This is a genomic window from Pseudomonas sp. F01002 (assembly GCF_004402115.1).
GTDB classification, from domain to species: Bacteria; Pseudomonadota; Gammaproteobacteria; order Pseudomonadales; family Pseudomonadaceae; genus Aquipseudomonas; species Aquipseudomonas frigoris.
The window spans coordinates 1-52,128 of the sequence record NZ_SOPU01000020.1 but is presented as its reverse complement, the minus strand read 5'-3'; the positions used below and the strand labels follow the sequence as shown (position 1 = coordinate 52,128).

At 55.5% G+C, this 52,128-nt stretch carries 48 protein-coding genes, 2 tRNA genes and 6 pseudogenes; 43 read left to right on the top strand and 13 right to left on the bottom strand.

Annotated features, from left to right (window positions below; genetic code table 11):
- The first annotated feature begins 1 nt into the window (after position 1).
- The 21 genes and pseudogenes from E3W21_RS17920 (at position 2) to E3W21_RS17820 (ending at position 25,919) form a co-directional block, all read left to right on the top strand.
- A tRNA-Asp gene (locus E3W21_RS17920) sits at positions 2-78 on the top strand.
- 394 nt (positions 79-472) lie between these two features.
- Complete coding sequence (locus tag E3W21_RS17915; RefSeq protein ID WP_134421312.1) at positions 473-982, top strand: sigma-70 family RNA polymerase sigma factor; 510 nt, start codon at positions 473-475, stop codon at positions 980-982.
- A complete protein-coding gene (locus tag E3W21_RS17910; RefSeq protein ID WP_134421311.1) occupies positions 979-1,929 on the top strand; it encodes a FecR domain-containing protein in 951 nt (316 codons plus the stop codon). Before E3W21_RS17915 ends, E3W21_RS17910 begins: the two co-directional genes overlap by 4 nt.
- Positions 1,930-1,996: 67 nt before the next feature.
- Positions 1,997-4,420: a TonB-dependent receptor gene (locus E3W21_RS17905; protein ID WP_134421310.1), complete on the top strand. Its 2,424-nt coding sequence runs from the start codon at positions 1,997-1,999 to the stop codon at positions 4,418-4,420.
- Positions 4,421-4,775: 355 nt separating this feature from the next.
- Positions 4,776-6,149 (top strand): diaminobutyrate--2-oxoglutarate transaminase, encoded by a 1,374-nt coding sequence (locus E3W21_RS17900; protein ID WP_134421336.1) that lies wholly within the window; start codon positions 4,776-4,778, stop codon positions 6,147-6,149.
- A 213-nt stretch (positions 6,150-6,362) separates the two neighbouring features.
- A complete protein-coding gene (locus tag E3W21_RS17895; RefSeq protein ID WP_134421309.1) occupies positions 6,363-8,147 on the top strand; it encodes an IucA/IucC family siderophore biosynthesis protein in 1,785 nt (594 codons plus the stop codon).
- Positions 8,140-9,351 (top strand): type III PLP-dependent enzyme, encoded by a 1,212-nt coding sequence (locus E3W21_RS17890; protein ID WP_134421308.1) that lies wholly within the window; start codon positions 8,140-8,142, stop codon positions 9,349-9,351. Before E3W21_RS17895 ends, E3W21_RS17890 begins: the two co-directional genes overlap by 8 nt.
- Positions 9,348-10,775, top strand: a complete 1,428-nt coding sequence (locus E3W21_RS17885; protein WP_134421335.1) for a DHA2 family efflux MFS transporter permease subunit — start codon at positions 9,348-9,350, stop codon at positions 10,773-10,775. Before E3W21_RS17890 ends, E3W21_RS17885 begins: the two co-directional genes overlap by 4 nt.
- Positions 10,776-10,794: 19 nt before the next feature.
- Positions 10,795-12,666 carry an IucA/IucC family siderophore biosynthesis protein gene (locus E3W21_RS17880; RefSeq protein WP_134421307.1) on the top strand — a complete coding sequence of 624 codons (1,872 nt, stop codon included), beginning with the start codon at positions 10,795-10,797 and terminating at the stop codon, positions 12,664-12,666.
- Complete coding sequence (locus E3W21_RS17875) at positions 12,660-13,433, top strand: HpcH/HpaI aldolase/citrate lyase family protein (protein WP_166793840.1); 774 nt, start codon at positions 12,660-12,662, stop codon at positions 13,431-13,433. The genes E3W21_RS17880 and E3W21_RS17875 overlap by 7 nt, the downstream gene beginning before the upstream one ends.
- Positions 13,434-13,437: 4 nt before the next feature.
- Positions 13,438-15,285 (top strand): IucA/IucC family siderophore biosynthesis protein, encoded by a 1,848-nt coding sequence (locus E3W21_RS17870; protein ID WP_134421305.1) that lies wholly within the window; start codon positions 13,438-13,440, stop codon positions 15,283-15,285.
- The gene (locus E3W21_RS17865) at positions 15,278-16,198 is read left to right on the top strand and encodes an ABC transporter substrate-binding protein (protein ID WP_134421304.1); all 921 of its coding nucleotides are present in this window, start codon (positions 15,278-15,280) and stop codon (positions 16,196-16,198) included. Before E3W21_RS17870 ends, E3W21_RS17865 begins: the two co-directional genes overlap by 8 nt.
- Positions 16,195-17,184, top strand: coding sequence for an iron ABC transporter permease (locus tag E3W21_RS17860; RefSeq protein ID WP_134421303.1), 990 nt, complete (start codon positions 16,195-16,197; stop codon positions 17,182-17,184). The genes E3W21_RS17865 and E3W21_RS17860 overlap by 4 nt, the downstream gene beginning before the upstream one ends.
- Positions 17,177-18,208 carry an iron chelate uptake ABC transporter family permease subunit gene (locus tag E3W21_RS17855; protein WP_111450517.1) on the top strand — a complete coding sequence of 344 codons (1,032 nt, stop codon included), beginning with the start codon at positions 17,177-17,179 and terminating at the stop codon, positions 18,206-18,208. Before E3W21_RS17860 ends, E3W21_RS17855 begins: the two co-directional genes overlap by 8 nt.
- A gap of 12 nt (positions 18,209-18,220) precedes the next feature.
- The gene (locus tag E3W21_RS17850) at positions 18,221-19,012 is read left to right on the top strand and encodes an ABC transporter ATP-binding protein (protein ID WP_134421302.1); all 792 of its coding nucleotides are present in this window, start codon (positions 18,221-18,223) and stop codon (positions 19,010-19,012) included.
- Positions 19,009-19,791, top strand: a complete 783-nt coding sequence (locus tag E3W21_RS17845) for an IucA/IucC family C-terminal-domain containing protein (RefSeq protein ID WP_129443052.1) — start codon at positions 19,009-19,011, stop codon at positions 19,789-19,791. The genes E3W21_RS17850 and E3W21_RS17845 overlap by 4 nt, the downstream gene beginning before the upstream one ends.
- A gap of 18 nt (positions 19,792-19,809) precedes the next feature.
- Positions 19,810-20,109 (top strand): annotated as a pseudogene (locus tag E3W21_RS17840) (RraA family protein); the annotation flags it as partial.
- Positions 20,110-20,344: 235 nt separating this feature from the next.
- Positions 20,345-23,176, top strand: coding sequence for a xanthine dehydrogenase family protein molybdopterin-binding subunit (locus E3W21_RS17835; RefSeq protein ID WP_134421301.1), 2,832 nt, complete (start codon positions 20,345-20,347; stop codon positions 23,174-23,176).
- Complete coding sequence (locus tag E3W21_RS17830) at positions 23,169-23,708, top strand: (2Fe-2S)-binding protein (RefSeq protein WP_134421300.1); 540 nt, start codon at positions 23,169-23,171, stop codon at positions 23,706-23,708. The genes E3W21_RS17835 and E3W21_RS17830 overlap by 8 nt, the downstream gene beginning before the upstream one ends.
- Before the next feature lie 2 nt (positions 23,709-23,710).
- Complete coding sequence (locus E3W21_RS17825; RefSeq protein ID WP_134421299.1) at positions 23,711-24,946, top strand: cytochrome c; 1,236 nt, start codon at positions 23,711-23,713, stop codon at positions 24,944-24,946.
- Position 24,947: 1 nt separating this feature from the next.
- Positions 24,948-25,919 (top strand): XdhC family protein, encoded by a 972-nt coding sequence (locus tag E3W21_RS17820; RefSeq protein WP_134421298.1) that lies wholly within the window; start codon positions 24,948-24,950, stop codon positions 25,917-25,919.
- 115 nt (positions 25,920-26,034) lie between these two features.
- Here E3W21_RS17820 and E3W21_RS17815 read toward each other — a convergent pair whose 3' ends face one another.
- Positions 26,035-27,318 carry an FAD-binding oxidoreductase gene (locus E3W21_RS17815; RefSeq protein WP_134421297.1) on the bottom strand — a complete coding sequence of 428 codons (1,284 nt, stop codon included), beginning with the start codon at positions 27,316-27,318 and terminating at the stop codon, positions 26,035-26,037.
- Positions 27,319-27,501: 183 nt separating this feature from the next.
- On the opposite strand from E3W21_RS17815, the gene E3W21_RS17810 reads away from it, so the two are divergent.
- The 3 genes from E3W21_RS17810 (at position 27,502) to E3W21_RS17800 (ending at position 28,873) form a co-directional block, all read left to right on the top strand.
- Positions 27,502-27,578, top strand: a tRNA-Val gene (locus tag E3W21_RS17810).
- A gap of 699 nt (positions 27,579-28,277) precedes the next feature.
- On the top strand, positions 28,278-28,562 hold the full coding sequence (locus E3W21_RS32385; protein ID WP_134421296.1) for a hypothetical protein: 285 nt from the start codon (positions 28,278-28,280) through the stop codon (positions 28,560-28,562).
- Positions 28,563-28,678: 116 nt separating this feature from the next.
- Positions 28,679-28,873, top strand: coding sequence for a hypothetical protein (locus E3W21_RS17800; RefSeq protein WP_129443068.1), 195 nt, complete (start codon positions 28,679-28,681; stop codon positions 28,871-28,873).
- 66 nt (positions 28,874-28,939) lie between these two features.
- Here the strand turns inward: E3W21_RS17800 and E3W21_RS31820 are convergent.
- Positions 28,940-29,169 (bottom strand): annotated as a pseudogene (locus E3W21_RS31820) (carbonic anhydrase); the annotation flags it as partial.
- Here E3W21_RS31820 and E3W21_RS31815 point away from each other — a divergent pair.
- Entirely contained in the window at positions 29,139-29,267 is a 129-nt protein-coding gene (locus E3W21_RS31815; RefSeq protein WP_256661580.1) for a hypothetical protein, read from the top strand. The pseudogene E3W21_RS31820 and the gene E3W21_RS31815 overlap by 31 nt on opposite strands.
- 131 nt (positions 29,268-29,398) lie before the next feature.
- Here the strand turns inward: E3W21_RS31815 and E3W21_RS17790 are convergent, their stop codons facing one another.
- The gene (locus E3W21_RS17790; RefSeq protein ID WP_134421295.1) at positions 29,399-29,611 is read right to left on the bottom strand and encodes a hypothetical protein; all 213 of its coding nucleotides are present in this window, start codon (positions 29,609-29,611) and stop codon (positions 29,399-29,401) included.
- Between the two features lie 172 nt (positions 29,612-29,783).
- Here E3W21_RS17790 and E3W21_RS17785 point away from each other — a divergent pair, with 172 nt between their 5' ends.
- The gene (locus E3W21_RS17785; protein ID WP_134421294.1) at positions 29,784-30,239 is read left to right on the top strand and encodes a DUF2214 family protein; all 456 of its coding nucleotides are present in this window, start codon (positions 29,784-29,786) and stop codon (positions 30,237-30,239) included.
- Positions 30,240-30,418: 179 nt separating this feature from the next.
- On the opposite strand, the gene csrA is transcribed toward E3W21_RS17785, so the two are convergent.
- On the bottom strand, positions 30,419-30,613 hold the full coding sequence (csrA, locus tag E3W21_RS17780) for a carbon storage regulator CsrA (protein WP_007938114.1): 195 nt from the start codon (positions 30,611-30,613) through the stop codon (positions 30,419-30,421).
- 250 nt (positions 30,614-30,863) lie between these two features.
- Between csrA and E3W21_RS17775 the strand changes: the two genes are divergently transcribed.
- The gene (locus E3W21_RS17775) at positions 30,864-31,229 is read left to right on the top strand and encodes an SPOR domain-containing protein (protein ID WP_134421293.1); all 366 of its coding nucleotides are present in this window, start codon (positions 30,864-30,866) and stop codon (positions 31,227-31,229) included.
- A gap of 100 nt (positions 31,230-31,329) precedes the next feature.
- Complete coding sequence (locus tag E3W21_RS17770; RefSeq protein ID WP_134421292.1) at positions 31,330-32,238, top strand: siderophore-interacting protein; 909 nt, start codon at positions 31,330-31,332, stop codon at positions 32,236-32,238.
- A 56-nt stretch (positions 32,239-32,294) separates the two neighbouring features.
- Here the strand turns inward: E3W21_RS17770 and E3W21_RS17765 are convergent.
- A pseudogene (locus E3W21_RS17765) lies at positions 32,295-32,618 on the bottom strand (endonuclease); the annotation flags it as partial.
- Positions 32,619-32,905: 287 nt separating this feature from the next.
- Positions 32,906-33,382: a helix-turn-helix transcriptional regulator gene (locus E3W21_RS17760; protein ID WP_256661578.1), complete on the bottom strand. Its 477-nt coding sequence runs from the start codon at positions 33,380-33,382 to the stop codon at positions 32,906-32,908.
- 195 nt (positions 33,383-33,577) lie between these two features.
- On the opposite strand from E3W21_RS17760, the gene E3W21_RS17755 reads away from it, so the two are divergent.
- The 5 genes from E3W21_RS17755 (at position 33,578) to E3W21_RS17730 (ending at position 36,479) form a co-directional block, all read left to right on the top strand.
- Positions 33,578-34,315, top strand: coding sequence for a metallophosphoesterase (locus E3W21_RS17755; protein WP_134421290.1), 738 nt, complete (start codon positions 33,578-33,580; stop codon positions 34,313-34,315).
- Positions 34,316-34,404: 89 nt separating this feature from the next.
- On the top strand, positions 34,405-34,755 hold the full coding sequence (locus E3W21_RS17750) for a hypothetical protein (protein ID WP_134421289.1): 351 nt from the start codon (positions 34,405-34,407) through the stop codon (positions 34,753-34,755).
- Positions 34,756-34,764: 9 nt separating this feature from the next.
- Entirely contained in the window at positions 34,765-35,169 is a 405-nt protein-coding gene (locus tag E3W21_RS17745; protein WP_134421288.1) for a hypothetical protein, read from the top strand.
- Positions 35,170-35,218: 49 nt separating this feature from the next.
- Positions 35,219-35,575, top strand: a complete 357-nt coding sequence (locus E3W21_RS17740) for a hypothetical protein (RefSeq protein WP_134421287.1) — start codon at positions 35,219-35,221, stop codon at positions 35,573-35,575.
- 604 nt (positions 35,576-36,179) lie between these two features.
- Entirely contained in the window at positions 36,180-36,479 is a 300-nt protein-coding gene (locus E3W21_RS17730; protein WP_134421285.1) for a hypothetical protein, read from the top strand.
- A 234-nt stretch (positions 36,480-36,713) separates the two neighbouring features.
- Here the strand turns inward: E3W21_RS17730 and E3W21_RS17720 are convergent, their stop codons facing one another.
- Positions 36,714-36,875, bottom strand: a complete 162-nt coding sequence (locus E3W21_RS17720) for a type II toxin-antitoxin system CcdA family antitoxin (RefSeq protein ID WP_134421284.1) — start codon at positions 36,873-36,875, stop codon at positions 36,714-36,716.
- A 287-nt stretch (positions 36,876-37,162) separates the two neighbouring features.
- On the opposite strand from E3W21_RS17720, the gene E3W21_RS17715 reads away from it, so the two are divergent.
- From E3W21_RS17715 to E3W21_RS32140, 3 genes are all read left to right on the top strand, one after another.
- The gene (locus E3W21_RS17715) at positions 37,163-37,858 is read left to right on the top strand and encodes a hypothetical protein (protein WP_134421283.1); all 696 of its coding nucleotides are present in this window, start codon (positions 37,163-37,165) and stop codon (positions 37,856-37,858) included.
- Between the two features lie 327 nt (positions 37,859-38,185).
- A complete protein-coding gene (locus E3W21_RS17710) occupies positions 38,186-39,175 on the top strand; it encodes a hypothetical protein (RefSeq protein ID WP_134421282.1) in 990 nt (329 codons plus the stop codon).
- Positions 39,176-39,208: 33 nt separating this feature from the next.
- On the top strand, positions 39,209-40,183 hold the full coding sequence (locus E3W21_RS32140) for a hypothetical protein (protein ID WP_134421281.1): 975 nt from the start codon (positions 39,209-39,211) through the stop codon (positions 40,181-40,183).
- A gap of 1,020 nt (positions 40,184-41,203) precedes the next feature.
- Here E3W21_RS32140 and E3W21_RS17700 read toward each other — a convergent pair.
- The 3 genes from E3W21_RS17700 to E3W21_RS17690 all read right to left on the bottom strand — a co-directional run bounded on the left by E3W21_RS17700 (position 41,204) and on the right by E3W21_RS17690 (position 43,682).
- On the bottom strand, positions 41,204-41,716 hold the full coding sequence (locus tag E3W21_RS17700) for a hypothetical protein (RefSeq protein WP_134421280.1): 513 nt from the start codon (positions 41,714-41,716) through the stop codon (positions 41,204-41,206).
- A 692-nt stretch (positions 41,717-42,408) separates the two neighbouring features.
- The gene (locus E3W21_RS17695) at positions 42,409-43,218 is read right to left on the bottom strand and encodes a hypothetical protein (protein ID WP_134421279.1); all 810 of its coding nucleotides are present in this window, start codon (positions 43,216-43,218) and stop codon (positions 42,409-42,411) included.
- 113 nt (positions 43,219-43,331) lie between these two features.
- Positions 43,332-43,682, bottom strand: coding sequence for a hypothetical protein (locus E3W21_RS17690; RefSeq protein WP_134421278.1), 351 nt, complete (start codon positions 43,680-43,682; stop codon positions 43,332-43,334).
- Positions 43,683-44,605: 923 nt separating this feature from the next.
- Here E3W21_RS17690 and E3W21_RS31805 point away from each other — a divergent pair.
- Positions 44,606-44,836 (top strand): annotated as a pseudogene (locus E3W21_RS31805) (hypothetical protein); the annotation flags it as partial.
- A gap of 163 nt (positions 44,837-44,999) precedes the next feature.
- On the opposite strand, the gene E3W21_RS17680 reads toward E3W21_RS31805, so the two are convergent.
- From E3W21_RS17680 to E3W21_RS17670, 3 genes are all read right to left on the bottom strand, one after another.
- Positions 45,000-46,601, bottom strand: a complete 1,602-nt coding sequence (locus E3W21_RS17680; RefSeq protein WP_134421277.1) for a lactate permease — start codon at positions 46,599-46,601, stop codon at positions 45,000-45,002.
- A gap of 16 nt (positions 46,602-46,617) precedes the next feature.
- A complete protein-coding gene (locus tag E3W21_RS17675; RefSeq protein WP_134421276.1) occupies positions 46,618-47,217 on the bottom strand; it encodes a hypothetical protein in 600 nt (199 codons plus the stop codon).
- 670 nt (positions 47,218-47,887) lie between these two features.
- The gene (locus E3W21_RS17670; RefSeq protein WP_134421275.1) at positions 47,888-48,793 is read right to left on the bottom strand and encodes a hypothetical protein; all 906 of its coding nucleotides are present in this window, start codon (positions 48,791-48,793) and stop codon (positions 47,888-47,890) included.
- A gap of 223 nt (positions 48,794-49,016) precedes the next feature.
- Here E3W21_RS17670 and E3W21_RS17665 point away from each other — a divergent pair.
- The 6 genes and pseudogenes from E3W21_RS17665 to E3W21_RS17640 all read left to right on the top strand — a co-directional run.
- Positions 49,017-49,623 (top strand): annotated as a pseudogene (locus E3W21_RS17665) (IS5 family transposase); the annotation flags it as partial.
- Positions 49,624-49,979: 356 nt separating this feature from the next.
- Positions 49,980-50,618 (top strand): hypothetical protein, encoded by a 639-nt coding sequence (locus tag E3W21_RS17660; protein ID WP_134421274.1) that lies wholly within the window; start codon positions 49,980-49,982, stop codon positions 50,616-50,618.
- Positions 50,619-50,695: 77 nt separating this feature from the next.
- On the top strand, positions 50,696-50,896 hold the full coding sequence (locus E3W21_RS17655) for a transposase (RefSeq protein ID WP_134421273.1): 201 nt from the start codon (positions 50,696-50,698) through the stop codon (positions 50,894-50,896).
- 59 nt (positions 50,897-50,955) lie between these two features.
- A complete protein-coding gene (locus tag E3W21_RS17650; RefSeq protein ID WP_134421272.1) occupies positions 50,956-51,273 on the top strand; it encodes a transposase in 318 nt (105 codons plus the stop codon).
- The gene (tnpB, locus tag E3W21_RS31800) at positions 51,270-51,605 is read left to right on the top strand and encodes an IS66 family insertion sequence element accessory protein TnpB (protein WP_134421271.1); all 336 of its coding nucleotides are present in this window, start codon (positions 51,270-51,272) and stop codon (positions 51,603-51,605) included. Before E3W21_RS17650 ends, tnpB begins: the two co-directional genes overlap by 4 nt.
- A 62-nt stretch (positions 51,606-51,667) precedes the next feature.
- Positions 51,668-52,012 (top strand): annotated as a pseudogene (locus E3W21_RS17640) (transposase); the annotation flags it as partial.
- Positions 52,013-52,128: the final 116 nt, after the last annotated feature.

Here is a 52,128-nt window from a genome sequence, read left to right as displayed (position 1 = left end):
CGCAGCGGTAGTTCAGTCGGTTAGAATACCGGCCTGTCACGCCGGGGGTCGCGGGTTCGAGTCCCGTCCGCTGCGCCATATCTGCCTCAAGGCCCACTGAACGCCTTGGAGCTACGAAGAAAGCTGCTGGTAAAGCCAGTGTCTACTTCGAGTCGATAGCAAAGACCCTGGTCGAAAGACCGGGGTTTTTTGTGTCTGCGATTTGGCTTTTCTCTCCTGCTCTCCGCAACCATGGGTATTCGCATCTGCCAGCCAAATGCGGCCGTGTGTCGAATTCTTACTCCTCTCGACGATTTCCCTTAATAACGCTCAGCCCTGATTAACCGGTAGCTGCGTGGCAGAAACACCAGTCTTTCATCCGCGTATTCAAGGTTTTCCTGGGGGCAAAACGCACAAAGCGCTTGGTTTGAAGTCTCAATACTAATTAGAATGAGTCGCATTTAAAATATTTCTTCGCGCAGGGTTCCTTTAGATGAGTGATGCAGCGATGCCGGCGGCGCAAACTTTCCACGACCTGTACCGCGACCATCGTGGCTGGCTCGAAAGCTGGTTGAGGCGACGCATGAGCAATGGCCATGATGCGGCGGACTTGAGCCAGGATACGTTCGTGCGTTTACTCGCCAGCTCCCAGCACATCGCTGACCTGCAAGAACCCCGCGCCTATCTGGCGACAGTCGGCAAGCGACTGCTCACCAACTTCTATAAGCGCCGCAGCCTGGAGCAGGCCTACCTCGACGCCTTGGCTCTGCTGCCCGAGGACTGCGTGCCATCCCCCGAGCAACGTTGGTTGCTGCTGGAAACCCTGCAAGCCCTGGATGAATTGCTCGATGGATTGCCGACCGCGGTGCGACGGGCGTTTCTCTGGAGCCAGTTGGAAGGCTTGGGTTATCACGAAATTGCCGAACGCCTGCAAGTCTCGGAGCGCACGATCAAGCGCTACATGGCGCAAGCCTATGAGCATTGCTTGCTGGTGGATTTGTGATCGGTTCGGCGCCTTCGGCTGAAGCCCGGCAAGTCGTGCGGGCTGCCGCTCAATGGCTGGCGCTCATGGAATCAGGCGCCGCCAATGAACGCGATCGTGCCAATCTGCAGCACTGGCGTGACAGCCATCCCAGCCACGAACAGGCCTGGCAGAAAGCCCAACTCTTGCGCCAACGCTTTGCCGACCTGCCGTCAGCACTGGCTATGGCCAGCCTGGATCGGCCGCAGACGAGTCGGCGCACGGTGCTCAAGCGCGCCGTCGGGGCGGTGGCGCTGGTGCCAACTGCTTGGCTGATCAGTCGGCAGCTACCTCTGGATGTCTGGCGCGCTGACCTGCGAACCGCGACCGGGGAGGGCAAAAAGGTCCAGTTGGCCGATGGCAGCTCGCTGCAATTGAACACCGCGAGTGCCGTCGATATCGACCTGAAGAACCGCCGGCTGAGACTCGTGGAAGGCGAAATAGCGCTGAATGTGCCCGGCACATCGCCACTGACGATCCAGACGCACTTCGGGCAAGTGGTCGTCAGTCAGAGCGAAGTGTGCGTTCGTCAGGGGCAGGCGGGGTGCAAGGTGTCAGTGCTTAAAGGCGCGGTGCAGTTGCAGCCTTTGCGCGGGCCGGTCTTTTCATTGCGCGCGGGCCAGCAAGTCAGCCTTCAGGCGATGGGCGCGGGCGCCGTAGAGCCTTTCGATGTGCTTGCCCCAGGCTGGCGCGACGGCGTGTTGATGGCACAGAACCAGCCCCTGGGCGATTTTCTGCGCGAACTCAGCACCTATCGTCCGGGATTGTTGCGCTGGGAACCGCAACTCGAATCCCTGCGCGTCACCGGCAGTTTCCGTCTGGAAGACACCGATCGCATCCTGACATTGTTGGCGGCCAGCCTGCCGCTGGAGGTGCATAGGCGAACCCGCTACTGGGTCACGTTACTGCCGCGCAAAAATAGTGTCTGAGGCCTGTCCCCTTTTTTCGCGTCGCTTGTCATTCAAGGCAAGTGAAACGAAATCAGAGAGATTCTCAATGCCCGTAGTGATGCCCTGCAGTACGCGTCTGGGTTCTTCCAGGCTGCGCCCGTTGTTGCACTTGAGTCTGTTGCTGAGTCTGAGTGCCTGTCCGTTGTTCATCACTGCCGGTTGGGCCGAAGACGCGCCTCGACGCAGTTACCAGGTGCCGGCAGGAAGCCTCAGCGCAGCGCTGACCCGTTTCGCCGGGCTGGCCGGGGTCAATCTGTCAGTGGACCCGGCACTGGTGGGCAGTCGCACCAGCCCTGGACTTTCCGGCGAGTACGCGGTGGAGGAGGGCTTTGCCCGACTGTTGCAGGGTTCAGGTCTGCAACTGCAGCCGGTAGGCGAAGAGGCGTACATCCTGACCCCGGCGCCAGAAGGCGGCAGCCTGCAACTGGGCGCCACCTCGATTCTCGGTGCCATTGACTCGGAGCACGGCGATCCGTATGCCGGCGGCCAGGTCGCGCGCCGCGGTTCACAGGGCCTGCTGGGCTCGAAAGACTTTATGGAAACGCCGTTCAGCATGACCACCTACACCAGCGAGGTGGTCAAAAACCAGCAGGCGCGTACCTTGGGTGACCTGATTGCCAACGATCCTTCGGTTCGCGCCACCAACCCGGCGGGTGGGCGCTATGAGCAGTTCACCATTCGAGGGTTGAGCCTGTTCAATAGTGATGTTGCCTACAACGGTCTCTACGGCGTCCTGCCGACCTATACGATCGACATGGAGATGGCCGACCGCGTCGACGTCCTCAAAGGCCCGAGCCAGCTCATCAACGGCATCTCGCCGCGGGGCAGCGTGGGTGGCGGGATCAACGTGGTGCCCAAGCGCGCGACCGACAAGCCCATCACTTCGTTCACCGGCAGCTACGCGTCCGACAACCAGGTCGGCGGTGCCGTGGATGTCGGCCGGCGCTTCGGTGAAGACAATAAGTTTGGCCTTCGTTTCAACGGCGTGAAGCAATCCGGCGACACCGAATGGGATCACCAGAATGTCGACCGCGAGATGGCCGTGCTGGGCCTGGATTTTCGCGGTGATCGTCTGCGGCTTTCGACGGACATCGGGCGCACCGAGCGTGATACCGACGCCCCGCAGGAGCGCGTACAGGTTGGCCCTAACGCGCAGGTTCCGCATGCCAGCGATGTGCGCCGCAACTATGCGCAGCCCTGGAGCAAGGCGAGTACCAACGACACTTTCGGCATGGTGAACGGCGAATTCGATGTCAGCGATTCCGTGATGCTGTACGGCGGTGTGGGCGCGCGCAAAAGTAACCATGACTTTCTCCGTCATGCCGTTTCGGTTACCAACAACGCTGGCAATTTCAGCGTTCTACCCCGTGACTTCACCCGTGACGAAAATGTCCGGACGGCTACGGCGGGGGTGCGCAACTGGTTCCATACCGGCCCGGTGAGCCATGAAGTCAACCTGGCTGCCAGCTATTACTACATGGACTTCGAAAATGGCGGCGCCCGTTATGCTGCGGCCAACAGCAACCTCTACAACCCCGTGGTAACACCAACGCCTGTTAGACCCACGCGACAGGATTCGAAGGTCTACACCGAAAACCGCTCCACCGGTGTGGCGCTGTCCGACACCCTGGGTTTCTTCGATGACCGGCTGCTGCTGACCCTTGGCGCCCGCTGGCAGCGCGTGAAGGTTGACGACTGGACCGATAACGTCAGAGGCGACACCGCCTACAATGAGGAAAAGGTTTCTCCGTCGGGCGGCATCCTGTTCAAGGCCACCGATAAGTTGTCGCTGTATGCCAACTACATGGAAGGCCTGAGCCAGGGCAAGATCGCACCGTCGACCTCGGTGAACGAGGACGAGATCTTCCCGCCGTTCATCAGCCGCCAGGTCGAGGTCGGTGCCAAGTATGACGCCGGTGCGTTCGCCGTCACCGCCGCCGTGTTCCGGATCAAGCAGCCGGCTTACGAGACCAACGCCACGACGCGCGTCTTCGGCCCGAACGGCAAGCGTGAGAACACGGGTGTGGAACTGAGCGTGTTCGGTGAACCGCTGGATGGTTTCCGTCTGCTCGGCGGTGTCATGTACATCGACAGCGAATTGAGTAACACCACCAATGGCACCTTCGACGGCAACCGGGCACCGGCCACGCCGAAATACAACGTCAACCTGGGCGCCGAGTGGGACGTGCCGACTGTACAGGGCCTGACCTTGACCAGCCGCGGCATTTATTCCAGCTCGCAGTACCTGGACCAGTCCAACAACAAGGAAATCGACTCCTGGGAGCGTTTCGATGTGGGCGCACGCTATGCGTTCAAGGTCGAGGAAAAGAACATCACCCTGCGTGCCAATGTCGAGAACGTGGCGGACAAGCGCTACTGGAGTTCGGCCGGGGCCTCGGATGACAGCGAGCCTGGCTTGACGCTGTCGACCCCGCGCACCTACCTCCTTTCGGCGACCGTTGACTTCTGATCCACCCGTGTCGTGCGCCTCAGGGATCGGGGCGCCATCGTTGGACCATGACCTGATTCGTATAGAGGAAGGACATATGCACCCCCTCAGTTAATGAACATTCAAGACACTTGCGTATAAGTCGCTATCTGTCGGTAGCCTATACCGAAGTTGTCAGTTGCATTAAAAGATCATGGCTAGATCATGGCACTTCCGGAGTTCATACCAGGTTTATTAACTTGGTTTTTTGCGTGTCTGATGGTTTTTAAAGTAGTTCAATTCGCTATATGTAAATTTCCAAATCGGTTGTAAGAATTAGTTGCAACAACTTGTTAATGAGAATAAGTTGCATATCGAATTTAACGAGGGTGAAGCGATGTTGAATGATGGCGTATTGCACTCTAATCCTTTGCAAAAAACCAATGCCGACTATTTGGCTCGACAAAGCAAGTTCGAATCTAATGTCCGTAGTTATCCACGCAAGTTGCCGCTGGCCATCGCCAAGGCGCACGGGCTCTGGGTGACCGATGTCGACAATACTTACCTCGACTGCCTGGCTGGCGCCGGTACTTTGGCCCTGGGGCACAATCATCTGGCCGTCATGGCCAGCCTCGACAGTTTCCTCGCCTCAGGCCTGCCGATGCATACCCTGGACTTGACCACCGCGGTCAAGGACGCTTTCAGCGAAACCTTGCTCAGCCTGTTGCCGAACCAGGGCCGTGATTACTGCCTGCAATTTTGCGGGCCGTCCGGGGCGGATGCGGTGGAGGCCGCGCTGAAACTGGCCAAGACCTACACCGGGCGCAACAACATCATCAGTTTCTCCGGGGCCTACCATGGCATGACCCACGGCGCCCTGGCCCTGACCGGCAACACCGCGCCGAAAAATGCCATCGCCAGCCTGATGCCCGGGGTGCAGTTCATGCCGTACCCCCACGAATACCGTTGCCCGCTGGGCATTGGCGGTGAGGCCGGGGTCGAGGCCTTGACCCACTATTTCACCCAGTTCATCGAAGACGTCGAAAGCGGCGTGTCACTGCCGGCGGCGGTGATCCTTGAAGCGGTGCAGGGTGAGGGCGGGGTCAACTGTGCCCCGGCGAGCTGGCTGCGGGCGATCCGCGAGGTGACGCGCAAGCACGGCATCCTGCTGATCCTCGACGAAGTGCAGACCGGTTTCGCCCGCACCGGCAAGATGTTTGCCTTCGAACACGCCTACATCGAGCCGGACCTGATCGTCATGTCCAAAGCGGTCGGTGGCGGTTTGCCCATGGCAGTGCTGGGCATCCGTCGTGAATTCGACGCCTGGGAGCCAGGCAACCACGCCGGCACCTTCCGCGGCAACCAGATGGCCATGGCCGCCGGGCTGGCCACGTTGCAGGTGCTGCAGCAACAAAACCTCGCCGCCCAGGCCGAGCGCCAGGGCCAGTGGCTCAAGGACCGACTGGTCGAGTTGCAGGCGCATTATCCGGCCCTCGGCCAGGTGCGCGGTCGCGGCCTGATGCTGGGCATCGAGATCGTCGACGAGCGCCAGCCGGCTGATCGCCACGGGCATTTCCCGATGGACCCGGCGCTGGCCGCGGCCATCCAGCAACAGTGCTTCAAACAAGGCCTGTTGCTTGAGCGCGGCGGGCGTAAGGGCAATATCATCCGCTTGTTGCCACCCTTGATTATCGACGATGAACAATGCCAGCAAGTGATCCAGCGTTTTGATAACGCGATGGCTGCCGCGTTATTGCAGTTGCGCCGTTGAATTAATCAATCGTAGTTGCTTTAGCAGTCCGCCGAATTGCAGTTTGATGAGGTTGCTGTAAGTAACTTTGATGGTCGTCTGATTGTTTAAAAAAGGTTCAGTGAAGTGATGTCGTTACGTGGGGTTTCGTCGGCTGTTAAACAGGTCGATCAGCAACTAATTTTTTCGCCATATAACGTGTCCAGTGGCCTCGCGGGCTACTGTGGAGCACCCATGAATCATCCAGATCGCAGTGTTTTATCGAATATGGTCAGTGAGTTGGCGACGACGCGTGCGTTGCTTAATTGTTTGATCAAAGAGTTTGCCTTGCCGGAAAACTGCCTCAGTTACAGTTGGCCGACGCAGATGCAAGGTATCGCCCCGGGCAGTTACCTCGAGGGCCTGGAATGGAAGGGCATTCCGCTGACCATCAAGCTGCCCAACCAGCAGCAGTTCTTTGTAATGGTGGACCGCCGTGATGGTCTCGGCAGTCACCGTTACCTGTCGGACGTTTATGCCCGGCGTGGCGAAGGCGACTGGTCGTGCCTGAGGTTTACCGAGTTCGTCGAGCAGTTGCTCACGGCGTGCGAACAGATGACCCGCGCCAGCAACGACGAGTTGCTGGATCAGGTGTTGCAAAGCCAGTTGCTGACCGCGGCCATCGTCGGCCACAACATGGACGGCCAGCACCCGGCACCGCTCAGCGGTTACCTCGCCAGCGAGCAGGGTTTGTGGTTCGGTCATCCGAACCACCCGGCACCCAAGGCGCGCCTGTGGCCCGCTCATCTGGCCCAGGAAACCTATGCCCCGGAGTTCCAGGCCCGCACGCCGTTGCACCTGTTCGAGGTGCCGCTGGAAGGATTGAGCGTCGGGGCCAACGGCCTGAGCAAAGCCCAAGTGCTGGCCGGTTTTGCCGATCAAGCGCAGGCGCGGCCGGGGCACGCGGTTATCTGCATGCACCCGGTTCAGGCTCAGCTGTTCATGCAGGATGGCCGGGTTCAGCGTTTGTTGAAATCCGCGGCCATCGTCGATCTTGGCGCCACAGGGCTGATGGCCAACCCCACGGCGTCCATCCGAACCTGGTACATCGAGGGCCATGAGTTCTTCATCAAGGGCTCGCTGAACGTGCGCATCACCAACTGCGTCAGGAAAAACGCCTGGTACGAACTGGAAAGCGCACTGATGATCGACCGAGTCTTTCGTAACCTCCAACTGACCCGGCCCGAAACCCTTGGCGGGCTTTCGGTGGTGGCCGAGCCGGGCAATCTGAGCTGGGCGCCGCAACAGGCCAGCGAAGCCGATAACCACTGGTTCCGCGAACAGACCGGGGCGATCCTGCGGGAGAACTTCTGCCTCGACACCGGCACCGACTGCAGCATCATGGCCGGTACGTTGTTCGCTCGTGGCCTGCATTTACCGCCCTTGGTGCATGAGTTCCTGAGCCGGTTCAACGGCAATGACATCGACGATCAACAGCTGTTGAGCTGGTTCGACGACTATCAGGCGCTGCTGCTACGGCCGGTGCTGGCGCTGTTCTTCAACCACGGCATCGTGATGGAGCCGCACTTGCAAAACAGCGTGCTGGTGCATGACAACGGTCGTCCACAACGCTTGCTCCTGCGGGATTTCGAAGGGGTCAAACTGACCGACGAACTGGGTGCTTACCGGATCGACGCAGATGTTCATCCACGGGTGCGTGAGTCGCTGCTCTATTCCCGCCAGCAAGGCTGGAATCGCATCGTCTATTGCCTGTTCGTCAACAACTTGTCCGAGGCTGTGCTGGCCCTGAGCTGGGAACGTCCGCACCTGGCGCCGCTGATGTGGCAACGGGTGGAGCAGCAATTGATCAGCATCCGCGCCGAATTGACCCGCGCTGCGCCGGAGTTGGATGCGCTGATCGCCGGTCAGCCGATTGCCTGCAAAACCAACCTGAAAGTCCGTCTGGCCGCCAAGGCCGATCGCCAGGCCAGCTACGTCAGTCTGGTGTCCCCGTGGGGCAAGGAGGCCAAACATGGATAAGCTGCCCGCAGCGGTCGTGGCCGCTATCGACGAAGCCCGCGCGCAACACGAAGACCCGCTGGCGCTGTTCATCTATGACCTGGATGCGCTGAAACAGCACGTGGCGCAGGTGATGGCGGCCCTGCCCGAAGGCGTAGAGCTTTACTACGCGATCAAGGCTAACAGCGAACCGCAAATCCTTGCCGCCGTGGCGCCGTTGGTGCACGGGTTCGAGATTTCCTCCGGCGGCGAGATCGATCGTCTCCAGGCCTGCCCGACGCGCAAGCCGTTCATCTTCTCCGGCCCCGGCAAACTGGACTCCGATCTGCGTTCGGCGCTGCAACATCAGGTCGAAGCGATTCATATCGAAAGCCTGAATGAAATCGTCCGCCTGCAACGGCTGGCACTGGAAGCGGGGCGCGTGCAAGACGTCTTGCTGCGGATCAACCCCGAACTGCCTTCGCCGCTCTCCAGCAAACTGGCGATGGCCGGCACGGCCACGCCGTTCGGGATCGATGAGTCGGAACTGGCTCAGGCGGTCAGTTGGGTCGATAACGCCAGCCACCTGCGGCTCAAGGGTTTCCATGTGCATGCGATGTCCCATCAGTCGCTGGTGGAGCGCCATGAACAATTGCTCGATCTGTACCTGCAGCGCTGGCCGCAATGGAAGGCGTTGTCGGCCGATCCTGCTGCGATCACTCACCTCAATGTGGGCGGTGGCATCGGCGTTAATTACCTTGGGCCGCAGCAATTCGATTGGCAGCGTTTGTGTACGCATTTGGGGCAAAGCCTGGCAGCCTGTGCCGATGCGCCCATCGTGCGTTTTGAGCCCGGTCGTTTCATCAGCGCCTTCTGCGGCTATTACGCCATTGAAGTGCTGGACAAGAAAACCAGTCACGGCAAGCACTTCCTGGTCTGTCGGGGCGGTACCCATCAGTTCCGTTTGCCGGTTGCCCAGGGACATGATCACCCGATCATTCATCTGCCCCGGCATCGCTTAACGTCAGCGGCGACACAACAGAACTGGACCGTCGTGGGGCAGCTCTGCACGCCCAAGGATGTGCTGAGCCGCGATTGCCCGCTGACTGGCGTCGAAGTCGGCGACATGCTGGTGCTGCCCCTGGCCGGTGCCTATGGCTACAACATCTCCCATGCCGACTTCCTCTGTCATCCGCGACCACCGCAGGTGTTCCTGCACGATGCCGGAGTCGCCCCGTGGGATTGACGTTTGCCGTGCCGCGCTGGTTGGTGGTGGTCAATGTGTTGTTGGGCACGCTGACGGTCAGCCTGAACAACAGCTCGCTGAATCCGGCGTTGCCGGCATTCATGGAGGCCTTTCAGATCGGTCCGCTGTTGGCCACCTGGATTGTTGCTGCGTTCATGGTGAGCATGGGCATGACCATGCCACTCACCAGTTTTCTCAGCCAGCGGGTGGGGCGCAAATCCCTGTATTTGTGGGGCGTGGCGTTGTTTGTCTGCGGTTCGCTGCTGGGAGTGCTGGCCAACTCCATCGCGCTGGTGATTGCCGCGCGCGTGGTGCAAGGGATCGCCAGCGGGCTGATGATTCCGCTGTCGCTGGCGATCATTTTTTCGGTGTACGCCAAGGGCGAGCGGGGCAGGGTCACCGGCCTGTGGGGCGCGGCGGTCATGCTGGCGCCGGCATTGGGGCCCTTGTGCGGGAGCCTGATGCTGGAGTGGTTCAGTTGGCGCTCGCTGTTCCTGATGAATGTGCCGATTGGCCTGCTGGCGCTGATCCTGGGCGTCGGCGTTTTGCCGGCTTCTGAAGCATCGGAACGCAAACCTTTCGACCTGGCGGGTTACCTGTTGATCGCGACGGGCATCGGTCTGCTGATGATTGCCGTTGGCCGTCTGCGCCATGCCGAAGCCCTCACTGATCCGCTCAACCTTGGCATGCTGCTGGCGGCCATTCTGTGTCTGGTTGCGTTTGTACGACTGGAACTGAACCGAACCGCGCCGTTGCTCAACCTGCGGATCTTTGCCCTGCGCGGTTATCGCTTGAGCGTGATCATCGCGGTGGTGCAGTCGGTCGGCATGTTCGAATGCCTGGTGCTGCTACCGCTGCTGGTGCAAGTGGTGATGGGCTACAGCGCTATCTGGACCGGCCTGTCCCTGCTGTGCACGGCGATGTTCGCCAGCCTGTTCGGGCATCTCGGCGGTAAGTGGCTGGACCGACACGGCCCTCGCGGGGTGGTGCTCTGGGGGCTGCTACTGACCGGGGGCGCCACCCTGGGATTGGGCATGCTGGGGGCTGGCGCTTCAATCGGTGTGGTGTTTTTTCTGATGATGGTCCGCGGCGCCGGGCTGGGCCTGTCCTATATCCCCATCACCACCGCCGGGCTCGATGCGCTGCCTGAACCGATGGTCACTCAAGGCGCGGCGATGAACAACATTTCCCGTCGTCTCGTTTCGTCGCTGGCCATCGTGATTGCCTCCCTGTGGCTGGAATTCCGCCTGACTGCCGAGACCGGGGGCGGGGTGGTTTCGATGGCCAGCTCGGGGGCGATCAGCGAGGTCTTCTTGGCCACCGGCATCCTCATCCTGCTGGCATTGCCCTGTGCCTGGCGTTTTCCCGTTCACGCATCCGACGAGCCGGTCGAGGCACTGCCCTCGGCCCTCGAACACCGTTAATTCTTTCACGGACAAGGTTATGACTATGGCGACTTCTTCACAGGCAACACATCAGGCTGCGGATTCTACGCCAGACGTCTGGCTGGCGACGGCCGATCCGCGCCACTATCGGCAAGTGGAACAGCGCGTGGTGGGCCAACTGCTGCAAACGCTGCTGTATGAAAACGTCCTGCCGTATCACCATTCGCCGCTCGATGGCGGCCAGCACCGTTTTGTCGTCAGCGGCTTCGATGCGCAGCAACAACCGGTGGAGTACCACTGCAGCGGATTGCTCAGCGCCAGCTTCGAGCTGATTCGCCTCGACTATGCCAGTCTCGAACGCGTTGACGCGTTGGGCGCACGCAGTCGGCCGCATCTTCATCAAGCATTGGCGGAGCTACTGAGCGAACTTCAGGACAGCCCGCACCTGCCACGCTTCACCCATGAACTGGAGCAGACCCTGCTCAAGGATCTGCAATCGCGCAGTCAGGGTTACCAAGCGGCAAAGCCAACCCATCAACTGAATGTGGATGCGCTGGAACAGCACTTCATGGACGCCCACAGCTATCACCCTTGCTACAAATCGCGCATCGGTTTCTCGCTAAAGAACAACGCCAGTTACGGACCGGAATTTGCCGCGCCCATCGCCATTGTCTGGTTGGCGGTTGCGAAAACTTGCGGGGCAATGAACATCTCGCAGCACCTGGATTACGACGGATTTATCCAGCAGGAATTCGGGCTTCAACGCTGGCAGCAACTCGCTGAGAACCTCACCGACCAAGGCAAGGCGATGGGCGATTACTGGCTGATGCCGGTGCACCCGTGGCAGTGGGAAAACATCATCGTTCCCGTGTTCTACCCAGAACTGGTCAGCGGTGAAGTGATCTATCTGGGCACTACGGATGACCGTTATCAGGCGCAACAGTCGATCCGCACCCTGGCCAACGTCACTGAGAAAAAGCGGCCTTACGTCAAGCTCGCACTGAGCATGACCAACACCTCCAGCACGCGAATTCTGGCCCGGCATACGGTGATGAACGGCCCGATCATCACCGACTGGTTGCAGCAGTTGATCGGCAGCGACAGCACTGCCCGTGACCTTGGCTTTGTGATTCTCGGCGAAGTGGTCGGCGTCAGCTTTGACTACGATCACCTGCCCGCCACGCGGATGTCCCAGGCCTACGGCACGATGGGCACCCTGTGGCGCGAGAGCATTCACCAGTACCTGCAAGATGATGAGCAGGCGGTGCCGTTCAATGGTCTGAGTTCCGTGGACAATCGCTACGGATCGGGTGAGCAGACCCCGTTCATCGACGCCTGGATCGCTCAATACGGCCTGCACGCCTGGACACGCCAACTGTTGCAGGTGGCGGTGTCGCCGATTATTCACATGCTGTATGCCGAAGGCATCGGCATGGAATCCCATGGGCAGAACATCGTCCTGATCGTGAAGCAGGGCTGGCCGCAACGTATTGCCCTGAAAGACTTCCACGACGGCGTGCGCTATTCACCGCAGCACCTGGGGCGCCCCGATCTGTGCCCGACCCTGGTGCCGCTGCCCGCCAGCCACGCCAAGCTTAACCGCAACTCGTTCATCCTCACCGACGACCTGGATGCGGTCCGGGATTTTTCCTGTGACTCGTTCTTTTTCATCGCCCTGGCCGAGATGGCGATCTTCCTGCATCAGCACTATCAGCTGGAAGAGGCTCTGTTCTGGAAAATGACCGCTGAGGTGATCACCACCTACCAGTCCGACCATCCGCAACACCGCCCGCGTTATGCAGCGTTTGATGTCTTCGCGCCGTTCTACGAAGTAGAGGAGCTGACCAAGCGCCGCCTGCTGGGCGACGGTGAACGTCGTTTCAAATCGGTTCCCAATCCGCTGCACGCGTTCCGGCCGCAATCATGCTGAGGACCAATCTGCTCAAGCAGAAGCTCAGAACAGGTGAGCCGGTCTACGGCCTGATCAGCTCGATTCCGTCGCCAGCGGCCATCGAATTGATTGCCGAGGCCGGTTTCGATTTCGTGATCATCGATATGGAACACGTGCTGATCAATCCCGAGACCGTGGAGAACATGATCCGCACCGCCGAGAGTTACGCGCTGACCCCGCTGGTGCGGGTGGCGGACCTCAACCCGAAAACCCTGCTGCGCCTGCTCGATGGCGGCGCACAGGGCATTGTCTTGCCGATGATCGAAGGCCCCGAGCCTTTGGCCGAAAGCATTCGTGCCTGCAAATACCACCCGCAGGGCACCCGCAGCCTGAATGCCGGTCGCCCCGGTGCCTTTGGCAAACACAGCCTGGCGGAGTACGTCGCGCTGGCCAACGAGCAAATCATGGTCGTGGCGATGATCGAAAGTGCCGAAGGGGTGCGTCGGGCGGCGGAAATTGCCGCCGTGCCCGGCCTCGACATGATCCTCGAAGGGGCCGCCGACTTGTCGCAATCGATGGGCCTGCCCTGGCAGATCGACCGACCCGAGGTGCAGCAAGCGCTGCTCTCCAGCTGGCAAGCGGCGAGTGCCGCGGGCGTGCCGTATTGCGCGATTCCACGTCAGCCGGGCGACCACGAACGGTGGTTGAGCCGGGGCGTTAAAAGTTTTGTTTTGGGTGACGAGCGTGGCATCGCTTTTCGTGCCCTCCAGGCCAAATTGGCCGCCACTTCAGCAGAAGGAAAATAATCGGATGAACTTCACCACAATGGCCGCCGACAAGGTGATGCAGGATCTGGTCGATTGTTTGCTGGCCGAACATTTTTTCGGTACCGAGCCGCTGAATCTGGTGGCGCCGTCGTCATCGGCCGATCAGCCGTTTACCGGGTTGAGCGCCGGGCAACGGATCTGGGAATGGTCCACTGAGCCGCAGGGTTGCATCGTCATTGCCCTGCGACCCGGCATTACCCAGCAATGGGAGAAAGTACCGGGCACGCCGGTTTGGGCGCGACAGAATGACCAACTGACCGCGCTGTCACCCGAGGCCTTCACGACCCAGGTGTTGGCAGGGATGACCGATCGCTACCCGGACAATGAAAAAGGCTTCGCCCTGTTTCTGGATGTGCTGCGCACCAGCGTCCGGCAAACCGAGTTGTCCCTGGCCCATCGGGTCGACAGCGAACGCTTGCTGGAAAAAAGCAACGCGGACTTTTTCCTGGCGATGGAGCAGTGGGCTTCGCTGCGTGATCGTCCCTACCACCCGCTGGCCAAAGCCAAGCAGGGTTTGAGCGAAACGGAATATCAGCAGTATCAGGCGGAATTTGCCCGTCCGGTGGCGCTCAATTGGGTCGCGGTCGATCGCACGTTGCTGCAGTGCGGCGACGGTGTGACGGACCAGGCGCAGAGTTATCCCGCTCAATACCTGTTGCCGCCGCTGTTGCAGGCCAACTTGCAACAAGAGCTACAGCAGCGGGGCATTGCCCAGAGCCACATCGCGCTGCCGGTGCACCCGTGGCAGTTCGAGCACGTGCTTGAGGCGCAACTCGGCGACGCTTTCGCCAAGGGTGACTGCCATCGACTGGACTTCACCGACGGTGATTTCTTCGCCACCTCGTCGTTGCGCTCGATGACCCCGTGCTTCAACAGCGCCGATTACCTCAAGTTGCCGATGGCGATCTATTCGCTGGGTGCCTCGCGTTACCTGCCGGCGGTGAAAATGATCAACGGCGGCTTGAGCGAAGCGCTGCTGCGCCAGGCACTGGGCAAGGATGAAACGCTGCAACAATCCCTGTACCTGTGCGATGAAACCAAATGGTGGGCATTCATGCCGCCGGACGCGACACTGTTCGACGAAGCACCACGGCATCTGTCGGCCATGGTTCGCGGCTATCCACCCAAGTTGCTGGAAGGTCCGGACACCCGACTGGTGCCCATGGCTGCCCTCGGCACGCCGTTGCCGGGCAGCAATCAGCACTTCTTCGATGACTGGATGGCCTACCGCGAACTGCCGACCAACGCTGCGTCGGTGATGACCCTGTTCCGCGAGCTGTGCCACAGTTTCTTCGATATCAACCTGCGGATGTTCCGCATCGGCATGCTGGGGGAAATTCACGGGCAGAACGCGGTGCTGGTGTGGAAGGCCGGTTACGCGCAGGGCTTGCTGTTGCGCGATCACGATTCGTTGCGCATCTTCGTGCCGTGGCTGGAACGCAACGGCCTGGCCGACCCGGCTTACCGGTTGAAGAAGGGGCACGCCAATACGCTGTACCACGCTTGCCCTGAAGACCTGCTGTTCTGGTTGCAGACCCTGGGTATTCAGGTCAACTTCCGCGCCATCATCGATACGCTGGCTGAGGTCTACGCATTGCCGGCGACCCAGTTGTGGACGGCGATGGGCGAAGTGCTCAACGAGTTGATCGACACCATCGAGTTTGACGCCGAGGCGCGGATCGTGATCAAGCACCAGTTGTTCGAAGCGCCACATTGGCCGCAGAAATTGCTGCTCACCCCAATGATCGAACGCGCGGGTGGCCCTGGCAGCATGCCGTTTGGCAAAGGGCAGGTGGTCAACCCGTTTCACAGGCTCGATCGGAATGCCTGAACCGCGACGACATCCCTGCAGGCGCACGCTGTTGCGTCTGTCCCTGGGGGCGCTCGCCCTCAGGTTTTCCGTGCCGGCGTGGGCCGAGGCTGGCGCCGCGCCGTTGCGGGTGGTCACCCTGTTTCAGGGCGCCACCGACTGCGCCGTGGTGTTGGGCGTGACACCGTGTGGCGTGGTTGATTCCTGGAGCGAAAAACCGACCTATCGCTATTTGCGCACGGCACTGGACCAGGTGCCCCATGTCGGGCTGGAGACTCAGCCCAGCCTTGAAGACATCGCGCTGCTCAAGCCGGACTTGATTGTTGCCTCGCGCTTTCGCCACGAACGCATTGCACCGTTACTCAAGCAGATCGCCCCGGTGCTGATGCTGGAGGAAGTGTTTGAATTCAAAAAGACCCTGGCGCTGATGGGCGCCGCTTTACACCAGCAACAAAGGGCCGACGAGATTCTGAACCGATGGCAGCAGCGCGTGGCACATCTGTGTGAGCAACTGCAGCAGACATTTGCCGGACGCTGGCCACCCACGGTGTCGATTCTGGATATCCGCGAAGACCACATCCGCAGTTACCTGCCAGCGAGTTTCCCGGGCTCGGTGCTCACCGAACTGGGATTCAACTGGAGCGACACCAGCCGGGAGGCGAGCGGGGTGTCGATCAAACTCACCAGCAAGGAAAGCCTTGCCGTGGTGAATGCCGACATCTTTTTTGTGTTCCTGCGCGCGCAGAACGCGGCGGTGCAGCGCAACTACGAGAGTCTGGTGCAACACCCGCTGTGGAAGCAGATGCGTGCCCCGCAGCAAGGACAGGTGTGGCAGGTCGATGGCGTCGCGTGGAGTCTGTCGGGCGGGATGTTGGGGGCGAACCTGATGCTCGACGACGTGGCCCGCGTGGCCGCCGCGCAGGTGGCCTCATGAGCCCGGGAGTAAAACTGTGCAGCGCGGGTGTCGTGTTGCTGCTGTGCTGCGTGTTGAGCCTGGCGGTCGGTGCCACCTGGATTTCACTGCCACAGATTGCCGCGGCGTTTGTCCATCCCGACCTGTTGAGTGTCAGTCATGTACTGGTGACCACCACGCGCCTGTCGCGCACCCTGATGGCGATTTCCGTAGGCGCCAGTCTGGCGGTCGCGGGTGCCCTGATGCAGGCACTGACCCGCAATCCGTTGGCGTCACCCGGACTGTTCGGGATCAATGCTGGTGCGACCTTTTTTATTATCCTGTTTTCCTCGATCTTCTCGCTGTCATCCCCGGATGCCTGGTTATGGTCGGCGTTGATTGGCGCTGCCGTGGCGGGTTGTCTGGTATGGCTGATCGGCAACATGGGGCAAGGCAGTCTCAGTCCACTGCGCATCGTGCTGGCGGGCGCGGCGATCGCCGCGTTGTTCTCTGCTTTCAGCCAGGCGCTGCTGGTGGTGAATCAGGATGGACTGGACACGGTGCTGTTCTGGATGGCCGGTTCGTTGACTGAACGCAACCTGTCGAGCGCCGCTCCCTTGTTGCTGACTGATGTGTTCGGGTTGTCGGGGGCGCTGTTGCTGGCCGGGCAGGTCAACGTGCTGAACGCCGGGGAAGAGATTGCCACGGGGCTGGGGCAGCGAACCGGCCTGATCCGGCTGCTGATGAGCGTGCTGGTGATCTGTCTCGCGGGAAGCGCGGTGGCGTTGGCCGGCAGCATTGGTTTTATCGGTCTTTTGGTGCCGCACATGGTGCGCAAGGGTTTGTCCATCGACCATCGCTGGTTGCTGCCAGGTTGTGCGCTGCTTGGTGCGATTCTCCTGCTGTTGGCGGATACGTTGTCGCGGGTTTTGATCCTGCCTCAGGAGGTGCCGGTGGGGGTGATGACGGCGCTGTTCGGCGCACCGTTTTTCATCATGTTGGCCCGGCGTGGAGGTCGTTATGGATAAGGTGGTGACCTGGCGCCGAGGCGGGTATTCCCGGAGGGTCAATCTTTCCACGTGGTTGCGGTTGGCGGCGGCGCTGGTGCTGACGGTGCTGGTGATGCTCGGCTCGTTGTCGCTGGGGAAAGTCATCCTCTCGCCCCTCGAGGTGATGCGAATCCTGTTTTCCAGTCAGGACGCCAGCCTGACGTTGATCGTCGAGCAACTGCGTTTTCCACGCATTGTGTTGGCGGCGCTGGTTGGCGCTGCGTTGTCGGTGTCCGGGTTGATCCTGCAAAGCATCATCCGCAACCCGCTGGCATCGCCGGACCTGCTCGGCATCACCAGCGGTGCCAGCGCCGCCGCCGTGCTTTACCTGTCGTTCTTGTCCGCGACGCTGGGCCAACAGTTTCTGCCCCTGGCCGCAATGCTCGGTGCGGCTCTGGCAACATTGGCCATTTATCTGCTGGCCTGGAAGCAGGGGACCTCACCGCTGCGACTGGTGCTGATCGGCGTGGGCGTCTCGGCGATGTTGACGGCCGCGACCACCTTCATTCTGGTGTTCAGTCCGCTGACCACCACTCTGTCGGCCTACGTTTGGCTGACCGGCAGCGTGTACGGCGCCAGTTGGCCTGAACCGTTGGCGCTTGCGAGCTGGTTGTTGGGCATTTGTCCGCTGCTGGTGCTGCTGGCCCGTCAGGTGATGGTGCAACAGTTGGATGACAACCTGGCCCAGGGCATCGGCGTGCGCGTGCAATGGCTGCGGGCCGGTTTGCTGCTGGTGAGTGTGGCGTTGGCCGGTGCGGCCATTGCCTGGGGTGGGGCGATCGCGTTTGTCGGGCTGATTGCTCCGCATATTGCCAAACGCCTGGTGGCCCCTGGTTTCGCTGGGCAGGCCGTGATGGCGGCCCTGATTGGCGCAAATCTGGTGATGCTGGCGGACCTGGTCGGGCGCACGCTGTTCTTGCCCCTGGATTTGCCGGCGGGGATCTTTGTCGCGGTGCTGGGCACACCCTTTTTTCTCTATTTATTGATTAAACAGCGTCATTAAGGAATTCAACGTATGACGTCGATTGCAAGTCGCGGCCTGACCCTGAGTTATCAGCGCCAGGTGATTATTGACGCGCTGGACATGCAACTGCCCAAGGGCAAGATCTCGGTGCTGATTGGCAGTAATGGCTGCGGTAAAAGTACCTTGCTCAAATCCTTTGCCCGACTGCTGAAACCGCAGCAAGGCTCGGTGATTCTCAACGGCGTGGATATCCAGCAAAAATCCACGGCGGCGGTGGCGCGTGAGTTGGCCATCCTGCCTCAGACACCGACGGCGCCGGAGGGTATTACCGTTCGCCAGCTCGTGGCCCTGGGCCGATACCCTTATCAGAGCTGGATGCGGCAGTGGTCGGCCGAGGATGAAACCATGGTCAATCGCGCGCTGACGCAAACCAGTTTGCAGGCGCTGGCGGATCGACCGGTGGATGCCTTGTCCGGTGGGCAGCGCCAGCGTGCGTGGATCGCCATGACCCTGGCCCAGGACACCGGCATTGTGCTGCTGGACGAGCCGACGACCTTCCTCGACCTGGCTCACCAGATTGAAGTGCTGGACCTGCTGCGCGACCTCAACCGGCTCGAAAACAAAACCATCATCATGGTGCTTCACGATCTCAACCTGGCCTGTCGTTATGCGGATCATATGGTTGCGGTGCATGAGCGTACGGCATTTGCCCAGGGCCGGCCTGAGGACGTCTTGACACAGGCGCTGGTCAAAACCGTGTTCGATCTCAACTGCCGGATTATTCCTGACCCGTTCTTTGGTACGCCGATGTGCATCCCGTTTGGTCGGGAACTGCCGCAATGAGTCTGGCTCGCCACTTCACCGCGCAAGAGTGGAGCGTGTTGGGCGGTGGGTTGCGGTTGAAGGACTGCGCCGAGCGTGATCCATTACGCTCGCTGATGGCGCGTGACCTGTTGCAGGAAGATGTGTGCGAGCGTTTGCTGGACGCATTGAGCCCGGTCATTGGCTCACCGTCGCGGGCGATCACCGCCTCGCTGCTGGGCAAGCGCCTGTCGTTCCTGGCCACCGGCGCCTGTTTGTACGCCATGTCGGTGTACGACAAAGGACTGCTGCTGTCGCTGGACAATACGGTGATCGAGTACGGTCATGATGACGGACTGTGGACGTCTTCAATGCCGCTGGCTCATTCCCTGCCGCTGACGTACGGGGCAGGTGAGCGCGAGGCCTGGCGGGAAACCTTGGTGCAGTCACTGTTTGCCGGGCTGTTGAAGCCGCTGTGGCAAACCTTCAACCGTGTGAGTGGCGTTTCACGGCGCATCTTGTGGGAAAACTCCGCAGTGCGCGTGTATTCGTTGTATGAAAAACGCATGGCAAAAATCGACGAGCCGTCGGTACGCGAGCGCTATGAAGCCGACTTCAGGTGGTTGCTGACTCAGGCAGAACCTGCGCTGTTCGGCCTCGATTACAACCCGCTGAGTCACTTCCGTCGTCCGCCGACGCTGCTCGACGAGGGGCAGCGCAGCATTCGCTTTCGGCGAACCTGCTGCTTCTATTACCTGGCTACTGAGCCCGCTGAATATTGTTCGACCTGCCCACTGCTGCGTCCGGGGAAATGCCGATGAGTTATCAGATCAACCCTCGCCAGCGGGGCCGTCACCGATGTCAGCGCATTGCGTGGCCATGGGTTGCCGATCTTTTGCCGGGACGTCAGTGCGTACACGACTCGCGGTATTGGCGCCCGTGGGGAGGTCAATCGGTCGATCAATGTGGGCGGGGTTCAGGTGCAGCCGGGGGACCTGGCCATTGGTGATGATGATGGTGTCTATATCCTCGATGCCCTGCGTGCGGCCGAGCTGCTGCCCGAGTTATTGGCCAAAGAACAAGCCGACCAACGGCGCCGTGCGGAATTTCTGCAGAGACTCGACGCTCGGCTGACCTGAAACTGTTATCTGCTCATCGATTTGTTGCAGCGCAATGCGGCAATACTTTGATTCTTCGGTCAGATTTTTGTAACTGGTTGTTTGCCGCAAGCGCAGAAACCTTTAAAGTTAACCTTTCGGTCAGCTTTGCACTGTCAACACAGCCCTTTGAATCGTCGAAAAGGGCTTCCGCAAGACTCGAGATTCCCAGAACATAACCAGAAGGGCGGACCCATAACCGCCCAGAGGATGATCCATGTCCAACCGTGATATATCCCGGCGCTCGTTCCTACAGGGCGGGCTGGTGGCGGGTGTGAGCGTCACGCTTACACCGCTCAGCAGCCAGGCGCTGGCAGCCTTGATGGAAAACAGCGTGACCGTGCCGTCCGAGCAATGGCTCGGCAACAACGGCAAGGCGCGCTCGCGTAACGATGCCTTGTCCAAGGTCTGCGGCAGCAAAGTCTTTGCCCGCGACATCCGTGCCAAGGACATGCCGGGCTGGCCCCAGCAGCAGGGCCACGCCATGTTGCTGAAAATCACCAAGGCTGACCGCATCTATGCGGGTTACGACCTGTCGTGGCTCGGTGCCGACTTGCAGCCCGATCGCATCGTTACCGCCGCCGATCTGGACAAGGACGGCATCGTCTTCCCGGAAGAGCACGCGCCTGACCTGTTGCTGCCCGAAGGCAAAGTGCCGATGTTCATCGGTCATCCGGTGGCGATCCTGATCTGGAACGACTTCGAGCGTTTCCGCCAGGCCAAGGCCAAACTCAAATTCAATGACAAAGCAATCCGCTACGGCGCCCAGGTGCCTTACTACGAAGGCGATCCCTACGGCAGCTTCCGCTACGTGCGCGTCGGCGGCGCGACCTCGGCGGACGAAGACGAATTCGCCAGCCTCAAGGATTCGATCCTGTTCCCGATGCTGAAAAACCGTCGTCCGGTGTGGAATTCCCAGCCGGACCTGCACGGCAACCTGACCGAGCGCGGCCTGTTTTACGCCGACCGGATGAAGCAGCAAATCGACAGCCCGCCAGACAACTGGCTGGTGTTCGACGAGCGCTACAAAACCCCGTCAATCGAACCCGCTGCGATGGAGCCGGACAACGGCAACGGCTGGTACGACCCGGCGACCAAGACCCTGCACTTTGTCGTCGCCACCCAGTGCCCACTGGAAGCCGCCACCGAAACCGCGAAGATGATCGCGCCGTCGCGTTTCGGCCTGGCCAACCTGAACATGCACCCCGGCTACACCGTCGGTTACGGTTCCAAAGACCACAACATTTTCGTCTACTACGCAGCGTTGGCCGCGCTGTACGGCGCCGGCGTGCCGGTGCGTCTGGCCAACGACCGCTACGAGCAATTCCAGAGCGGCATCAAGCGTCACTCGTTCGACATCCGCTACCAACTGGCGGTGGACAAGACCGATCACAGCTTCAAAATTTTCCGCGCCGAGATGAGCGTCGACGGCGGCGGGCGGATCAACTACAGCCCGTCGGTGGCGGCGGTTGGTGCCACGGCGGCGCAGTCGATCTACTACATGCCGCAGAACGATTTGCAGGTCACGGCCTATCATTCCCGCGCCGTTGAGGCCGGGTCGATGCGTGGTTACGGTACGCTGCAAAGCATGGCTTCCACCGAGATGATGGTGGATGAAATTGCCGATCGCCTGGGCATCGACGCCATTGCTCTGCGCAAGAAAAACGCCATGCTCTCGGGCATGAAAAACACCCAGGGCGCGGTGCCGGCGGGTGCGTTGCGTCTGCACGAGATTCTCGACAAGGCGGCCGTTCACGAGGTCTGGAAAAACCGCGACGCGATCAAAAAACAACGCGAAGCGCAGGACCCGGATCACTGGTACGGCGTCGGTTTTGCGATCTGCCAGAAAGACTTCGGCACCGGTTCCGAAGCGCCGATGGCCAGCATCGAATTCACCGCCGAGGGCCACGTGACCCTGCGCCATATCGGCATCGAAATCGGCACCGGCATGTCCACCTCCCAAGCCCTGGTGGTGGCGGATTTCATCGGTATCCCGGCCACCGAAGTGAAAACCGGCGAAACCGAATGGAAAGAGCTGCAACTGATCACCGGCGGCAACCCGTACATCATGAGCCAGGCTGAACAGGACGGTTTCCTGCGCAACCCGCGCTGGGTCGGCAAATTGGCCTCGGCCTCGTCGGCGACCAACTCCGCCTACTACTTCAGCCATGCCACTCGTGAAGCGTCCCGCGTGCTGTTCAACCACGGCTTGTGGCCGGCGGCGTTGCAGATATGGGGCCAGGGGCCTTACGGCGGCCAGGCCAACCCTTACGTGGTGCGCCGCGAGGACGCGCATTGGGTCGACGGCAAACTCACCGCCAACGGCATGCAACCGCTGAGCTTCGAACAGCTGGCCAAACACGCCCACGAAAAGGGGCTGGTGACCGGCGCCACCGTGCACGGTTTCAACCGGTGGAGCTGGGCCGAGGCCGATTTCAGCATCGACGGCGTGCGTGAACGCCTGCCGCTGGATGGCTTGGCCGTGAAGTACGGCGACGGTGCGCCAAACGCGAAGAAGGCGCAGATGACCAGCGCCGGTTTCCATCTGCTGGATCGCCAGAACGTGCACTACCCGGACACCCAGTTGAACAACGCGGCGGTGACTTACTACAGCCCGGTCGCGACGCTGGTGGAATTGAAAGTGAACAAGGGCTCCGCCGAAGTACAAGTGCTCAACCATCACTCGTGGGTCGAGTGCGGTCGGGTGCTGGTGGAAGAACTGGTCAAAGGTCAGCTCGAAGGCGGGATCGCCATGGGCATCGGCCATGCGTTGATGGAAGAGATGCCGCTGTACGAAGGTGGGCCGGGGGAGGGTGACTGGAACTTCAACCGATACCGCTTGCCGATGGCGCGACACGTTGCGGTCTGGAAACAGACGGCGGAGATCCTGCCGCCGTTGTCGCCGAGCGATCCATCGAAGGGCATCGCCGAAGTGGTGATGATCCCGGTGGTCGGTGCGATCGGCAACGCCGTGGCCCACGCTATCGGTAAGCGCGTTCGCGACCTGCCTATCACTTCTGCCCGCATCAAGGAGGCCCTCAATGGCTAACCGTCCGCTTCAGCTGACCCTCAACGGTCAATCCGTCGGCCCGGTGGACATCCCTGATGACCTGCCGATGATCGACTACCTGCACGAATACAAAAACCTTACCGGCTCGCGCCTCGGCTGCGGCCAGGGTATCTGCCATGCCTGTGTGGTGATCGTCGATAACCCGGACGGCACCAGCGAAGAAGTGCGCACCTGCATCACCGGCGCACATTACTTCGAAGGTAAAAAAGTGCGGACCATCGAAGGCCATGCGACCCGAGATGAGCAGGGCAAGGTCACCGCGCTGAACCCGATCCAGCAGCGTTTCGTCGATGAATTCGCTTTCCAGTGCAGCTATTGCGCGCCGGGCTTCGTGAATGCCGCGACCGTGTTGGTGGAAAAACTTCAGCGTCAGCCGATTGTTAAAAGTCAGCTGGAAAAAGTTATAGAGGACAGCCTCGGTCACCACATCTGCCGCTGCACCGGCTACGTGCGCTACTACAGCGCGACGCGCAACGTGCTGACCGATCTCGGTCTGGTCAAGGAGGGTTAAGCATGAAGCATCTACTTTCCCGCCTGGCGTTGGCGGTTGGTCTGGTTGCGCCGGTGTTGCTGGCTCACGCGGATAATCAGATCAAACGCGGCGAATACCTTGCCCGCGCCGCTGACTGCATGGCCTGCCACACTGCGCCGGGCGGCGCGCCTTTCGCCGGCGGCCTGCCGATCGTCTCGCCGTTCGGCACGATCTACGGCACCAACATCACTCCGAGCAAAGAGCACGGCATCGGTCTGTATAGCGATGACGAGTTCTTCGCCGCGCTCACCAAAGGCAAGCGCCGGGATGGCGCGAACCTGTACCCGGCGATGCCCTACACCTCGTATCACCTGATGCCTCGTGCAGATTCGGACGCGATTCATGCCTATCTGAGAACTGTCGAGCCGATTGAACGCGCAGCGCCGGTCACCAGCCTGAGCTTTCCGTTCAACGTACGCCTGGGCCTGATGGGCTGGAACATGCTCTACGGCAAGGACGTGCAACTCGCGCCCACCGAGGGCAAAAGCGAAGACTTCAAGCGCGGCCAATACATGGTCGAAGTGCTCGGTCACTGCGGCGAGTGCCATACCCCGCGCGGTCTGCCCGGCGCGATGCAGCAGGACAAACGCCTGACCGGTGGCCTGCTCAATGGCTATCTGGCGCCAAGCTTGCTGGCCAATGACCTGGCGGCGCGGGGCTGGAATCATCAGGACCTGAGCTCGTTCCTCAAGCACGGCATGAGCGCCCAAGGCACGATGTTCAACGAGATGTTTCCGGTTTTCCACAACAGCACCCAAGGCCTCAACGACCCGGACCTGGCGGCGATGGCCACTTACCTGCTCGGCGATCAACCGCCCGCAGCGAAGGTGCTGACCGAAGTGCCCCTGGACAACATGAGACCAAGCGCCCAGCGCGGTCGTCAGGATTACCTGAACGTTTGCGCCGGTTGCCACGCGCCAAATGGCGAGGGCAAGCCGCACATCGCAGTGGCCATGCGCGGCAACACCACGTTGCGTCTGGACGATCCGCGTAACTTGCTGCGGGTGATCGAGGACGGCATCGGCGAGCAGAAATTCGCCGGGTTCGAACGCATGCAACAGATGCCAGGCTTTGCCCACAAGCTCAGTCACGAGCAACTGACCGATCTGCTCAACTATCTGCGTCAGGGTTGGGGTGGTCAGGCGAGTGAGCTGGCGGTCAGCGATGTGCAGAAGCTGCAAGCGGATGCTCCGACCGCCGAGCAGAAGGCGCACTGACATGCAGCATCTCGATCTGCAGGTTGTGCGCCGGGCGCTGGAATGGTCGGCGGCTGGTCAGCGGGTGTGGTTGTGCACGGTGCTCGCCACTTACGGCTCGGCACCGCGTGCGCCGGGGTCGCTGCTGGCTGTGAACGCTGATGGACAATGGATCGGTTCGCTGTCCGGTGGCTGTGTTGAGGAAGATTTCCTGGAACGCGTCGCCGAGGGTGCATTCTCTGAGGCCGTCAACGTTGTCCGTTATGGCGAAGGTGATGACCCGCGCTCCCGAGTGAGCCTGCCCTGTGGCGGTGTGCTCGATGTGCTGGTGGAGAAGCTTGAACCTGATTGTGAGGTTCAGGCGCATCTGCGGGAACTGGAGTCGGCGTTGCTGGGTCAGCGTCGGCTGATCCGTGAAGTTGATCTGGCCAGCGGTGCGCGTAATGTGTTCGCAGACAGCGAGCAGGGGGCGCGCATCGAGCGTGAGATCGACCGGGTACGTGTACGGATCGGCGCGGCTCAGCGGTTGCTGCTGGCGGGGTATTCCAGTGTCGCCCAGGCCTGCGCGGAGTTTGCCGTGGGTTTGGGGTTCGAGGTGATCCTGTGCGATCCCCGCGATGAAGTGCTGGAAGGCGTGGTGCTCAACAACGTCGAGATTCGCCGCCAACTGCCGTCGGTGTTCATCGCCGACGGCGGCTGTCACAGCGACACGGCGGTGGTGGCGTTGACCCACGATCCGCGGATTGATGATTTGGCGATGATGGAAGCCGTGCGCACCGATGCGTTTTATATCGGCGTGATGGGCTCGATGCAGACGTCGCAAAAACGATTTGAACGGTTGCGCAGGATTGGCGGGTTGGGGGATGTGGAGTTGGCGCGGATTCATGCGCCGATTGGCCTGAACCTGGGCAGCAAGACGCCAGCAGAAATTGCCCTGGCCGTACTCGCCGACATCCTGCGCATCCGCAGCGGCATCCTGCGGGATCGACTTTGATTTCCTTGTAGGAGCTGAGCTTGCTCGCGAAGGCGGCGTGTCAGGCAACATCAATGTCGACTGACACGGCCTCTTCGCGAGCAAGCTCAGCTCCTAAAAGGGGGGGCGGTGTTGCTTAGTACCCGAACTTATCCCGCAACCCGTAATACCAGGCACCCAACGCCGCAAACGGCGTGCGCATCAGTTGTCCACCCGGAAACGGGTAGTGCGGCAAATCCGCAAACGCATCAAAACGCTCAGCCTGACCACGCAACGCTTCGGCCAGAACCTTGCCCGCCAGGTGCGTGTAAGTCACGCCGTGGCCGCTGCAACCCTGGGAATAGTAAATGTTGTCGCCCAGCCTCCCGACCTGCGGAAGACGCGACAGTGTAAGCAGGAAATTTCCGGTCCAGGCGTAATCGATCTTCACGTCTTTCAGTTGCGGGAAAGCCTTGAGCATCTTCGGCCGAATGATCGCCTCGATGTTCGCCGGGTCCCGCGCGCCATACACCACGCCACCGCCGAAGACCAAACGCTTGTCCCCGGTCAGGCGGTAGTAATCGAGCAGGTAATTGCAGTCTTCAACGCAGTAGTCCTGCGGCAACAGACTCTTGGCTAGCGCATCGCCCAGCGGTTCGGTGGTGATCACCTGAGTCCCGCACGGCATCGACTTGGCCGCCAGTTCCGGCACCAGATTGCCGAGGTAGGCATTGCCCGCGACGATGATGAACTTGGCCCGGACCTTACCCTGTGGCGTATGCACCACCGGATTCGCACCGCGCTCGATGCGCACCGCTGGCGACTGTTCATAAATAGTGCCGCCCAACGACTCCACGGCCGCCGCTTCCCCGAGCGCCAGGTTCAGCGGATGAATATGCCCGCCACTCATGTCGAGCATGCCACCGACATATTGATCGCAAGCCACCACTTCACGGATGCGCTTTTGGTCCAGCAACTCAAGTTGTGTATGACCGAACCGCTCCCACAGACGCTTCTGGGATTCCAGATGGCCCATCTGCTTGGCGGTAATGGCGGCGAATACACCACCGTCCTTCAAGTCGCACTGGATATTATATTTGGCAACCCGCTCACGAATGATCCGGCCACCTTCGAACGCCATCTGCCCCAGCAACTGAGCCTGCTTGGGCCCGACACTGCGCTCGATCACATCGATGTCGCGGCTATAACTGTTAACGATCTGGCCACCGTTACGCCCCGACGCACCAAACCCGACCTTGGCCGCCTCAAGCACCGTGACCTTAAAGCCGTTCTCCAGCAGAAACAGGGCAGAGGACAGCCCGGTGTAACCGGCACCGATCACACAGACATCAGTCTCTACGTCATCCTGCAAGGCCGGGCGCGGCGGAACCGCATTGGCCGATGCGGCGTAATAGGATTCCGGGTAGGGGGTGTTCGCCATCCTGCAGCCTCTGTTTAATATATTTTACGAGTGCATCGATCCTACCCGAGATAAAAATCGACCGCCAGCCACCGCAAAATCTTCTTTGCAGCGACAAAATTAAATATTTTGCATATTCATAGGGTTAGCTCGAAAAAAGGTGTTGACACCCCTCCGGAATTCCGTAGAATGCCGCCTCACAGCAGGCACGTAGCTCAGTTGGTTAGAGCACCACCTTGACATGGTGGGGGTCGTTGGTTCGAGTCCAATCGCGCCTACCAAACAAAATCCGCTCTGCTGGGCGGTCTAGAAGGGCTCACCGAAAGGTGGGCCCTTTTTTGTTGGGCGGCGTTTGGAAAAACGTTGGAAACAATTTGGAAAAACGAACCACCTCAAATCGGCTTTCACCTTCATGTAAACCATTCGAGGGAGTGGGGAGCTTTGCAGCTGGAATGGCTGACAACAAAAAGCCCGCGCATGGCGGGCTCTCTGTATGGGGTCAAATCCTTTTGTCTGCTCAATCTGCGCTGCGTTCTGTGAGTGCTTCGTGAAAAGGATGTCGCTGGAACGAAAAAACCCGGCACTTGGCCGGGCTCTCTGTAGATGGGGCCAAATCCTTTTGGCTGGTTGCATTGTGCAGGGTGGGTGTGACGAAGGCGTGACAGGGCGGATACGAAAAGCCCGACTCTGGGCCGAACTCGATAATGGATGCCTATATTGATACCGCCAAGGTATTACGCCTCACAAGCAGTTGGATCTTCATAGACTTCGCACCACGCAGCCTTCATTAGCGGCTTGCACTCCGCGTCAAGCTTCCCCCTCAGCTTGGCAGTGCTAGCCGGGGTCATCGGCCCTGGCATCTCCTCGCCTATGTCCACCATTTTTTGCGCTACGGCCTTCTGGACTTCGCTGTATCTGACCACTGAATCATTGAGCGGCCTCACTGTCATATCGCTGACCTTTGCATTCAGGACGTTCAAATGAAGCGTGCAGTAATAATGTTCATGGCCATTTCGGGCTCTCTCCTGTTGGGAGGCTGCGGGCCTCACTGGGACGACGGAGAAAGGTACGGTCGAGATCGTGATCGAGGTCATGATTACCGTCGTGGATACGACCGAGGTTATGACGATGATCGAGGGTATGACCGCAGATATGATCGTCGTGACAATGATCAGGGGTATGAACGCAATCACGGTCGTGATCGTGATCGTGACGATAGAGACGACTGTATGCGCTGGCCATCGGCTAGCGAGAGACGGCGGTGACAGGCTCCCCTCGGGCCGGTCAATGATCACCCGGTTTGCCGATTAGCTTCAGCGGCACGGATTGCCAGTGATTCAGGCGTAAGATAGCGGTGCTACCTCATCAAAAGGAGCCGCATATGATCGCCGACCAAATGAACAAGCAGGTATCTGTGGACAGAGCTGTTTGGGATCAATACTTCTGCGCTGCGTTGATTGCGGAAAGCAATTTGACGGCACCGGTCGTAGGAGGGGCTACTCATGAAGACAGGCAGAACCTGTTGATTGAAAGGGCCAAAGCTCTCGCCGACAAGATGATGGAAAACAGAAAATAACCAGAGCCCAGCCATCGCGCTGGGCTCTTCACATCTGGATCTCGGCATCGGTGCAGCGCTACTAAGTCAGGCAATCAAGTCTACTTTGCCGCTAGCGAGGCGATAGACGCCCCCCCACAATCTTCAACGTGCCCTTGCTGAGCGCATCAGTGAGCAGTGGTGAGGCATGTTTAAGGCGGTTAACCGAATCTTTGACATTCTGCGCTGTAGCGTTGTCGATAAGGTTTCCGGGGGATGTTGAACACTTTCTCGATGGGAGGTTTAAGTGCGTCAGTCAATTTTGGGATGTGGCCAGGAAGGCCCACAGCGCAAGACGATGCTGGTGCTGCAACAGGTGATCATGATGGGTGAGTTGGCGGTCAATCGCGTGCGGGATAACCACAATCCCGGGTAGTCGCCGGGCACTGTAACGAGGGGATTGCCCCCTCGTTACAAATGTTGCATGAAGAGCATGAATCACTACTGGCGTGGTTCATCTCAACAACGTCGGACCTGCGTGGCAGGTCCAACCAACTAAAACCAATCTTACCTGGCGTTCAACTTCTTCAGTTCTTCATAAGTCGCCGACTGTACAAACCAGAAGCCGGAGATGATGCACCACGTCAGGGTGCCGGTAATGAAAACGCCAGCCCCGGACCAGAAGCCCTGAACGAAGATCATGACCACTGCGGCGATCCAGATAATGGCCAGTGCGACGTACAGAACTACGTTGTTTACGCCAATTACGAACTCTTTCACGTCTATTCCCTTTTGAATGTTTATCCTCTGGCTCCTTACGCAAGGGCCAGTGGGCGGCATGATAGGGAGATAGGTGGCTGTTCGCCAGTCATGTCGCGGCCAGCAGGCAGATTTCCAGATTTTGGACTACTACTGACAAGCCCATTTCCTTACCCCTGTCAGGAGCGTTCCTATGCTGTCTCACTGGTTTCTTGCGGCGATCCACCTCTTGGCTGTTGCCTTGGGCCTCTGGGCGGTGCTCACCCGAGGGACGGCGTTAAGCCGCCTGGCCGTCGGTACGGCGCAGGTTCGCAGTGTGCTGGTTGCCGATAACGTATGGGGCATCTGTGCGGGTATTTTGCTGGTCACAGGTTTGATGCGGGCCTTCGGTGGGTACGAAAAAGGCACCGACTATTACCTTCATCAGCCGTTGTTCCATCTGAAGATGACGCTGTTCGTGATCATTCTGCTGCTTGAAGTGGCACCAATGATCACCTTGATCAAGTGGCGGATCGCCTTGGGCAGGGGCGCTTCGATTGACCAGGGCCGAGCCAGGCTGTTTGCACGCATCAGCCATATCGAAGCGCTGTTGTTGATGTTGATGGTGATTGCGGCCACCGGCATGGCGCGCGGTGTGACCTTCGGCTAATAACGGCGTGATTCGTCGGGGTTAAAGCGAATAATCTGACAGCCACGGCGTGGCCGAAGCCGGTAGCATCGGCTTCACGTAATGGGGGAGGAGGCGAGTGCTCAGCAAAATGCCGAGCATGAATCTTTAGCCAGCCATTGCGCTGTAACGAACGGGCTGGCTACTGACTGCAACAGGATTCAGGGAGTCTGCGGTTTGTCTGGAGCGGTGAGGCCAGCCTGAATGCGCTGATAGATTTCTTCGCGATGAACCGCAACGTCTTTCGGGGCATTGATGCCAATTCTGACTTGCTGGCCGCTAACGCCCAGAATGGTGATCGTAATGTCATCACCAATATTTATGCTTTCACCGACTTTGCGGGTGAGTATCAGCATGGTCTTCTCCTTGATTGCTTTGTAGGGCACCTGATTCGGACAGTGCAGAGGTCGGTGGTATGTATAGATTAGTGCGAAGTCTCACGGTTTGGGTGCCTCTTTCTGACGCGCAGATGCTGCATTAATTCCCAAGGCGTAACTATACAGAGGCCGCAACCATCATTCTCGTTGTTTTGAGCCCATTTTGCGGCACTCGGGAAGTAATCATGGATGCTAAAATCGCCGCTTTAAGCATTCTGAGGGACGCGTTGTGCGCAAAATGGTCTTGGTAATCGCGGTACTGGCGCTGGCGGGATGCGGTGAGGGCAAGAGTGTTGAGGCGCAAAAGCCGCAGCCGACAGCTGCGACTACAGCCTCGGTGGTATCCGCACCACAATGGGATCTCGAAGTTCGAGGCGAAACGCCTCAGGCGGTCAGCGATTTGAGCGGCTGGTTGATTGAGCACAGTTTCGTTTCCAATATCGTCAAGGGAAATGGAAAAACCCGGATTCTGCTCGGGCCATTCAGTTCGAAAGCCGAGGCCGAGGCCAAACAGACAGAAGTGCGCGCGGCGCTCACCCGGGCGAAAAAACAGAACATCGAATTGTTGGTTGTCGACCATCCAGTGACCCAGTAACGGTCTTTTTCAGGGAGCTTTCGACGGAACGCCTTAAAGGGGATCCACATTGACTCGTTTCTAGATGTAGTCACTGTCGATTCCCAGTAGGAGTTCCCCCATGGCCTCCGCCACCCCTTACAAAATATTCGACGCAGTCCTGCGGCGCAAAAAGGCGCTGAGTCCTCATTTGATGCGCGTCACTCTGGCCGGTCCGATGGTTACCGAAATGGCGACCTGGGCACCGGATCAGCGCGTGAAGCTATTCTTTCCGGCTGTGGACGGTTCGTCTGCCAAGCTCTCTCATGGCGATGGCTGGTACGCACGTTACCGCGCGATGCCGGTTGCCCAGCGCCCGGCGATGCGTACTTACACCATCCGGCATTTGCGTGCCGAGCAAGGCGAAGTGGACATCGACTTCGTGTTGCATGGCGAAACCGGCCCTGCATCCCGTTGGGCAATCCATGCAGCAGCGGGTGAGTCGATCCAGATCGTCGCACCTGATCGCCAGTTTTCGGCGCAAGACGCGGGAGGTTTCGAGTGGAAGCCGCCTCAACAGCTCAAGCAACTGTTACTGGTCGCCGATGCCACGGCTTTACCCGCGGCGCTCGGCATTCTGGATGAGCTGGCAGCGCTTGCCGTACCACCGATAACCCAGGCGTTTTTTGAAGTAGACAGTGTGGACGATGCTTTGCCGGTTCCTGACTGGCCCGGGCTTTCGGTGGAGTGGCTGATTCGAGATCGCGCCACCGCGACCGGAGTGGGTTCGCTGATGGTCGACGCGGTCTGTCGGGCCATTCTGCCGTCATCTGCTAAAGCATTCGAAACGGTGGAACTGGCGGAAGTCGATGTCGACGAAGACATGCTCTGGGAAACGTCCGAGGCTGCCCGTGGTGGCTTCTACGGCTGGATCGCCGGGGAAACGGTTGCGGTGATGAGTCTGCGCAAATACTTGATCAAGGAATGCGGCATTGCCAAGGAGTCACTCAACCTGATGGGCTACTGGCGTTGCAACAAAGCGGGCGGGTAGAAACGAACAAAGGCCTCGGGTGTTAAACCCGAGGCCTTTGTGTTTTCAGCGAGCGCTTAACCGCAGGCTTTCATGTCGACCGGGCCGACAAACACGTTGCCGCGGCCCATGACGCACGCCACGCTCTGGTTACGCTGACGTTCCCAAGCCTCTACCGGATAGGTTTTGTTCCAGGCTTCGTAGAGCTGTCGATCCTGTTTCGACAGGCGCAGACCGTACTGCTTGCTCATGTAGAAATATGTTCGGGCGATCATGCCGCGTATGGATGGGCGGGGCATGACCTTCTTCGCCTTGAAGTCGACCTGGGTCAGGCACGAGCCATATTGGCCCGACTGCACCGGCAACCAGCCGAAACTGAAGTTGCTGCGATCGCCATTCATAACGATATCGAATGTGACCCTTTGTTGACTTCAAGAGAGGTTCAGGCCAAAAGGATCGTAAATCAGTAGGTTAGGAACGTCTGTGATCACGTTTCACGTCTAATTCTGCTGTCAACATTGACAAATATCGTATCGTTCCCACCTTCAACGTCCTTTCCTTTGCCTGTTCAGTCGCTGCGACGAGATTTGTTGTCCCTGTCCAACGGACAAGGCTCGCTCTCACGTTGTGTGCGATTGCTACCAAAAAGAAACGGACGGACGGACGGTACGTCTGAGGTAGAAACGGATTACTGCTTTTCTCTTATCTTTTTACAGTATCGGGAAACAGTAGCCGGACTGAGCTCAAGATTTTTAGCAATATTTTTTTGATCCATACCTGTGTGTAGAAGGGCTTCGATCTTTTCTTCAGTCAATTTTTGACGCGATTCATTTGAAAGGCCTTCTGTGGTCTGAGCTCGATCAACTTCCTTCTGGAATGCTTCGAGTAACCCGTTTTGGTTGAGAAGGGTAGTTGCGGCCAGAGCGCCTTTCATCGTCTCCTGAACGGACTGCCCCTTCCGAATGGATTCGCACAAAGCGATCATCACAAGTGGTTCAATTTTCAGAACTGCAGCAATGGCAACGAGCTTATCAAGCGTAACGCTCGAATTTCCGTTCTCAAGCCAGCTAGTGTAATGACGACCCATTGCTTCCGAGAATTCATCCTGGCTCATGCCCTTTGCTTTGCGCAAAGCTCGCAGCGTGACAGCGAATGCGCGCCTCATTGACATCTTGCGTCCCCAAAAGGAAGGGATAAAGCCATGTTGCTTCGATTTCATCGACCGTATATATTGGCTGTATGAAATTTAAAGCGCTTAGAGATGCGAATATTCGATTTTTGCACGGTTCACGCTCGTCTATTTTCCGGCTCCCTTAAAACATTAGCCATATATTGACACTGTTACCAAGGAGGTGAGGGTATGAGAATTCACTTGCAATCAGACCTCCACCTCGAGTTCCGAGATTTTTCACCTGCTACGAATGATGCGGATGTGGTCGTGCTGGCAGGGGATATCGATCTACTAGCCAGGGGGGTGGAATGGGCAAACAAAAACTTCCGCTGCCCGGTGATCTACGTTGCTGGAAATCACGAGTTCTACAATGGCCACCTAAAACGAACGTTGGAAAAAATGCGTGAGAAGGCGCTGCCTCATGTTCACGTTTTAGAGAACGATGAAGTAGTGATTGATGGCGTAAGGTTTCTTGGCACAACAGGCTGGACTGACTTTTACTCAACAGACAACGTCACCACTGCAATGCTTGCCGCTCAGAACTCCATGAATGACTACAAACAAATCAGAGCAGGAGATCATTACCACCGGATAAGGCCAATAGACCTCCAGCAAAAGTCGCAATTTTCGAAACAATGGTTGCTTTCGAGTTTGTCCACCAATTATCAAGGAAAGACGGTTGTCGTAACGCATCATGCGCCCTTACCGGAGTGCGCGCCTGGGATCAAATATGAAATGGGGCATTTGGCTGCAGCTTATGTCAATGATTGGCGGGAGTTTGCAGGATGCAATATAGACATTTGGTTGCATGGACAAACGCATGTCGGCTACGACAAAACCATAGAAGGCATTCGCTATGCGTCCAATCCGAGGGGCTATCCTTTTGAAGAGACCGGTTTTGTAAGTGATCTAATACTTACTATCTGAATTCAGATGAACGCTAAATAAATAAATCGTCAGCCAGGAACTGTGTTGTGTTCAGAACAAACGAGAGTCAGCTGCAAGGGAGATTTAAAATGCCGGATGAAAACCTCTTGCTGTGGAAGTCAGTAGATCTTAGTCACAACCAATATTTTTTCTTGATAGAAGGTGTGGGGTTCTTCGATGGGACTATGGGGCCAAGCACACGCCTCGTCTGCGACGCAGCATCTGTTCAAGCTATTTGCAACTCGGGAGATTCCGAATTTCTTGCTGTAACCATGGTATATCTCAACTCCCCAACGTGGATGAACCGACAAAGTGAACGTCTAATGGAGCCGCTTGCCGAAATCAGATTGCAAAGCTCTGACAAAGAACTACCAATCTATGAATTCGTAACCATGGCGGGGCAGACCTATACAAGCGTTCCTCAACCTAAACCAACTTGAGATACCGCTATGGTGACCTTGGATGAAATCTCTCAACTTTTCTACGGGGCAGGAGAAGAAACACCCGGCTGGCACGGTACTCAAGATGACCTGATCTTTTTTGCAGAAACAGTCTTCCCTGGTAAGGCTTTTTGTGTGGTGCGGCAATGGATTCTGATCGACCTCATTGTGACATCTGATGAGGTTGAGAAACTGAAAGGTCTCGGACTGCTACCTGCGACTTTGTACGCCCACGAGGTAGTCCAAGACAGCAAGGGTCGCTTCCAACCGAGCATGTGGGTGCGGAGCAACTTCGGAGTGTCTTTCCTTTACGGCTGTTTGTTTGAAACCAAGAACACCGTCTACCTCCTCTGGGGCCCAGGCCAGCGAAAAGAAGCGACCGTGGGGGCTGCTTTTTCGATGTCGGTCGGGTAAGCGATGTTTGCCGACAATTCATTTTGGAGTCATTTGGAGCCTTTGTTGAATGCCTGAAATCATCGAAGTCGAATTTCATAGCAAAGAGTTCACCGACTTTCAGCTGTGCCGCCTCGGGCGAGCGAGCATTCGAAAATATTCGGTACCGGTCACTGCGTTCATCAGCGATGCCTTCATCGCAAATGACACGTGCCATGGCGTGTCATTCGGTCATGTTGAGCAAGGTGACGCTTATCGCCCAGCAGATGGCGGCCTTCTTCGGACAGGGAAAATTCAGAAGGTATGGAAGGAGGGACGTTTCTGGCTTCTTGAAACTCAGAGTGGCAACTACGTCCTCGGAAGTTTCATACGAGGTGTAGGACGGAAAAGTTTTCGTGAGTTGCTTCAGACAGGTGAGCGTTGCTGAGGAGGGAAATTTAGCAACGCTTCAATGGGGCGATTGTGAGATCACTGCAGGCTGATACTGCATGCAATCAGATCTCAGCCATCTTCAGTAAGTAGGCTGTGTTTAGTATCCGTAGTGATCTAGCAATTTCTGTAGAAACTCACGTCGCCGCTGGACAATGCTCAGGACTAGATAATCTCGGTCGGTGTCTCTCGACGACAGATGCCCGGCATCTACCAACCCATGGATGTAGCCCTCAGCTTTGCCCCTAGCTTCGAGCAAGGCTTCAATGGAAGTGCTTTTGTAGATGTCGCCAGCGATGAGCTGCCACCGCTTCTTTTGAAGGCGTCCGCTAGGGTCGTCTGAAAATTTTGGAGCGCTGATCAGTGTTTCGAAATCGTTAGGTACGTTGGGTGTGCTCAAGGCAGGCTCTCACGACGGTGATATCTGAGCGGAGGCTATCATGCGCACACTATATCGCCTGTTGCTGGCTGGCTTTTGTAGGCGCTGGCGCGAAGGGGCGATTTCATTGATGGCGCACGCCTATCAATAGCGTCCTCGAACATCGCTTGGAGCGTACAAACAGTGCTCTTCAGCAAGTACATTCTTTGGTCTGGAACTCGATATGGGACACCTCAGCCTTGAGGACATTTACCCCGACGACGTGGCGGAATACGGCCATATGCGGGTGGGTATGACTGACTTCTACGTCAAAGAAAATCACACCCGTTATGGTTTGGTTACGCTCGGCGAATACCGCGAGATGACGAGCCGGTTGTTGCGCGACGAAACGGTGCAAATGATCATTAGCGCCAAGCTCGCCACCTTGCCCAACGATTACGATCCATGGATCTGGCGGATTGACCGCAATCGCGCCCTGCACGCCAAGTACGGGGACAAATTCGACCCTTGGGGAGACGACTGACAGCCCCGTGTCCACTCACAATTCCAGTGCCTTGGCTGCCCGAGCAGCTTAAGACTGTCCCGCACGCCAGACCCGCGACCAATTAGATCTCCCACAGCTATGACCCGATCAACCGCGCTGTCGAAACCGAGGGTTTTGAGGCCCTTGTTGAGCTCGATGGTTTTGAAGTGAATGTCCGACCACAAAGTCGCGGCCACGGTCGTTGTCTGGGGAGCCTCAAAACTCGCTGAGGCATCAGAAGCTCCGTACGTCGTCGCTGAAAACGCCGTGGGCTTCCGCGTGTTCGTTGTAGGCATCTACGGCTTCGCTGTTCTCTGCCAGCCATTGCTCGCACTGTTTCCTCCTCAGTGCCTCGGCCGGAGCCTGCTCCAATTGAAATTCTTCCTGAGTTTGCATGGTCTTGTCCCCTCAACCGCGATACCCAAGCTTACCCTTAAGCAAGCACCCCGTTTCAAGGCGGCTAATAGAACTGTTCCTGAGTGGAACATTCCAGCCCGCACGGCTACCCGCCTACGAACACTATTAAACGATCTCAATACTGCTTTGATCTAAAAAGTGGACGTAAGGTCGCTAAAATCTATTATTAATTCCAAATTATCATAAAAAAATCTGGATGACTTTCTAGTATCTAATATGCTGAAGGCAAAGGGCTCATCCTAGTCATCTTTATAGAAGGAATCGCCATGACGCCCCCGCCCCGATATAGTGTCCAAAATAAAGACTCCTTTTTCGAAAAGAACTGGGTGTTAATTTTAGGTGTATTCATCGGTTGTATCACACTATTTTTCTTGATGGCGCTTGTGATAATGTCGGTCTTCTCACTGACAGTCCCTGCGGGCAGTAGATTTATAGTAATAACCATCATTGCATTTGGTCTGGCATTCGCAAGTGCTTTCATAGGGGGTAATGCTGCGGCGAACGGTAAAATACCATTTCTTCCGGAAAAACTCACTGTTGGATTCAGTGCTGGAGGGGGAATAGCTGCGTTTCTGATTGTGTTTATCCTAGGCTCATATTTGTATATAGATGATGGCCTGCTTCCGAAATCGTGGGACGGGAAGTTTAACAGCTTAAAAAAAGTAGACGCTCAAATTTCAAATGTAGATGATTCGATGATTGTCCGAGTCAATGAAAAACAAATAGCGGAAATAAGTTTCGGAGAAACTCCGCCCACCTTGGATATTTTGCCGGAGCTCAGGAAAGGCGAAAATGTTATTGAAGTGCAAGTCAGAAATGGAAGCTATGGTGGCTGCTCTGGAAAACTTAAGTTAATATTTAATGATATGGCCATCCCTGATTATCAGTGGTCTGTGGATAATAAATATGCCGCGATAGATAGTATCTGTTATTCGCAAAAAAAGAATCTGAAGATTCAGTAATAATCCATGCGTACTTGTGCAAGCTGAGCCGTTCAAAATTATTTTAGTGTGGTTTTGAATTGGTTGATTTTGGTAGGAAATAATGCTGAAGGTGACTTTTAATGGTGTAAAGTGATTTGGTTGCTAAATCAAAGTAAAAAATTATCGCTTAAAAATAGTTTAGTGTGTATGCGTTCAACCTAATCGCGCGTCTCCGTGCTAAATTTTTATTTTGATGAAGCGTAAAGCAGCACAACCAGATCATGAAAAAAATCATTTGTTTTGTTGTATCGTTTTTGTACCGTGGTCAATTTTTTAAGTGGTGGTTGATCTGTGGAAGGAGTCGCGATGAGGGCCGCATTATATTTTATTATTTGTTTCTTTCTGTTTTTTTCAGAAGTATCAAGCTCGACTGAACTTGATAGACTCCTGCCTATTTGGGAATCTGCGGCTCTTACTTGTTCTTCAAATGGTGTTGATTTTCCAAGTAAACAAACAGGGGATCCATCTCAACCATGTGATGATGGTGATATGACTCTTTTCAATGGTCTTCTATGCGCAGCTGGTGATAGTCGAGGATGTGTGGGAGTTGCTGAGGCTCAGGATCCGATAACTGGACTGTGGCATAGATCACCAAGAATTCGATTTCTCGGAAAAAACGATAGGGGTAATGCGGATTCATCACCTGATATGGCATTAGGGATCCAGCTCTATCTTATACAAACTAAAGATGTTGTTCGAGCAAAAAAATGGCTGCTTTGGATAAATGATAATACTCCCTGTCTCATGGTTAGTAATGGGGTGTGCATTGTTGAAGGGTTACCTAGATTCTGTAACTCTGCTGATTGCACTATCAGACCGTTAGACTATGCAAATCTGAGCGCAACAGTTAATTACCTCCAGGATTCGGCTGGGCTTGGTGTCCTTCCTGATGGAAGGTTAAGAGGACTTCTTGGTACTTTTTCTGGTTTGGAAGAAGCTGGGAAATTAATAGATTCGTATGTTAACAAGCCCGGTTACTCTCAGCATTTAGTTGGAGTAGGGATTTATGCCCTTAGAAAAATAGGAAGGAGCTCTATAGTATTGCATCAGGCGGAGACGAAACTCATGGAAGAGAATCCTGGTAACGCTTTTTTTAGCTATTTGGCAATCGGAGCAGGTGAGAAAGTTGAAAGGGAAGTAAAGGCTCGTTGCCCAGCAAATACTGAAAATTTGATACGACCATTATTTCAATGGCAGTGGGAGCGTAGTAGTAATGTAGGTGAGAATGGGCTGTATGCATGGCAGCAGTCTTCTCTATGGGACTGCATATTCATGGCTAGGCTTTTAGGACGTTAGCCATTACTTAGCGCAAAAGCAATCGGAGTATTTATGACTTGGTCAAATGGTACTTTAGATGGTAAGGAAGAAGTTGTAGGCGATGTTGCGCCACGTGTAAGGGTGGCGCGAAGTCTGAGCCCTAAAAGGGTGATAGATGGTGATGTCATTATTGACTCATGGTTCTTCGGTGCAAAGGAGTTATTGTTCAAAAAAGGGGCTAGACTAATATTTTCAGCAAACGCTATGACTAAGCGCTCTGAGCTTTTCATCGTCGCTGACACAATTGTTGTTGAGGATGGTGTCGGTACCATCACGTGTCAATATTTACCTATTCCTGACCAAGTTGAGAGGGGACAGGCGGCAACAGGTTCAAAAGGTCAAGGAGAAGGTGCCAATGGAATTGGCGGCACTAATGGTTTAGAAGGCGTTGAAGGCATCAAAGGGCAGAATGCACCAGATATTACTTTATTTGTCCAAACCCTTAGCGGAACAGGAAATCTTGAAATTAATTTGAAGGGGGCGACTGGTGGGACGGGAGGTAGAGGGCAGAAAGGAGGAGATGGGGGGGCTGGAGAACAAGGCAGCGCGGCACGCCAGTCACGCCAAGACACGTTCTTAGGTACAGTGTGGTTGCCTTCTTGTGAAGCAGGGCCCGGTTATGGAGGACGTGGTGGGTCAGGAGGAATAGGGGGAAAGGGAGGTAAGGGGGGGGCAGGTGGAAAGGGAGGTACTGTAACAATTTGCGCTGATCCCGACAATCTTCAAATATTTACGCAATCAGTCAATGTTGTTGTCGAGGGTGGCGTTGGGGGCGAAGGTGGTGAAGGAGGTTTTGGTGGAGAGGGTGGCCTAGGAGGCCCCGAAGGTCAGTTAGCAAGTTTTTGCAATTCTGCCGGCAGAGGCGGAGACGAAGGAACTAAAGGTTCTGACGGTGGGCATGGAGAAAAAGGTGAGACTGCTGGCTCAGGATCACAGTTTGTTGTTGGTATACCGCGATCGAGCTTTAATGATTGGTTTGGAAATTGAAATGCGTTCAAGAGTTTTAAACTTATAGTTTAGGAACAGAAGCAATGCGAATCGAACTTGTATGTTTAAGATACGGATTTCGGTGGGAGAACGTTCAAGTTCGGTTCACTAATCAGAAGCAATGGAAAGCATAGGGTTCTTTGAATCATGGAACGTCCATTGCGGATTTGGCATCAAAAGTGGAATTGTGGATTTGCCTTTTCAATTATTATAGTTAATCTCAAATGGGCTAGTGTTAAAGTTGAAGCAGATGTGACCAGACTTCGTTGCATTCTACAAGCGTGCATCCTTGTGATAGGGAGTGTTCTTTAGCTTTGCCTCGCTTCGAGCAATGTCTCGATTTATGTGCTTTGGCACCATCATCATTTCTAGTCTAGATTCTCCTCAAGGATTTGTAGATATTACCTTGTAACGTGTGTTTTAGGTCGAATGCAGGATTTGACAATGCAGCTCTTCAACTCGGCGCTCTTACTCACAGAGGGGAAAGTCATGGAACAATATTCAATCGAGTTAGGCTGGATGAATATACTTCCTTGCTCCAATGTTACTTGGTCTCTGACCGGTATCCCTGGTGTTTAAAACGCCTGAGCTTGTGGTATTCGAACAACGACTGTACGCCTGGGCAGTGGCGGACTCACAACATGCGTGATGAGGCTCTGGACGCTGTTAAAAAATTGAGCATTGGCAGCGTTTTCAGTCGCTGGTAGTATTGGCGCTATTAGTCAGAATTCAGGGGCTGCCGCTGCCACTTTCACCTCGGCTTTTCTAGCGTGCTTTACAGAGAAGTTCAGCGAAATTTTGATTAGTAATATATCTAACGATCGCGGCTGTGATGCAATATGACAGAGAGCATAAGGATCACGCATTACAATTGCGAGCAAGAGGCTACGCAAGTTCTGTCTTCGGTGAATGGATATGAGTTGATCAGCGCTTTAAAGTCAATGGTCTAAGAAGCCGTTTTTGAGAACTTCTCAGTTTCTATCCTGGCCGATACCGAAATGCACAAAAATAATTATATGTTCAATGACGAATGGTTGGAACGTAACCTATTGGCAACTGACCACCATTCATCACGGAAAGCCGCTCCGCCTTGCAAAGCTCGAGATCAACATTTTCATAACGCAGCAGCCATTGTGAATATTTACGCTCATAGCTGCTGCGCTCTTTTTTATAAGCCGCTCCTATGCTCAAGCCTCCCAGCGCAGAAAGCATCAATAGAATCAAGGCCATTGGAATAACGGTTCGCCACTCGATCAGCGATTCTTTGCCCAACATATAAGTCAATAATGTGGTCATAAGCCCGAGCAACCCGGTTAGTAACGCTCCCACGATAGACTCTTGGCTAACCCCAGTAATAAGGCCTGCTACACTTCCGAGCAAGCTGAAAGCAACCAAAAAAGACACTTGGCCTAGTTGAAACTTATACTTCGATAAAAACATTATTCCTAATATGGCTGAGATTAATACAAAAGACATTAATGTTACTGGTGCAAACATTCCATATAGAGCATGCAAAAAATCCGTAATTTTCATATTTTTTCCAACAGCCCTGTGGGCAATCTACTGGGAAGATATATCTCTGTATTGCCTAATTCCCCCTTTATAATTTTTAATTTGCTGATAATAGGGGCTGAGGTTGCCCGACGGATCTGCCGCACGGAGTTGCTCGATGGATCGGCGTTGACCTTCTAGCTGAAGTCGAAAATCCTCTGGACGTTGGACTGAGGAAGGTCGCCATACAATTCCTGGAGGCTCCGTTGGTTCCTCCGGCCCTTGAGAAGGTAACGGAGAACCAGTTGTCACCAGTGACTCTGCGGAAATTGTAAAAGAAATGATGGTGCTCACAAAAAGCGCTGTTACGCCGAAATTATGTTTCATAGCACGCACCTTTTTTAGCTGATAAGAATTGTTGGACGCAACACAGATCATCCCCCTATATGGTGGTTGTACTCGACTTAATCCACATATTTTATATGTGACTTACCGCTGAAAATTCATTGAATGGAAAAGTCCGGATTTCAGTCTTGATGAATTATTTTTTTTCGGCCGGAGAACGTACTAGCCATATTGAGGTGTTCTCCGGCATTTCCGTATACGTTTAACTATTGCAAGGCGTGGCTAATGCATAGTTGTTAATCGTTGAAAGGTGAAATTAGCTATGTGGGAAATATGTACTACTCCGGCTATTTCATCGAATGATCTATTGGGGTTAACCCTGCGATTCACTAATTTATTGATTGAGCAAGCCATTCCGTCAATTGCTCACCTGTTATCTGTGCATTGAACATAATTATCGATTGCAACTTCCCATTTTCGGAAATGGCGAAGTGAGCAGTTGTTATTTTGGGGTTGAAGGATTGAAATTCTAATGGCAAAGCTTTGCGTAGGGTTCCATCACTTATGATTTCTGAGATTTCTCGGCGTACAACATCATTAAGATTCGTGTTGAATATGCCAGCTACGTCATTGAAGAATTTTCCTATATCACCATGCGGTGTCACGTCGACGCTCGTTGGGCGTAATTCAAGGGAATTCCCATCAGGCGTCACAAGAGAAAAATCAATTCGACATGCGACATCTTCGCCAAACAAACGCAGCTTGATATCGTCTCCAGGTTTAATTTCAACACCATCCGGAACCATCACACATTTTCTACCAATAAACGGTATGTCTACACACACCTCTTTATATTGCACCGTTGCGCCTGCTCCCGGCAGGCCTTTCTCAATATGCCAGCCCACTACATTAATGTCAGCATTGAGCGTAGCTCCATCGCCTGATGGTGAAAGTGAAGCTCCATTTACTGTAGCAATAAATTTGTTTCCGTATCCTGACGTATCGTTTGGCATAGGAAAAGATTTTACTATCGCATCAAAATTGTCTTGTAAACTAGCCATATTGATCACCGCCGATACCGATACGTTTACCGCATCCTCTCTAGAGCTAACATCCAATACCAGGCTAACCGGAAATTTTAATTCAGCGCCGGCGACATTTGATGTTAGTTCCACTATCCCTAAAGGTAATCCAGACATACTAATTCTCCCGAACAATATAGGTGTTTAATTTTTTGAATTGATTTTGCACGTATTATCTAGTGCTACGTGCCATTATGGTTTCAGCGCTTGGAGTTGTCTTTGTGCTCTCTTTAGCCTTGTCTGCCTCTATTTTTTTTATGTCTTTCGCTTGGGTTATATAAGTAAGTATAGAGTTCCAAAAGCCTGAGCCTCCACTGGCCAACAAACCTAAAACTAAAAAGCCCCAAAAATCCCGATTGCTGTATAACTAGGGTTGGAACTATATCTTTCGAAACAAGAGCAGTAACAACGCCTGATAGAACAGCAAGTATTTGAAGATACGATCGACGCCTTGCCTCTCTTTCGGGGTTTTCACTCGCTGTATTTAAAAAAGGTATGAATCCCTTTATGATTTCAACTAGACGTTCAGACGCGACGCTAAGAGCTACAACAGCTCCGACAATAGCAGCAATCTGTTCCATTTTGGCTCCTTGATCATTCAATAGACCGGGTTAGCGACTGGATTTAGTCAGGTATAGCGCATTCAGTAATTAAAGCAGGCTGACGAGTCCGCCGTTCGTCGGGTAATTACAGTGAATCTTCGAAAAATTCACTCAAAACTCTTTACTGTTACAAACTTGATACATCTATTAAAACTATCACTTCATTCCTCGATTTGAGCGTTGCCCCCCCGTTGGGGCGGACTTTAACCACTTCGAAAAAATAAAATGCGGGAAGCGGATAAGGAATTAAGTTAGGGAGCTACCAAATTACAATCATAAAAAATTATTCTGATCTGATCTACATAGCCCAACTGATATCTGATCGGCTATGTGAATACTGCAATTAATAGCAAATAGTTATAATTAGAAACTACCACCAATGCAGATGCCGCAAACTTCAGACTTCGATCCGGAAAGGGTTCCATCTGACTCGTAAACACAAGCGTTGCACATCATCACAACTCCAAATGAACACGCAGATGGTCGTTTGGGATGCGGCAATTTTTGTTCCTTGCCTGTCGATGTCACATGCGGGTAACACTCTGCTGTGAGGCTCCCTTCACCTTTATCACACCCTGCCAGTCCTGTTAGAATAAACATCGTGAGCGCCGCGTATATCAGACGCTTGCCTCTGTATTTACTCATGTCGCTCTCTCAAATTTTGGCCTAAGAAATCATCTATTTTTTCTTACTTCTGTTCTCAACGGTTTAAGTAATTTTTAATTCCATAGTAACCTCCTTTGACATTTTGCCAAGGTTACGATTTAGCATAAAGAAAAAGGATAGCGGGTAACTTTTTTGTTGCAACTTTTAATCGGATCACAAATACCAAAAACCCAGCCTAAACTACTGCCTTTGGGGGCTAGGCTTAAAGCTAGCTCCGCTTGCGTAAAAGAAAATGTGAATATGCCATTTCAGGCACTTACCAAGGCGGCCGGATCCGCGTAGGTAATCAAGTCGGGCGCGCGACAGGCTCCGATACCATTGAGCTTCTTTATCAGTGCTTAACTACGGATGGTCGTGGCACGATAGGCGTTGATCACGCAGGACGTACTACTCTGACCTTCGTATGGGGTTGGTTGTCGGGCGCGGCTGGAGGTGGGGAGTCGAGTTACGTCGAGCTTGCCGCGTAGCGGTGAAGGATTTTTTTATAATACTGCGTCCAGCACCGGTACAGATGGGTACACCAAAAAGATATCATCAATGCCTCGCATCCCTAGAACGCAGCCAGGGCCTCGAGACTATCAGACAAGGGCGAGGTTGGCGGGATGAACGCGGCAAGCCCCGCTCTTCCGTTTAGGCTAAGAGCAGCTCAAGTCGACCAACTGAAGCGTCTATACGGTTGGTCAGTTCTTTGCCTATCTGCTCATTCTGGGCAATCGCGTTGACTCCAAAGATGTCCGCCTTGTCCATCAGATAGATAGCAAACGTAGTGACCAAGGCGGTGATCGAACCAACTATGATCGGAACTGCGATATGAGCTAGGGGCAAGAGGAGTGGAGCCATCGTAAATTGCTTCTCGATGATCTCTTCCAAAACGATACCGCCTAAGATGATTGTGCCTCCAACTGCGATCTTGGACGAAGCATCCAGAGCCTGCTTGAAGGTCATACCCTCAGGTGGGAGGATTAAGGTCTTAATGGCCTTGAGCAGAGACATGAGCCCTTCTCGGAGCATTCGGACGAGACGCTTACCAGTCGTTAGGAAGGTATTTATCAGCGTGGTTACTATGCTGGACAGGAACCCTGCGATAAAACCGTCTTTGAAACCGTGCAGGACGTCTTTCCATTTGCTACCAACGCGTTTGGCGGTGCGGACAAGCCTCTTTTTTAACTCGGTGGCGATGGCGTTTTCGCCTTTGCCGTTCTTGTACCAGTCGGTGACCTCATCAAAAACGGCTGCCAGAAACTCAACCAGCATCATTCCAAAGGCCTGTTGAAATCCCATTTTTAATCCAGATCCACCGCCGGCCTTGAAGGTATCGGTCTTGAATTTTCGGCTGCCGTAGTACGTGTCGCTTATCTTTTTTTCATTGGCTTCCCGGGCCCGAACATCTTTCTCCAAAACCTTTTGGGGATCCACTGAGTTCAGCAATTCCAGTCGTTTGATGTTCCGGAGGTCATGCTCGGAGGGGGTCTCGAGGGCTTTAAGCTCCTCGAGCTTTTTCGTCCGAATCTCGACAACCTTAGGGTTGGTGTGTCGCTTGATGAATTTTGTTGCCGAATCGTCGGTTTTGCTCTTGTTGATGAGCAGATTCACGAGCCCTAGGTTGGTCGCCTCATTAGCGAGATCGGCACCATCGAGGCCTGCAAGTACTCGCCCTCTATCATTGTGAATTTCTACGGCCGGAATGAAATGCTCAATACTAGGGTTGAATGACGGGTCGATGTCTTTGGGTTGAAATTTTTCCCCGGTATATACATCCGTGTCGCCTTCCGCTTTATAACCCGGGTGCTTGTTGTGGTATTCGTCGGAGTTGTATTCGCCCCGGTCGTCATAAGCGTCTTTGGCAGCTTTTGTGGCGTACACGTCCTTACGAGCGTTCAGGATCGTACTTACGTCACCGCCAGTCTTGTCGTAGGCGCTTACGAATTTTCCGATACCGAAAGGCCCTGCAATTGACGTGATCATGTCTCGTTTGGAATCAGACACCAACTTGCCGAGCCGCTCTTTGTCGAGGATGCCTTTCATCTCGCGCAGCAGGTCGGATACCTTTTGGGCGCTTACATCGTCGACAACTGGAATAGCGTTAACTGCAAGCAACGCGTTTACGTACTCGTCGTTGACCGGGTGCTGAGTCAAGGCACCTGCAAGGTCGGAGGGCGGCAGTAGGGTTAAGGGTCGTTTTGCGTCGATCACAGCTTGCCGATTGCGGAATCTATCTACACGGTCGTTCATCGATTGGCTCCGCTTATCAAGCTGCTCTCAATTGCGCCCAAGCTGATTTGAACTCAGCCTCTTTTTGATGAATGTGGCCATCGGCGTTGGATACGATTTCGATGATGTCGTCGAATGCATCCATCATGTCGGGCGCGGCTTTAATTGCGAGTGCATAGGCGGTTTTGATATCCGGCGGATTCTTGGCCATTTCAGCCAGCGTCGCTTTCACTCGTTCTGGTAAGGCTGCGGAGGCAACTCCTGCTATAAATTCATCGATTTCCCGACGCTCCACTGTTGAGATCTGGCCGTCGCACGCCGCGCACGCCAAACCGACAGCTCCCATCGCCAGGATGAGATCGAAGTACCGAGCATCGGTGTTCACACGGTCGGCAAAAGCCTTCTCTAAATTCTCGTACTTCTTCGCATATTCAGCCTTTGCCTTGAGCTCAGCCTTAGCCGTGGCTTGCTCTTCTGAATCATCGAAATAAGCAGCCACGCCCCCGCCTGCGGCACCAACACCTGCGGCGATACCTGCTCCCAAAAGGGTAATGGCTCCGATTGGGCCCGCGACAGGTAGCGCAACTACCGTCGCAATCCCAACGGCTGCGCCGCCTAAAACTTTCCAAAAGCTCATACTGATTCCTTAAAGAGGCAGGTGAAGCCAGCAGGACGTCGAACAGTCGAACGAATCACATGAAAGCATTTGGCCATCATTTTCGCAATGTACAGCAGCTAACTCTGAGCTAGATTTATGGGGGGCTGGATGGGAAGGAGTTGAGACAACATCAAAGCGTGCCCTTGGTGCTATCGGATTAGCGATTTCGATCGTCACCATTCAGGTGCTGTGTTTATCAGGTTTACAGCTCATCGCGACTCTCAGGCGTGTATCACCTTGATCATGAGCTTGATCCAGTCGGCACGACTTAACGGCCATGATCGCTTATTCAAATGACGTACTCCCGCGCCTGCCGACGCAGCTTTGCCGCATATGTGGGCGCCCGTTTAACCACGCAAGGTGTGTTGGGTTCAGCACTTGGTAGACCTCGCGGGCCGTGAGAGAAGATTTTGTGTTCGAATTTTCCATCGTCTTGATTGCCGATGCGCGTATGCAGCTTAGTTTTTGAAACGTGAAAAAGAGCCTCACTCGGTTTTCGCCTGGTCTTGCTAGGCCGCGAACTTTTGCCAGCGCTCGAAACGATCGAGCGCTTAGCGGCGCAACTGGGCATTAAGGCGTTTACGGTACAGGCCAGCTGTTTAGCCAAGGCCCATGCGGTCTTACTGAAAGCCGGAGTTACCACTCGGTTTTACTCGTTCACGTGTGTCTGCGTGGCTCCATCACTTGTCGGGTTCAGCCCTTCGTCAGTGGAGGACTGATAACCCGGCACTGCGTAAATCTGGATAAGATTGCTGCGCCTGTCCGAGAGCTCGGAAATCTTGTTTCTAATTCGCAGCTTTTCACCTGCGTTGGGTTCGATCGCTTTGTCATTCAGGCGGGCTTTTTCTACCTCTATAGCTTTATCGATCATCTGAAGAGACGCATTAAGATCAAGCTTTCCCGCTCCGGTTCTGGAATTTGCGCGGGCAAGAATGTTGGAGATTGCGATGGGTATCGAGCACAGTTCGTGGTACCCAATCACATCGGCTATCGCAGCAGCTCCACTGTAGTCCTGCATCTCCTTATTGTGCTGCTGCAGAATTCGATTGAGCTCAGTTTTTCGCATGGTGATAATTTCTTTCGCAACAGTCGGGATTAACTCGCCACCGTACATTTCGTTGTTGATCGAGCCGCGCATTTCGTTTGTCACTGCCGATGTCCCCGCGAGATTCTGGGCTGCGCGGCCACCTACGATTGCTGCAGCAGCAGCAGTGGCCGTGGTGATGGTGCTGTACCAAACGTTAGTGACTGCTCTTCGGCCATAGATCGAAGAGATGAAATCTCCGCAGTAAATATCGGATTGAGCTAGCAATTTGAACTGAGCTGCGTTTCGCTTGGTTTTGTCATCCTTTATTGCAGCGATGATGTTCTCGGTGGAATCCAGCTTGACTTCGGATACCTCGATAATTGGGTCTGCACGGTTTGGGGGAGTGAAGTGAACAGGGCGCGAACCGCAAGCGGAGGTCAACAAAATTGCTGACAGGGCAAGGCCGAACTTCAGCGAGGCGGTAGTTGATCTTGTCCAATCAGTGATTCCGTTCGTACTCCCTTCCATGGCATCCTCTCCGTGACAATTTAAGCGGTGAGTTTGGGTATAGCAGCGATTGGCCATAGTGGTAGAGAAATACTCGATCTCTCGCCTGAACCCCCGTGAATTGGCCGACACGGCCTATCTAGATCTTGATGAGCCTGACTTACTACTACTACTACTACTACTGCTACTACTGCTACTGCTACATAGATAAGTCTGAGGCCAGACCAGCGCTGAAGGCCAGCCGTCTATCAACCAGCATCTGGCCAGTCGTGGTCTGCTGCTCAAGGAAGGCACCATCGTCGATGCCACCCTGATCGCCGCGCCGCCCTCGGTCAAGAACCGAGAAGGCAAGCGCGATCCTGAGATGCATCAGGCCAAAAAAAGGCAATCAGTGGCACTTCGGGATGAAGGCCCACATTGGTGTCGACGCCACGTCGGGGCTGGTGCACAGCCTGGTGGGGACGGCGGCCAACGTAGCCGATGTCACCCAGGTCGACAAGTTGCTGCACGGTGCCGAAACCTATGTCTCGGGAGATGCTGGATACACCGGTGCGGCCAAGCGACCGGAGCATGCTGAACGGGACGTTATCTGGTCGATTGCAGCGCGGCCAAGCAGCTACAAACATCACGGCAAAGACAGCGTGTTGTTCCGGGTCAAGCGCAAGATCGAATACGTCAAGGCGCAACTGCGTGCCAAGGTAGAGCATCCGTTCCAAGTGATTAAAGTGCGCTTCAATCATCGCAAAGTCCGTTACCGTGGATTGGAAAAGAACACGGCGCAGTTATTCAGTCTGTTCGGATTGGCCAATCTGATGCTGGCCAAGAGGTATTTGCAACGCGCGGCGGGATAAATTCGTCTGAAAGGCGGGACTTACCCGCTAATCAGCAAAATAGGGCCTGAAATCGGCCCCGAAAACGCAGAATAAGACCGGCAGGTTGAAAAAACCGGTTTGGAAATGGAGCTCAGTGTGAAGGGGTGAATTGTTCAGCGTCTCCTTAATTCTTCAATCGTCGCACATTCTCTTTCGGGCGTGATACCAGGCTTGACGGTGACTCGGTTTTTTTCCAGAATGTATTCGCGCCATCGACGGTGGCGTTCAGCCCTAGCTAGGTAAAGCCTCTGCACCGTCGCTACAACTTCCTCTCTCTGCCACCTTGAATGGTCAACTGATACTAGGGTTTAGCGTTGATCGTGAGAGGCTAGGCTATGAAATTCCCTGATACTCCCTCCCTTGCTGCTTTCAAGTCAGATGCTGCTGTTCTGCATCATGAGCTTCGTAGTGGCTGTCGCTCTGCATTAGGCAGAGCAATTCGTGCTCAATTGATCAGCTCGGTGCCCGTAAACCGAGCCATCTGCCTGCGTATTATTGCCAAAGAGTACGGTCTGACATACCAAGAAATTGTCGCTAGAGATCAAATGATTTCGCGATATGCGGATCATTGTGTTTCTCAAGGCTTTTGGCGGCAGCCCTATGTAGGGGTGTTTCGACGGGCCCGATTTTTATTGCAATTTGATGCGCTTGTTGAATGCCTCCGTGACCAGATTCCTCTCGCAGCAGCTGCGCAAAAGCGGGGCGTCGATTTCAGCGGATTCCATTTCAGCTCATTGCTGTTGAGCAGGATTGGGCGTGTCCTCAAACGCAAGAAAGTCCCTGATTTCAGCTACCTTCAGGCGCCGGGAAGCCTCGTGCACTATGACTGGTTCCAGGACGTTAAAAAGGCAAGTCACTCGAATTTCAGCAATGCTAAGTTTTACTCGATTACGGCTGATCCTGTAGTTCAACCTGGTGCCTACGGATGGGAAGCCGACTTTAGCTATGCGTATGCGTCCGGCAAAGTCATCTAGCCGGCTCCGCTAAGCCCGGACATGGTGTCCACCTAAATTTAAGTGGACACCATTCTAGCCTTTTAAGCGGATCCTTCATGCAGCCAAAGCGCCGTTCCTATTCCAAATCCTTCAAAGCCCAAATCATTCAAGAGTGCTCCCAGCCCGGCGCCTCGATTGCCAATATCGCGCTGAACCACAGCCTCAACGCGAACCTCGTCCATAAGTGGATTCGAGTCCAATCTCAGAAAAGCGTGGGTAAGCGTCCGGCCAAGTCATCTTCCGAACTCCAGCATTAAGGGCGATGGTGTCCGCGTATTTTTAAGCGGACGCCATAGCCCTTAACGTCAGGATTTCCATGCGCCAACGAAGCTCTTATCCAAAACCTTTCAAGGCCCAGGTTGTTCAGGAGTGCCTGCAACCGGGGGCTACGCTATCCAGCGTCGCCATCAGCCACGGGATCAACGCCAACGTAATCCGCAAGTGGCTGCCGCTTTACCGAGACCAGCCACCATCGGTGTTGCCAGCTTTTGTTCCTTTAAGAGCCAGCCCCAAACGGCCGGAGGAAGCGTCGGCGACTATAGAACTGCCGCTTGGCGAACAAACGCTCACCGTGAAATGGCCCACTTCCGATCCTGATGGCTGTGCCCGTTTTGTCCGTGGACTCACCCAATGATCCGCATCGACGCCATCTGGCTCGCCACCGAGCCCATGGATATGCGCGCCGGCACTGAAACTGCGCTGGCCAGGGTGATTGCAGTGTTCGGTGCGGCGAAGCCGCACTGCGCTTATCTGTTTTCCAATCGCCGCGCCAACCGCATGAAAGTTCTCGTGCATGACGGGATCGGCGTTTGGCTGGCGGCACGGCGGTTGAACCAAGGAAAATTCCACTGGCCAGGCATTCGACAAGGTAGCGAGCTGGAACTGGATGCCGAGCAACTTCAGGCCTTGGTACTTGGCCTGCCTTGGCAGCGCGTTGGCGCTGGCGGTGCAATCACGATCCTTTAAAAGGCTGTAATTAACGGCTGAGCCTGCTGCCGTAGGCGGTCTGCTTTGGTAAAATCCACGGCATGACTTCCTCGCCCAACCTCGACCAAATGACCCCCGACCAACTGCGTGCATTCGCTGCGCAGTTGATGTCGAAGGTCGACACCATGGGCAGAAAGATTCACCGCGATGAAACCATCATCGAGCAGCTGACCCATGAGATCGCCATCCTCAAACGGCACCGGTTTGCCAAGCGCAGTGAGCAGATCAGCCCTGAGCAAGGCAACTTGCTCGACGACCTGCTTAATACCGATCTTGAGGCTATCGACGCTGAGCTGACGGCACTCCGCCCGGCTACGGCTCCAGAAGAGGCGCGCCAAAAACCAAAGCGCGCGCCGCTGCCGCCACAGTTTCCACGCACTGTCATGTTGCCGCTGACCGAAAACTGACCCAGTAGAGGCTGTTCTGCCGACTGAAAACTGACCCAGGTGTTCAACTGCTTCTGCTCACTTTTCGAGCAGGAGAACACAGGGTGATAAGCATG

What these genes read in the sequence shown, in the direction of transcription:
- E3W21_RS17915 (WP_134421312.1), top strand. Translation starts at nt 473, where the DNA reads ATGAGTGATGCAGCGATGCCGGCGGCGCAAACTTTCCACGACCTGTAC.
- E3W21_RS17905 (WP_134421310.1), top strand. Translation starts at nt 1,997, where the DNA reads ATGCCCGTAGTGATGCCCTGCAGTACGCGTCTGGGTTCTTCCAGGCTG.
- E3W21_RS17900 (WP_134421336.1), top strand. Translation starts at nt 4,776, where the DNA reads ATGTTGAATGATGGCGTATTGCACTCTAATCCTTTGCAAAAAACCAAT.
- E3W21_RS17895 (WP_134421309.1), top strand. Translation starts at nt 6,363, where the DNA reads ATGAATCATCCAGATCGCAGTGTTTTATCGAATATGGTCAGTGAGTTG.
- E3W21_RS17890 (WP_134421308.1), top strand. Translation starts at nt 8,140, where the DNA reads ATGGATAAGCTGCCCGCAGCGGTCGTGGCCGCTATCGACGAAGCCCGC.
- E3W21_RS17880 (WP_134421307.1), top strand. Translation starts at nt 10,795, where the DNA reads ATGACTATGGCGACTTCTTCACAGGCAACACATCAGGCTGCGGATTCT.
- E3W21_RS17875 (WP_166793840.1), top strand. Translation starts at nt 12,660, where the DNA reads ATGCTGAGGACCAATCTGCTCAAGCAGAAGCTCAGAACAGGTGAGCCG.
- E3W21_RS17870 (WP_134421305.1), top strand. Translation starts at nt 13,438, where the DNA reads ATGAACTTCACCACAATGGCCGCCGACAAGGTGATGCAGGATCTGGTC.
- E3W21_RS17865 (WP_134421304.1), top strand. Translation starts at nt 15,278, where the DNA reads ATGCCTGAACCGCGACGACATCCCTGCAGGCGCACGCTGTTGCGTCTG.
- E3W21_RS17860 (WP_134421303.1), top strand. Translation starts at nt 16,195, where the DNA reads ATGAGCCCGGGAGTAAAACTGTGCAGCGCGGGTGTCGTGTTGCTGCTG.
- E3W21_RS17855 (WP_111450517.1), top strand. Translation starts at nt 17,177, where the DNA reads ATGGATAAGGTGGTGACCTGGCGCCGAGGCGGGTATTCCCGGAGGGTC.
- E3W21_RS17850 (WP_134421302.1), top strand. Translation starts at nt 18,221, where the DNA reads ATGACGTCGATTGCAAGTCGCGGCCTGACCCTGAGTTATCAGCGCCAG.
- E3W21_RS17845 (WP_129443052.1), top strand. Translation starts at nt 19,009, where the DNA reads ATGAGTCTGGCTCGCCACTTCACCGCGCAAGAGTGGAGCGTGTTGGGC.
- E3W21_RS17835 (WP_134421301.1), top strand. Translation starts at nt 20,345, where the DNA reads ATGTCCAACCGTGATATATCCCGGCGCTCGTTCCTACAGGGCGGGCTG.
- E3W21_RS17830 (WP_134421300.1), top strand. Translation starts at nt 23,169, where the DNA reads ATGGCTAACCGTCCGCTTCAGCTGACCCTCAACGGTCAATCCGTCGGC.
- E3W21_RS17825 (WP_134421299.1), top strand. Translation starts at nt 23,711, where the DNA reads ATGAAGCATCTACTTTCCCGCCTGGCGTTGGCGGTTGGTCTGGTTGCG.
- E3W21_RS17820 (WP_134421298.1), top strand. Translation starts at nt 24,948, where the DNA reads ATGCAGCATCTCGATCTGCAGGTTGTGCGCCGGGCGCTGGAATGGTCG.
- E3W21_RS17815 (WP_134421297.1), bottom strand. Translation starts at nt 27,318, where the DNA reads ATGGCGAACACCCCCTACCCGGAATCCTATTACGCCGCATCGGCCAAT.
- E3W21_RS32385 (WP_134421296.1), top strand. Translation starts at nt 28,278, where the DNA reads ATGAAGCGTGCAGTAATAATGTTCATGGCCATTTCGGGCTCTCTCCTG.
- E3W21_RS17800 (WP_129443068.1), top strand. Translation starts at nt 28,679, where the DNA reads ATGATCGCCGACCAAATGAACAAGCAGGTATCTGTGGACAGAGCTGTT.
- E3W21_RS17785 (WP_134421294.1), top strand. Translation starts at nt 29,784, where the DNA reads ATGCTGTCTCACTGGTTTCTTGCGGCGATCCACCTCTTGGCTGTTGCC.
- csrA (WP_007938114.1), bottom strand. Translation starts at nt 30,613, where the DNA reads ATGCTGATACTCACCCGCAAAGTCGGTGAAAGCATAAATATTGGTGAT.
- E3W21_RS17770 (WP_134421292.1), top strand. Translation starts at nt 31,330, where the DNA reads ATGGCCTCCGCCACCCCTTACAAAATATTCGACGCAGTCCTGCGGCGC.
- E3W21_RS17760 (WP_256661578.1), bottom strand. Translation starts at nt 33,382, where the DNA reads ATGAGGCGCGCATTCGCTGTCACGCTGCGAGCTTTGCGCAAAGCAAAG.
- E3W21_RS17755 (WP_134421290.1), top strand. Translation starts at nt 33,578, where the DNA reads ATGAGAATTCACTTGCAATCAGACCTCCACCTCGAGTTCCGAGATTTT.
- E3W21_RS17750 (WP_134421289.1), top strand. Translation starts at nt 34,405, where the DNA reads ATGCCGGATGAAAACCTCTTGCTGTGGAAGTCAGTAGATCTTAGTCAC.
- E3W21_RS17745 (WP_134421288.1), top strand. Translation starts at nt 34,765, where the DNA reads ATGGTGACCTTGGATGAAATCTCTCAACTTTTCTACGGGGCAGGAGAA.
- E3W21_RS17740 (WP_134421287.1), top strand. Translation starts at nt 35,219, where the DNA reads ATGCCTGAAATCATCGAAGTCGAATTTCATAGCAAAGAGTTCACCGAC.
- E3W21_RS17730 (WP_134421285.1), top strand. Translation starts at nt 36,180, where the DNA reads ATGGGACACCTCAGCCTTGAGGACATTTACCCCGACGACGTGGCGGAA.
- E3W21_RS17720 (WP_134421284.1), bottom strand. Translation starts at nt 36,875, where the DNA reads ATGCAAACTCAGGAAGAATTTCAATTGGAGCAGGCTCCGGCCGAGGCA.
- E3W21_RS17715 (WP_134421283.1), top strand. Translation starts at nt 37,163, where the DNA reads ATGACGCCCCCGCCCCGATATAGTGTCCAAAATAAAGACTCCTTTTTC.
- E3W21_RS17710 (WP_134421282.1), top strand. Translation starts at nt 38,186, where the DNA reads ATGAGGGCCGCATTATATTTTATTATTTGTTTCTTTCTGTTTTTTTCA.
- E3W21_RS32140 (WP_134421281.1), top strand. Translation starts at nt 39,209, where the DNA reads ATGACTTGGTCAAATGGTACTTTAGATGGTAAGGAAGAAGTTGTAGGC.
- E3W21_RS17700 (WP_134421280.1), bottom strand. Translation starts at nt 41,716, where the DNA reads ATGAAAATTACGGATTTTTTGCATGCTCTATATGGAATGTTTGCACCA.
- E3W21_RS17695 (WP_134421279.1), bottom strand. Translation starts at nt 43,218, where the DNA reads ATGTCTGGATTACCTTTAGGGATAGTGGAACTAACATCAAATGTCGCC.
- E3W21_RS17690 (WP_134421278.1), bottom strand. Translation starts at nt 43,682, where the DNA reads ATGGAACAGATTGCTGCTATTGTCGGAGCTGTTGTAGCTCTTAGCGTC.
- E3W21_RS17680 (WP_134421277.1), bottom strand. Translation starts at nt 46,601, where the DNA reads ATGAACGACCGTGTAGATAGATTCCGCAATCGGCAAGCTGTGATCGAC.
- E3W21_RS17675 (WP_134421276.1), bottom strand. Translation starts at nt 47,217, where the DNA reads ATGAGCTTTTGGAAAGTTTTAGGCGGCGCAGCCGTTGGGATTGCGACG.
- E3W21_RS17670 (WP_134421275.1), bottom strand. Translation starts at nt 48,793, where the DNA reads ATGGAAGGGAGTACGAACGGAATCACTGATTGGACAAGATCAACTACC.
- E3W21_RS17660 (WP_134421274.1), top strand. Translation starts at nt 49,980, where the DNA reads ATGAAATTCCCTGATACTCCCTCCCTTGCTGCTTTCAAGTCAGATGCT.
- E3W21_RS17655 (WP_134421273.1), top strand. Translation starts at nt 50,696, where the DNA reads ATGCAGCCAAAGCGCCGTTCCTATTCCAAATCCTTCAAAGCCCAAATC.
- E3W21_RS17650 (WP_134421272.1), top strand. Translation starts at nt 50,956, where the DNA reads ATGCGCCAACGAAGCTCTTATCCAAAACCTTTCAAGGCCCAGGTTGTT.
- tnpB (WP_134421271.1), top strand. Translation starts at nt 51,270, where the DNA reads ATGATCCGCATCGACGCCATCTGGCTCGCCACCGAGCCCATGGATATG.